This window comes from Streptococcus sp. CF8_Ac1-9 (assembly GCF_024295565.1).
GTDB classification, from domain to species: domain Bacteria; phylum Bacillota; class Bacilli; order Lactobacillales; family Streptococcaceae; genus Streptococcus; species Streptococcus parasanguinis_X.
In genome coordinates this window covers 115343-173013 of sequence record NZ_JANCOY010000003.1, presented here as the reverse complement: position 1 = coordinate 173013, position 57671 = coordinate 115343, and the positions used below count along the sequence as shown (strand labels likewise).

At 42.7% G+C, this 57671-nt stretch carries 52 protein-coding genes (2 of these 52 running past the window's edge); 4 read left to right on the top strand and 48 right to left on the bottom strand.

The genetic code is table 11. The features are described from left to right. Positions 1 to 262: the start of an MFS transporter gene (locus NML76_RS06720; RefSeq protein WP_251457201.1), read on the bottom strand. Its footprint begins 902 nt before the window's first position; only the first 262 of its 1164 coding nucleotides appear in the window; it begins with the start codon at positions 260 to 262; the stop codon falls past the left edge of the window. A gap of 144 nt (positions 263 to 406) precedes the next feature. Here NML76_RS06720 and NML76_RS06715 point away from each other — a divergent pair, with 144 nt between their 5' ends. Together NML76_RS06715 and def are read left to right on the top strand one after the other, a co-directional pair. Further along, positions 407 to 1099, top strand: a complete 693-nt coding sequence (locus NML76_RS06715) for a cyclic nucleotide-binding domain-containing protein (RefSeq protein WP_251457198.1) — start codon at positions 407 to 409, stop codon at positions 1097 to 1099. A gap of 54 nt (positions 1100 to 1153) precedes the next feature. Beyond that, complete coding sequence (def, locus tag NML76_RS06710; protein WP_003004253.1) at positions 1154 to 1768, top strand: peptide deformylase; 615 nt, start codon at positions 1154 to 1156, stop codon at positions 1766 to 1768. A 53-nt stretch (positions 1769 to 1821) separates the two neighbouring features. On the opposite strand, the gene NML76_RS06705 is transcribed toward def, so the two are convergent. From NML76_RS06705 to NML76_RS06615, 19 genes are all read right to left on the bottom strand, one after another. Continuing rightward, on the bottom strand, positions 1822 to 2826 hold the full coding sequence (locus tag NML76_RS06705) for a hypothetical protein (protein ID WP_251457192.1): 1005 nt from the start codon (positions 2824 to 2826) through the stop codon (positions 1822 to 1824). Positions 2827 to 2909: 83 nt separating this feature from the next. Further along, entirely contained in the window at positions 2910 to 3578 is a 669-nt protein-coding gene (locus tag NML76_RS06700) for a DUF443 family protein (RefSeq protein ID WP_251457190.1), read from the bottom strand. Positions 3579 to 3645: 67 nt separating this feature from the next. Continuing rightward, positions 3646 to 4314 carry a DUF443 family protein gene (locus NML76_RS06695; protein ID WP_254733055.1) on the bottom strand — a complete coding sequence of 223 codons (669 nt, stop codon included), beginning with the start codon at positions 4312 to 4314 and terminating at the stop codon, positions 3646 to 3648. A 206-nt stretch (positions 4315 to 4520) separates the two neighbouring features. After that, positions 4521 to 4751, bottom strand: coding sequence for a GlsB/YeaQ/YmgE family stress response membrane protein (locus NML76_RS06690; protein ID WP_003010011.1), 231 nt, complete (start codon positions 4749 to 4751; stop codon positions 4521 to 4523). A 9-nt stretch (positions 4752 to 4760) separates the two neighbouring features. Next, entirely contained in the window at positions 4761 to 6002 is a 1242-nt protein-coding gene (locus NML76_RS06685) for an aminopeptidase (RefSeq protein ID WP_201088189.1), read from the bottom strand. Positions 6003 to 6257: 255 nt separating this feature from the next. Then, positions 6258 to 9110, bottom strand: coding sequence for an AAA family ATPase (locus NML76_RS06680; protein WP_254733052.1), 2853 nt, complete (start codon positions 9108 to 9110; stop codon positions 6258 to 6260). 317 nt (positions 9111 to 9427) lie between these two features. Then, positions 9428 to 13822, bottom strand: coding sequence for a PolC-type DNA polymerase III (locus tag NML76_RS06675; protein ID WP_254733049.1), 4395 nt, complete (start codon positions 13820 to 13822; stop codon positions 9428 to 9430). Between the two features lie 195 nt (positions 13823 to 14017). Next, complete coding sequence (locus NML76_RS06670) at positions 14018 to 14557, bottom strand: DUF3592 domain-containing protein (RefSeq protein WP_254733047.1); 540 nt, start codon at positions 14555 to 14557, stop codon at positions 14018 to 14020. Positions 14558 to 14566: 9 nt separating this feature from the next. After that, positions 14567 to 15121 (bottom strand): hypothetical protein, encoded by a 555-nt coding sequence (locus NML76_RS06665; protein ID WP_118397329.1) that lies wholly within the window; start codon positions 15119 to 15121, stop codon positions 14567 to 14569. 266 nt (positions 15122 to 15387) lie between these two features. Further along, positions 15388 to 15783: a hypothetical protein gene (locus NML76_RS06660; protein WP_118397326.1), complete on the bottom strand. Its 396-nt coding sequence runs from the start codon at positions 15781 to 15783 to the stop codon at positions 15388 to 15390. Then, positions 15770 to 16732, bottom strand: coding sequence for a hypothetical protein (locus tag NML76_RS06655; RefSeq protein WP_118397323.1), 963 nt, complete (start codon positions 16730 to 16732; stop codon positions 15770 to 15772). The genes NML76_RS06660 and NML76_RS06655 overlap by 14 nt, the downstream gene beginning before the upstream one ends. Position 16733: 1 nt before the next feature. Continuing rightward, positions 16734 to 18911, bottom strand: coding sequence for a hypothetical protein (locus NML76_RS06650; protein WP_118397320.1), 2178 nt, complete (start codon positions 18909 to 18911; stop codon positions 16734 to 16736). 3 nt (positions 18912 to 18914) lie between these two features. Continuing rightward, positions 18915 to 19283 carry a hypothetical protein gene (locus NML76_RS06645; RefSeq protein ID WP_118397317.1) on the bottom strand — a complete coding sequence of 123 codons (369 nt, stop codon included), beginning with the start codon at positions 19281 to 19283 and terminating at the stop codon, positions 18915 to 18917. A gap of 14 nt (positions 19284 to 19297) precedes the next feature. After that, positions 19298 to 23698: a type VII secretion protein EssC gene (essC, locus tag NML76_RS06640; RefSeq protein ID WP_254733044.1), complete on the bottom strand. Its 4401-nt coding sequence runs from the start codon at positions 23696 to 23698 to the stop codon at positions 19298 to 19300. Between the two features lie 3 nt (positions 23699 to 23701). Beyond that, complete coding sequence (gene essB / locus NML76_RS06635) at positions 23702 to 24991, bottom strand: type VII secretion protein EssB (RefSeq protein WP_254733041.1); 1290 nt, start codon at positions 24989 to 24991, stop codon at positions 23702 to 23704. A gap of 1 nt (position 24992) precedes the next feature. Beyond that, complete coding sequence (locus NML76_RS06630; protein WP_195623492.1) at positions 24993 to 25235, bottom strand: EsaB/YukD family protein; 243 nt, start codon at positions 25233 to 25235, stop codon at positions 24993 to 24995. Beyond that, complete coding sequence (essA, locus tag NML76_RS06625; RefSeq protein ID WP_003009984.1) at positions 25236 to 25691, bottom strand: type VII secretion protein EssA; 456 nt, start codon at positions 25689 to 25691, stop codon at positions 25236 to 25238. After that, complete coding sequence (gene esaA / locus NML76_RS06620; RefSeq protein WP_254733175.1) at positions 25688 to 28711, bottom strand: type VII secretion protein EsaA; 3024 nt, start codon at positions 28709 to 28711, stop codon at positions 25688 to 25690. Before esaA ends, essA begins: the two co-directional genes overlap by 4 nt. 131 nt (positions 28712 to 28842) lie before the next feature. Next, positions 28843 to 29130 carry a WXG100 family type VII secretion target gene (locus tag NML76_RS06615; protein WP_003009979.1) on the bottom strand — a complete coding sequence of 96 codons (288 nt, stop codon included), beginning with the start codon at positions 29128 to 29130 and terminating at the stop codon, positions 28843 to 28845. A 476-nt stretch (positions 29131 to 29606) separates the two neighbouring features. Here NML76_RS06615 and NML76_RS06610 point away from each other — a divergent pair, with 476 nt between their 5' ends. After that, a complete protein-coding gene (locus NML76_RS06610) occupies positions 29607 to 30158 on the top strand; it encodes a hypothetical protein (RefSeq protein WP_118095931.1) in 552 nt (183 codons plus the stop codon). 54 nt (positions 30159 to 30212) lie between these two features. Here the strand turns inward: NML76_RS06610 and NML76_RS06605 are convergent, their stop codons facing one another. The 19 genes from NML76_RS06605 to NML76_RS06515 form a co-directional block, all read right to left on the bottom strand. Next, positions 30213 to 32063: a proline--tRNA ligase gene (locus NML76_RS06605; protein WP_254733038.1), complete on the bottom strand. Its 1851-nt coding sequence runs from the start codon at positions 32061 to 32063 to the stop codon at positions 30213 to 30215. A gap of 15 nt (positions 32064 to 32078) precedes the next feature. Next, a complete protein-coding gene (gene rseP, locus NML76_RS06600; protein WP_254728325.1) occupies positions 32079 to 33338 on the bottom strand; it encodes an RIP metalloprotease RseP in 1260 nt (419 codons plus the stop codon). Between the two features lie 36 nt (positions 33339 to 33374). After that, positions 33375 to 34178 carry a phosphatidate cytidylyltransferase gene (locus NML76_RS06595; RefSeq protein ID WP_023919527.1) on the bottom strand — a complete coding sequence of 268 codons (804 nt, stop codon included), beginning with the start codon at positions 34176 to 34178 and terminating at the stop codon, positions 33375 to 33377. Between the two features lie 9 nt (positions 34179 to 34187). Next, on the bottom strand, positions 34188 to 34937 hold the full coding sequence (locus NML76_RS06590; protein WP_118095933.1) for an isoprenyl transferase: 750 nt from the start codon (positions 34935 to 34937) through the stop codon (positions 34188 to 34190). A gap of 154 nt (positions 34938 to 35091) precedes the next feature. Further along, positions 35092 to 35418, bottom strand: a complete 327-nt coding sequence (gene yajC / locus NML76_RS06585; protein ID WP_003004444.1) for a preprotein translocase subunit YajC — start codon at positions 35416 to 35418, stop codon at positions 35092 to 35094. 156 nt (positions 35419 to 35574) lie between these two features. Continuing rightward, positions 35575 to 35820: a hypothetical protein gene (locus tag NML76_RS06580; protein ID WP_003009969.1), complete on the bottom strand. Its 246-nt coding sequence runs from the start codon at positions 35818 to 35820 to the stop codon at positions 35575 to 35577. A 225-nt stretch (positions 35821 to 36045) separates the two neighbouring features. Next, on the bottom strand, positions 36046 to 38175 hold the full coding sequence (locus NML76_RS06575; RefSeq protein ID WP_021154368.1) for an AAA family ATPase: 2130 nt from the start codon (positions 38173 to 38175) through the stop codon (positions 36046 to 36048). Between the two features lie 358 nt (positions 38176 to 38533). Then, complete coding sequence (locus tag NML76_RS06570; protein ID WP_254733036.1) at positions 38534 to 38833, bottom strand: hypothetical protein; 300 nt, start codon at positions 38831 to 38833, stop codon at positions 38534 to 38536. An 18-nt stretch (positions 38834 to 38851) separates the two neighbouring features. Further along, positions 38852 to 39232, bottom strand: coding sequence for a type III secretion protein (locus NML76_RS06565; RefSeq protein ID WP_118397299.1), 381 nt, complete (start codon positions 39230 to 39232; stop codon positions 38852 to 38854). Further along, on the bottom strand, positions 39211 to 40818 hold the full coding sequence (locus NML76_RS06560) for a hypothetical protein (protein WP_118397296.1): 1608 nt from the start codon (positions 40816 to 40818) through the stop codon (positions 39211 to 39213). The genes NML76_RS06565 and NML76_RS06560 overlap by 22 nt, the downstream gene beginning before the upstream one ends. After that, positions 40818 to 41201, bottom strand: a complete 384-nt coding sequence (locus NML76_RS06555; protein ID WP_118095936.1) for a DUF1310 family protein — start codon at positions 41199 to 41201, stop codon at positions 40818 to 40820. The genes NML76_RS06560 and NML76_RS06555 overlap by 1 nt, the downstream gene beginning before the upstream one ends. Before the next feature lie 186 nt (positions 41202 to 41387). Continuing rightward, on the bottom strand, positions 41388 to 41786 hold the full coding sequence (locus NML76_RS06550; RefSeq protein WP_049491020.1) for a DUF1310 family protein: 399 nt from the start codon (positions 41784 to 41786) through the stop codon (positions 41388 to 41390). Positions 41787 to 41893: 107 nt separating this feature from the next. After that, positions 41894 to 42658, bottom strand: a complete 765-nt coding sequence (locus NML76_RS06545) for an amino acid ABC transporter ATP-binding protein (protein WP_003004189.1) — start codon at positions 42656 to 42658, stop codon at positions 41894 to 41896. Positions 42659 to 42677: 19 nt separating this feature from the next. After that, positions 42678 to 43364, bottom strand: a complete 687-nt coding sequence (locus NML76_RS06540; protein ID WP_214259368.1) for an amino acid ABC transporter permease — start codon at positions 43362 to 43364, stop codon at positions 42678 to 42680. 3 nt (positions 43365 to 43367) lie between these two features. After that, a complete protein-coding gene (locus tag NML76_RS06535; protein ID WP_049491022.1) occupies positions 43368 to 44060 on the bottom strand; it encodes an amino acid ABC transporter permease in 693 nt (230 codons plus the stop codon). Positions 44061 to 44126: 66 nt separating this feature from the next. Continuing rightward, entirely contained in the window at positions 44127 to 45005 is an 879-nt protein-coding gene (locus tag NML76_RS06530) for a transporter substrate-binding domain-containing protein (RefSeq protein WP_118397293.1), read from the bottom strand. 27 nt (positions 45006 to 45032) lie between these two features. Further along, the gene (locus NML76_RS06525) at positions 45033 to 46034 is read right to left on the bottom strand and encodes a uroporphyrinogen decarboxylase family protein (protein WP_214259369.1); all 1002 of its coding nucleotides are present in this window, start codon (positions 46032 to 46034) and stop codon (positions 45033 to 45035) included. 98 nt (positions 46035 to 46132) lie between these two features. Then, entirely contained in the window at positions 46133 to 46333 is a 201-nt protein-coding gene (locus NML76_RS06520) for a hypothetical protein (RefSeq protein WP_214259370.1), read from the bottom strand. A gap of 17 nt (positions 46334 to 46350) precedes the next feature. After that, positions 46351 to 47421 (bottom strand): uroporphyrinogen decarboxylase family protein, encoded by a 1071-nt coding sequence (locus NML76_RS06515; protein WP_254733033.1) that lies wholly within the window; start codon positions 47419 to 47421, stop codon positions 46351 to 46353. A 366-nt stretch (positions 47422 to 47787) separates the two neighbouring features. Here NML76_RS06515 and NML76_RS06510 point away from each other — a divergent pair, with 366 nt between their 5' ends. Continuing rightward, positions 47788 to 48645, top strand: a complete 858-nt coding sequence (locus NML76_RS06510; protein ID WP_003004374.1) for a 5'-nucleotidase, lipoprotein e(P4) family — start codon at positions 47788 to 47790, stop codon at positions 48643 to 48645. A 57-nt stretch (positions 48646 to 48702) separates the two neighbouring features. Here the strand turns inward: NML76_RS06510 and glmS are convergent, their stop codons facing one another. From glmS to NML76_RS06465, 9 genes are all read right to left on the bottom strand, one after another. Continuing rightward, the gene (gene glmS / locus NML76_RS06505) at positions 48703 to 50511 is read right to left on the bottom strand and encodes a glutamine--fructose-6-phosphate transaminase (isomerizing) (RefSeq protein ID WP_070594764.1); all 1809 of its coding nucleotides are present in this window, start codon (positions 50509 to 50511) and stop codon (positions 48703 to 48705) included. Positions 50512 to 50743: 232 nt separating this feature from the next. Beyond that, entirely contained in the window at positions 50744 to 52129 is a 1386-nt protein-coding gene (locus NML76_RS06500; RefSeq protein WP_070594763.1) for a glycoside hydrolase family 1 protein, read from the bottom strand. Between the two features lie 134 nt (positions 52130 to 52263). Continuing rightward, positions 52264 to 52959 carry a gamma-glutamyl-gamma-aminobutyrate hydrolase family protein gene (locus NML76_RS06495; RefSeq protein ID WP_254733030.1) on the bottom strand — a complete coding sequence of 232 codons (696 nt, stop codon included), beginning with the start codon at positions 52957 to 52959 and terminating at the stop codon, positions 52264 to 52266. A 177-nt stretch (positions 52960 to 53136) separates the two neighbouring features. Then, a complete protein-coding gene (locus NML76_RS06490) occupies positions 53137 to 54657 on the bottom strand; it encodes an ABC transporter permease/substrate-binding protein (RefSeq protein WP_254733028.1) in 1521 nt (506 codons plus the stop codon). Next, the gene (locus tag NML76_RS06485) at positions 54650 to 55378 is read right to left on the bottom strand and encodes an ABC transporter ATP-binding protein (protein ID WP_254733025.1); all 729 of its coding nucleotides are present in this window, start codon (positions 55376 to 55378) and stop codon (positions 54650 to 54652) included. Before NML76_RS06485 ends, NML76_RS06490 begins: the two co-directional genes overlap by 8 nt. Beyond that, the gene (locus NML76_RS06480) at positions 55379 to 56227 is read right to left on the bottom strand and encodes an SDR family oxidoreductase (RefSeq protein WP_254733022.1); all 849 of its coding nucleotides are present in this window, start codon (positions 56225 to 56227) and stop codon (positions 55379 to 55381) included. 18 nt (positions 56228 to 56245) lie between these two features. Continuing rightward, complete coding sequence (locus NML76_RS06475; protein WP_134974664.1) at positions 56246 to 56695, bottom strand: MarR family winged helix-turn-helix transcriptional regulator; 450 nt, start codon at positions 56693 to 56695, stop codon at positions 56246 to 56248. 309 nt (positions 56696 to 57004) lie between these two features. Continuing rightward, a complete protein-coding gene (locus tag NML76_RS06470; protein WP_254733020.1) occupies positions 57005 to 57418 on the bottom strand; it encodes a YjdF family protein in 414 nt (137 codons plus the stop codon). Between the two features lie 141 nt (positions 57419 to 57559). Next, positions 57560 to 57671, bottom strand: the end of a protein-coding gene (locus NML76_RS06465) for an acyl-CoA thioesterase/BAAT N-terminal domain-containing protein (RefSeq protein WP_254733018.1). 1121 nt of this gene lie beyond the right edge of the window; 112 of the gene's 1233 nt are visible here — the last part of the coding sequence; its start codon lies beyond the right edge, outside the window; the stop codon is at positions 57560 to 57562.

The following is a 57671-nucleotide window of genomic DNA, read 5'->3' as shown; positions in this document are numbered from 1 at the left end:
CAAGGCCGCTAGTTGAAAAGAGCAAGAGCCCTGCGACAATCATCTGGCGCTCACTCATCCACCGCTCGATCAGGCTATTTAAAAAGAGCATGACCACAACCGCAAAGGCCGGCAGGGAAACCAAGAGTTCCACCTGGCCTGCTGAATATCCGAATTGGCTAAAATAGGCCTTCATAGCTGGCAAACCGGCTGTAATTGAAAAAGATGAGATCAGCATGAGCGACAAGCTCAAGAGACTGATTCTTTCCATTGTTTTTTTCATTTTTTTATTTCCTACACTTTACTGGTAACATTTGACTTTACTATTTTTTTAGAAAAGATTCAAACTAGTATTTTCAATAGAATCCTAGTATAATCAATTTAGAAAGAGAAAAATAGGACATTTGTCCTATTTTAGGAGATTGAGATGAAAAAAATTTCCCCATCTACGAAACTCATGGAGATCATCACTGATTACCAATTGGATCAGATCTTTCCAGGTGACTGTCTTAGTCAGCTGGACCTCGTTCTCTATCAGGCTGGAGAGTATATCTGCCGCCAGGGTTCTGACCAAGATGTCATTCCTTATTTTCTCAAAGGTCGGCTCAAGATCGTCCACAGTCTTGAAAATGGTAGCGACACCATCCTTGAAATCCAAGAAAAACCTGGACTGTTAGGAGAGATTGAGCTCCTGCTCGATCGGGTCTGTATCACATCGGTCATTACAGACCAAGACTCACTAGTCGTCCAGCTCTCTGCTCGGCATTTCAAGGACCGCCTCCTGCTGGATCCCACCTTTTTGCGCTCTACGGCCAAGACCTTGGCTGAGAAATTGCACCAGATCAACTATTTGGCTCCTGCTAACTTTCATTATTCGGTCAAGGAGCGCCTCGCTACACATTTTTTGGAACATGGTGATGAAAACGGGATCCTCAAGCCCAAGATGAATCAACTGGCCCTGCGTTTTGGGATCAGCTACCGCCACCTTAGCCGCGTGATCAAGCAGATGATTGACGAGGGGTTGATCCAAAGAGAAGGGCGGGTCTATACGATTTTAGACCAAAAAAGAATGGGCGACTTGTCCATCAAACACACGGAAACAACTGACAGAAAACTTTAATTTCACGTTCTTTTGTGTTATCATGGAAGGTAGAAAGAAAGTGAGAGTAAGACAATGAAAGCAATTGAAAAAGTTACAAGAGCATCCCATTTGATTGATATGGATGACATCATCCGCGAAGGAAATCCAACACTTCGAGCTGTTGCGGAAGATGTGACCTTCCCTTTGTCTGATCAGGAAATTATCCTGGGTGAAAAAATGATGCAATTCTTGCACCATTCTCAAGACCCTGTTATGGCTGAAAAACTTGGCCTCCGTGGAGGAGTGGGACTCGCTGCTCCTCAGCTGGACATCTCGAAACGCATTATCGCTGTTTTGGTGCCCAATCCAGAAGATGCCGATGGCAACCCACCAAAAGAAGCCTATAGCCTTCAAGAAGTCATGTACAATCCAAAGGTTGTTGCCCATTCTGTGCAAGATGCGGCACTTGGAGATGGGGAAGGCTGTCTCTCTGTAGACCGCAACGTCCCAGGCTATGTGGTTCGACATGCCCGCGTGACGGTTGAGTATTTCACAAAAGATGGGGAAAAGAAACGCATCAAACTCAAAGGCTACAACTCCATCGTCGTTCAACATGAAATCGACCACACCAACGGCATCATGTTCTATGACCGCATCAACCCAAACAACCCATTTGAAATCAAAGAAGGCCTTTTGATATTAGAATAGCGTAACCGACAAAAATACCTAACTGAGAAAACTCTCGGTTAGGTATTTTTTTGTTATTTTTTGCCTTGCTTTTTATTCGAAAACTTACGCATGATGGTACGCGCTATGCTAATGAAGAAGTCCAAGACGATTCCTAGGGTAATCATTCTGACAAACCACACTAATAAAATTGGTCGTCTTACCTTTGCATCAGCATATCCTAAATGATCAAGTGCTACAATTATCAATAGATAGCTCACTATTTCTAACGGAATACGAAGTTTAGCTTTTTTCAGACTGAAGCCTTTCAACCAATTCCATAGTAAATCCCACAACGTCGGATTATTCTCAGGTTCATCCTCCCAGTATTCCTTGCTTTTTGTTTTCAAATACAAAAGGTAGCCCACTTCTGTCAGCAACTGAGTAAAGGCGTAACTGAATAGTATGCTTACGGATACTCCTAGCACCACTCCATAATAGCCAGTAAGGGCCGCTCCTATCATGGAGCAGACGAAGATGATCGTTAGGGCATTGCTACTGTAACTACTTGATTTTGCGAAATAATTTCCCAAGGTTCTAGTTGGTGAAAAGCCAATCTTTAACTGCTTCTTAAGCCAAAAATAATGATAAATAAAGCCCAATAAGGTACAAATCACAAGAAAAGGAATGACGATGAAGCCATATTTTGGGAAACCTACCTCAAATTCTTTATTTGCCAGAGCAGAAACAATGATGAGCAAGCCCATGACTTGGAGCGATAAAAACATTCCTGCATAGGTGAATAAGAGTAGAGTCGTTGACAACACTTGTCTTCTATATATAAATGCCCCCATTAACGACAAGAAAAATGCAATGATATGGTAAAGACAATAGATGACAAGGATATCAAAAAACCAATGACTAAATGGTTTTATACCTTTCGATACATCATACGAATAAAAACAAAGGATTTCAAATGCGAACAGTAATACGCCTGTCCACGAATTGATCATCATAGCCGCTGAAGCGCGTGTATTGGCTAAACTTTTAAAGTAGACTTTGTTCGCCTGCTCAATATCGACTTTCTTTTCGTTTTTCATGACATGCTCCTTTCTAAAAAATTGTTTTAAGGTCCAAAAGCAGATGGACGCTGCTCTTACTTCTGAATTTCACTTGACTGGATCTACTTGACTTTAGCTTTGAAAGAGATAATTGGGGAATAAAAAATTAAATTCCCAGAGATAAAAAACAGAAATGATGAGATTAATAGACCAAAATGTATTATAAAATTGGGCTCAAAGTTTATTAAAATTGCATAACATACTGCAATGAACATGACTATAAGAAAAGTTACATATATTAAAAGTAATAGTATGTTTTTTATATATTCAGGAAAGCAATACACTTTTCGAGGTGTTTTATCTGCCACAATTTCCTGCATCCCTTCCCCTCTACCCATCCAAATCCGAAGTCCCACTACAAAAATTAAAATCAACATCATCAAGGATAGATTAAGCAAGTGAGAGGTAAAATTGAGGTATTTTTCTATTGGAAACGCCCTTGCCAATAGCATGGAGGTTACACCTAGACCAAGGGATGTCTTCCCAATTTTGTTATTCACTAAACTCTGACGCTTCTTGTCTCGTTCAAATACTTTTGGAGCTATGGTTTCTACTTCATCCTCGGTAAGTTGATAGGCTTTATGAGGGATAAAATAAACAAACCACGGAAGAAAATAGGTAATGATAATCGGCCGATCGACTTCCATCAAATACCACTCTCCATCAACTTTTAATAAATGGTAACGAAAGTTCATTTTGGGCAACCGTTCGATTTTTGCTGGTTTAAACATAGATTGATCTTTCTTGATAGTTATAATTTTCAGCAGAGAAACAAGTCCTTACTGAATATTATTTTTCCTATTTTTTTATTTTTACCTTATAATCCTCGCCTGGAGCATATAAGCCTAAAATAGCTGATGCTAAATACATAAATGAAGTAATAAATAGGACCATATGAACAATTAAATTTGGTTTAATTTTACTCAAAACTGAGTAAATCATTGCACTTGACAAAAACAAAGGAACTATCAACAATAAAAGATTTCTTAGTACTATCCTAAATTTTACGGGGCGACAATAGATTCTATTAGCTTTTTGAGAAGCTATCATTACCGTCTCTATTTTCCTAGTACTCAGCCAAATACGAAGTCCAATAACAATACATAGAACAAGGATCATTAGCACTAGATTAAGTAGATGGGAGCTAAAATATAAATAATCCTCTATTGGAAAAGCTCTGCCTAGTAAAACTGCTAAGGAACCAGCACCAAGAGCTGAAATCCCTGCTTTAGTCTGACTTGAAAGTATGTTCTTATCTCTTTCAAGCACTTTTGGAGCTATTGTTTGTACTTCATCCTCTGTCAGCTGATAGGCTTTATGAGGGACAAAATAGGTAAACCATGGGAGAAAATAACTTGTCATAATTGGCCGATCGACTTCCATTAAATACCACTCATTCTCTACTTTTAACAAACGATAGCGAAAATTCATTTTCGGCAAATACTCGAGTTTTACTGGTTTAAACATAGATTGATCTTACTTTCTATACTGTTTCATTCTTAGACGGAGAAACTAAACTAACTTTTCACCAGTCTACCACAGCCATAATTATCTTATTTAATCATAACAGAACATACCTTCCATCATACCTGATTTTACTTTGATGATCAAGTTTTGACTAAAAAAGAGGTTGGAAGATTTCCAACCACTCTATCTGTTTTAGCAAGTTAAACCTAGCTTCCTCTTTCCCAGAAGATGGCTAATAAAATCATGGCACCGAGAATCGATGGGATAATTGCTGTACCGTTTAGGCTTGGTCCCCAAGCACCAAAGAGTAATTGTCCTAAAAAGGCACCAATCCAGCCCAGGAACATTTTCCCAAAACATCCCATGCGTTCGCCACGATTGGTGATAGCTCCAGCTAGAAGTCCGATCAAAAGACCGACAAACATACTTCCAATCATAGTTTCTCCTTAAATTGCCCAATCTCCATTACGGAAGAGTGGTACGCGTGTTCCATCCTCACGGATACCGTCGATATCCATTTGGCTTGAGCCGATCATGAAGTCGACGTGGACGTCTGATCGGTTGAGGCCGGCTGCTTCGAGTTCTTCTTCTGTGAACTCTGCACCACCTTCTACACTAGTTGCATAGGCTGCTCCGATGGCCAAGTGGTTAGAGGCATTTTCATCAAAGAGGGTGTTAAAGAAGGTAATGCCTGATTGGGAAATTGGACTTGGATCTGGTACGAGGGCACATTCACCCAAGGCACGCGCTCCCTTGTTTTTGAAGACCAAATCTTTCATAACTTGATCGCCTTTTTCTGCTGTGATATCTACGATTTCTCCACTTTCAAAGGTCACTTTGATGCCTTCGATGATGTTTCCATTGTAGCTAAGCGGTTTTGTAGACGTTACATAGCCTTCTGCGCGACGGAAGTCAGGAGCTGTGAAGACCTCTTCTGTCGGCATGTTTGGCAAGAAGCTTTCACCTTGGGCATTGATGGCTCCGGCAGATTCCCAGACGTGGTTTTTCGGCAAGCCAAGAGTCAAATCTGTACCAGGCGCTGTGTAATGAAGGGCTGAGAATTGTTCCTTATTCAGTGTATCTGCCTTGCTCTTGAGAATAGCAGCATGCTCTTCCCAAGCCTTGACTGGATCTTCCTCATAGACTCGGCAAGTCTTGAAGATTTGATCCCACAGGAGATCCACTGCTTCTTCATCGCTCGCCGCATTTGGGAAGACCTTTTTCGCCCATTCTAAACCTGCTGCTGCAGCCACGGTCCAGCTGACCTTGTTAGATTGAGTAGCGATGCGCATTGGTTTCATGGCTATACCCAAGGCCTTGGCAGAGGCAGAAAGCTTCTCTGCATCAACACCATTTAAGGCACCTGGATCAGACGAGCGCACACCCAAACGACTAGCCTTGTGGTCTAAGAGGTAGTTCATTTCCGCGATCTTATAGTCTGGCACATTGTCCAAACGATCCATCGGTGCATGGAGGAATTTTTCCCGGGTAGTAAAATCATCTGCCCATTGGACAATCACTTCGTGCGCCCCCAATGCATAGGCTTCCTTCACAATCAAGTGGGCCAATTCTCTTTGTTCCACATCAATGTTCAAGACCAAGGTATGACCAGGTTGCACGTTGATACCGTTCGCCACCAACAATTTGGCATATTTTTCAAGGTTCTCTTTAAAATTTGGTAAAACCATTTTTTTCTCCTTCATAAGTGTATGATCTCCTCCTAGTATACCATAAGTTCATGCAAAAAGAGAGCGGGACAGAAATCGGTAATTCGTTAGAATTCGATTTCGTCGTCCCACCTCCGCACAGTTGAGTAGGGCTGTAAAAGCTGATGAAATCAGCGTAGTAGAGCCCACTCAACCACTGCGTCTTGCTCGACAATCCAAAAATAATTGAGAGGCTAGGACTTTTGTCCCAGCCTCCTTTTTCTTGTTCCTTCTAGCTTAAGGAAGAACATAGCCTTGATCATCCACGGTATGGGGTTGCTCTGAACTGCTATTCTCTCTCAAAGCTTCCAAATCTTGATCCAAAATGGAATTGTAGTCTGTACTACCTTCACGGGTTACCCGAGTTGATACTTGGCGCAAGAGTTTTTCATTGAGATTGCGGACCCAGCGACCATTACTATGGTCATTGGCACGCATATAATTCCCTTTCACAATCTCTCCATAAAGGGCTTCATTGACCTGGTAACCTTGCTTACGCAATCCCAACAAACCGATCTCCACGATCTCATCTGGGCTGTAGTCTTCAAAATCAAATGTAGTTGGGATCCGGCTTTGTAGACCTGAATTGACCTGCAAGAAGTCGTGCATCTCTTTCGTGTAACCAGCAAAGATAATAACGATATCGCGGCGGTGGTCCTCCATAAATTTGAGGACTTCGTCCAAGGCTTCTTTCCCAAAATCGTCATTTAAACCGGTATAGAGCGTATAGGCCTCATCGATAAAGAGGACTCCACCCAGTGCACTTTCTAGGACTTCGCGCGTCTTCAAGGCTGTTTGACCTTGGTAGCCTCCAACCAGATTGCTCCGGGATACTTCGATGAACTTCTTCTGCTTGATAACCCCCTTTTGGAAGAGGATATTACCCAAAATGCGGGCCACAGTCGTTTTCCCTGTACCGGGGTTTCCAAGAAAGAGAGAGTGCAAGGTCGTATCTTCAACGATGCCACCTTGTTCAGCCCGTTTTTGGTTGAACTCAGCCATGGCCACGAATTGTTCAACTTGCTCTTTCACCTTAGCAATTCCAACCAATCGGTTGAGGGCAGCCATCCCATCTTCTTCCTTGTCGGCTCCTGCTTGATACTTGCCTTGGTTAAGGACAGCATCGATGTCGCTATTGAGGATGGTCTCAATATCGTCAGAACCTTGGGCCACCACCCGATCTGCCATGGTCTTGGTCAATTGCTCATCCAGGTTACGGATCCAGCGACCATTGCTCTTATCTAGCGAGCCATCATAAGCCCGTTTAACATGCCGCGCATAGTAATCCCGGTCTTCGAGTTTGTAGTCACCTTTGCTCAGGATCATTTCACCTAGTTGGACAATCTCATCTCCTGTGAAATCTTCAAAGATGAAATTATTTGGTACCCGAGAACGAAGGCCTGGATTGGTCTTTAAGAACTCCTCCATTTCCTTGGTATAGCCGGCAAAGATAATCATGATGTCGTCACGATTGTCCTCCATAAATTTGAGAATGGTATTGATCGCCTCGATCCCAAAGTCCGCACCGCTGTCCTTTTTATCCAAGCTATAGGCTTCATCAATAAAGAGGATGCCTCCTCGCGCTTTTTCAAGCAGGGCTTGGGTCTGTTCAGCCGTTCCTCCAATATTCGAAGAGATCAGATCGGACTCCGTTGCTTCCACGAAACGGAATTCCTCCCCTGAGAGAACACCTGCATCAAAAAGCACTTGTCCCAATAGACGTGCCACAGTGGTTTTCCCTGTACCAGGATTTCCCATAAAAGCAGCGTGCAAGGTTTGCTTTTCAGGTGCCTTGCCACTGGCGATTCGTTTCTTGTTAAATTCCACCATGTTGATCATTTTCTTGATCTCATGTTTGACTTTTTCAAGACCAATCAGGCTATTGAGTTCTTGAAGAGCATCTTGTTTCTTCTCTGGACCAGAGTCTCTTGCGGTGGTTGGAGCCACCGTTGCATCCGTCGCTTGTCCCGTAGGAACGACTTGCGCATTGCCCTTGGCCACTTCTCTACCGACAAGATAATCACAGTCATCCTCAATTTCCTTGGTCAGATCACGCGCATCCCCTTGCTTATAGGTCATGGTGCCCACCTTCGCAAAGGCTCCACCTTGAAGCCGTATATTAGGATCCGCAATCTTATGACAAATCATATGCTCAGCCATCAGCACACCATCATCAAAAACGCCAAATGAAATGGTTTCGGCATTCTCATTCAAGAAGGTTGTTTCTCCAGTCAGGGAAGCAAAGGACTCTTCATAGACGCATAAAAATTCTGTAAATGTAGCCTGGTGAGCTCGGATCATACTATTGAATGAATTGAGGGAGGTGATACGATCCGAATCCGAATTGAATTGAACATTATTGTCAAGACAGACTCCAGTTCCAGTAGGCAACTCAATTTTACAGTTTTCAGACTCCCAGATGACATTCCTCAACCAAACTGGTGGAAAATCCTTTTCCAGATCCCCGCCTGTAATCGTTGAATTTTTTGCGATCACTTCTGAGTCCTTGGCATGGATCGTATTATTCCCAAATTTTTCAATATGGACATTTTCTAAGGTCAATTTAGATCCTTCTGACAGATCAATCTTAGAAAAAATCGTTGAATTGCGAATAGTCAATTCCGAAGCGGACATACCGATGGCACTTTGGTGTTTTTCCGGAACCTTCATCCCGACTCCTTCCAGTGTCAACTTCGAATGCGTATCCATATAGATAAAAAATTCACTATTTGTCGGAGTGGTTGCTTCAAAATAGACCTGTTTACAGGTGATATCTGAGCTATTCCATAAGAGCAAGGCAGTATAATTCCCACCAACTTTAAACCACAGATCTTCAAATGTCACCTGAGCTCCCTCTACAAATCGGAAGGAAGCCTCAATGATGTTGTTAAACATGCGCCCATTGCCATTTGGATTTGGAACCACATGCCCCACAAAATGAAGGTTCTTGTCGATCTCGATCACTTTATTTGTCGGCCATTGAAAGACATACCCATTTTCAAACTCGATGGTATCCCCATCCTGCGCTTTTTCAATCGCATCCATAAAGTTCCAACTATTGTTGTAAGGCCCTACTAAATATCTTGCCACGCGCATTTCCTCTGTTTCATCTTTTCTGTTTCCTTGTTATAAACACTTGTCACTAAAAATTGTAACACAATCTAGTGCCAAAGAAAACACTTATCAGATCTGAAAGGACTGAAAAACCTCTATTTTCAACAGGAAAATAGAGGCTATCAGTTAATCTTTCAAGGCTGAAAATAAGCCGGCTAGAGCAATCGCTCCTGAGATCATGGCGGTGGAAAGGAGCAGCACATTGTCTGCCACTTCTAGCTTGTAGACAAAGACTTTTTCAGCTGGTTTGTCTTCCGCAAAAATGTCAACCTTTATGTTCTATTCCTTTGTTTCTAGAACAAATCATCAAAGAGGCTCAACTGGTTATCCTCTGGCATATTGCCAAGAATGCCCATCTCATCCATCTTTTCAACTAGGGTAGACGAAACACCGCCGCGCTTCCGGAGCTCGGTCTTAGAGAGGAATTCTCCTTCTTCACGCGCCCGCACGATTTGCTTGGCAACGTTCTCTCCCAGACCATCCATAGCAACAAATGGCGGAATGAGGGTATCTCCATCGATCAAGAATTCTGTTGCCTGACTGCGATAGAGGTCTAGCTTGCCAAACTTGAAGCCCCGCTCCCACATTTCATTGACAATCTCAAGGGTGGTGTAGAGATCGATCTCTACATTAGAAGCTTCGTTGTTCTTGCGTTTTTCAGCGATTTCTTTCATCCGCGCTTTCACGGCCTCAAGGCCTGCACCCATGGTTTTGATGTCAAAAGCCTTGGCCCGAATCGAGAAGTAAGCACAGTAGTAATAAAGTGGATGATGTACCTTAAAGTAGGCTACACGAAGGGCCATCATAACATAGGCCGCCGCATGGGCTTTCGGGAACATGTACTTGATTTTTCCACAGGACTCGATGTACCATTCAGGGACATTGTTTTCCTTCATGGCTTGGATGTAGCCATTGCGCTCTTCTTCTGAGATCTTGAGCCACATCCCTTTCCTAACGCGCTCCATGATGGTAAAGGCCATCTTAGGCTTGAGACCCGCGTGCATGAGGTACACCATGATGTCGTCCCGACACCCGATAACGGTCGATAGATCGGCAATGCCCGCCTTGATCAAGTCTTGGGCATTTCCCAACCACACGTCGGTACCGTGAGAAAGACCAGAGAGCTGAAGTAACTCTGCGAAGGTCGTCGGATGAGTCTCTTCGACCATGCCCCGAACAAAGTTGGTCCCAAACTCTGGAATCCCCAACATCCCTGTCGGTGTTCCAATCTGCTCGGCTGTTACCCCTAGCACTTCTGTCCCAGAAAAGAGGGCCATGACCCCTGGATCATCCATAGGGATATCATTTGGATCAATACCTGACAAGTCCTGGAGCTTCCGAATCATGGTCGGATCATCATGTCCCAGGACATCGAGTTTGAGGACGTTTTCATCGATATCGTGGAAGTTAAAGTGAGTGGTCTGCCATTCAGCGGTCACATCATCTGCCGGATACTGGACCGGAGTAAAGTCATAGACATCCATATAGTTTGGAATAACAACGATTCCCCCCGGGTGCTGACCGGTCGTCCGTTTGACCCCAGCTGCACCAAGAGCTAAGCGTTCGACCTCGGCATCTCGGTAGTACTTGCCAAAATCCCGCTCATAGCCCTTGACAAAACCATAGGCGGTCTTAGCTGCGACCGTACCTACCGTTCCTGCCCGGAAGGCATATTCTTCCCCAAAGATATCCCGGACATCTAAGTGGGCACTCGGCTGGTCTTCCCCAGAGAAGTTCAAATCGATATCGGGTACCTTGTCCCCATCGAAACCAAGGAAGGTTTCAAAAGGAATATCTTGTCCATTTTTGCTGAGCTTATGGCCACAGTTTAGACAATCCTTGTCCGGCATATCAAAACCAGATCCATAAGAACCGTCGGTGATGAATTCACTGTACTGGCACTGGCTACAAACATAGTGAGGCGAAAGTGGATTGACCTCGGTGATCCCGATCATGGTCGCGACAAAGCTGGATCCGACGGATCCACGCGATCCAACCAGGTAGCCCCGCTCATTGGAACGGTGCACCAGCATCTGTGAAGCCAGATAAATCACGGCAAAGCCATTCCCCAAGATAGAGGTTAATTCCTTTTCAATCCGCAGATCGACAATATCAGGGAGCGGATTACCATAGATCTCAAAGGCCCGCTTATAGGTCAATTCCGCAACCGTTTCTTCGGCCTTGTCGATAAATGGCGTATAGAGGTCCCCCTTGACCACTTCGACCGGCTCAAAGGTCTCTGCGAGTGCATTGGTGTTTTCAATAACAATCTTGCGCGCCAAGTCTTCTCCCAAAAAGGCAAATTCGTCCAGCATTTCATTGGTAGTTCTGAAATGCGCTTTTGGCAGAGGCGCTGGCTGGGCATCTTCTCCGTGCCCAATGGTCCGGTTGATCATGGCCCCTTGACCGAGACTACGGACAATGATCTCCCGATAGATCTCATCTTCCGGCTCCAGATAGTGGACATTTCCTGTCGCAAGAACGGGCTTGCCGAGACGATCCCCCACTTCGATCAAGCTCTTGATAATGGTCTGGAGCTCGTCCATGTCCTTGACCTGCTCCTTGGCAATGAGGGGCGCATAGATAGCCGGTGGCATAACCTCGATAAAGTCGTAGTACTTAGCCACTTCGACTGCCGCATCCACACCTTGCGACATGACCGCATCAAAGACTTCCCCTTCTGAGCAGGCCGATCCGAGGATCAAGCCCTCGCGGTGGGCGTCCAGCACAGTCTTGGGAATCCGAGGGACTCCTTCGAAATACTTGGTCCCAGAAAGTGAGACCAGTTTAAACATGTTCTTAAGGCCGGTCTGATTCTTGACATAAAGAGTCGCATGCTTGACTCGAGCCTTCTTATAAGAATTTTCATCGATCAAATCGATATTCAGATCCTTGAGATTGGTCACCCCGTGCTTTTCAGCGACATCTTTGATGAAGATAAAGAGCAGGCGCCCCGTCGCTTCCGCATCGTAGTTGGCCATGTGGTGATGCTCCAAGCCTACCCCAAAGCGCTTGGTCAATGGCCCCAAACCATGCCGTTTAAAATCTGGATAGAGGTTGCGGGCGAATTCCAGGGTATCGATGACCGGTTGAGTGATCTTGGGAAGACCATGACGCTCATAGTTGGCATTCATGAAGCCCACGTCAAAGGTGGCATTGTGGGCAACGAGAACCGTTCCCTCACAGAAGGCCTGAAACTCCTTCAAGACCTGTACCAAGGGCTTAGCCCCCCGAACATGCTCGTTGGTGATCCCTGTCAATTGGGTCGTAAAGGCGGACAGAGGATGGCCCGGATCGATAAATTCGTCAAATTCCTCAATGACATTGCCCTTGTACATCTTAGAAGCAGCGACCTGAATCAAGTCATTGTAGATGGCTGACAGTCCCGTCGTTTCCACGTCAAAGACCACATAAGTCGCTTCATTGAGGTCCAGATCCACCTCGTTATAGGTAATGGGTACCTTGTCCTCTACGATATTGGCTTCCATCCCATAGATCAGCTGGATCCCAGCTTTCTTGGCTGCTTTAAAGCCATGTGGGAAGCTCTGCACATTGCCATGGTCGGTGATGGCCACCGCCTTATGGCCCCACTCAGCTGCCTTGGCGATCAGCTCTTCGACTTCCGGCAGGGCATCCATCGTCGACATATTGGTATGCGCGTGGAATTCCACCCGGCGCTCACCCTCTGGCATCAGGTCCTTGCGGGCATAATGGACGACTTCCTGGATGTCTTGGACATTCATGGTCAAGTCGCGCGTGAAATTGTTCATTTCGATATTTCCCCGCACCCGGAGCCAGCTGTTCTTCTTGATCATGTCAAACTTCTGGGCTTCTTCCTCATTTTTAACCCATTTCTGAAGGGAAAAACTCGAGGTATAGTCGGTCATCTTAAAGCTGATCAAAACCCGACCGGTCCGTGTCACCTTGTGCTCCACGTCAAAGACCACACCCTCAAAGACAATCCGGTTCTCTTCTGTCGTAATCTCGATCATCGGAGTGATCTCAGCCTTGTCTAGCTTAGGTTTAGTTGCCGCCTTCTTAGCCTTGAAATCGAAAGCTGGTTTTTCTTCAACCGCTGGTGGCGGAGCCATCTGGGCCAAGGATTCCATAGCCCGCAAGGTCTCTTCATTGGCCGCTTGGAAGATCTTTTCATTTTCCTCCTCAAAGCGCGCCACTTCTTGCTCTGTCAACTCCTCATCAGACTCCACTCGACAGGTGAAATGCGGAAAACCAAAGGCTTCCAACTGCTTGGCAAGGTTGGGCAAATGGTTCTTACGAAAATGCTCCGTATCGACCGAAGACGGCCCAGAGATGATCAATTCCTGCCCTTCTGCTCGCACCTGCAAGTCTTGGTAAAGTCCCTTAAAGCCTTGACTAGCGCAAGGCCCATCTTCAAAGACCTCCCGGTAGTAGGCCTGCAATAAATCTGCAGAAAAATCCTGATTGGCCACTTGGATGGTAAAGGTCGCCTGGTTTCCTGTCTTTGAAAATTCATCCTTCAAGCGCTGGCGCAATTCCTTAAACAAAGCAATCGGCAAAACTTCCGCAAAGGCAAAGCGGAACTCCCAAACCCGACTGACCTTGTGCACCACGACTTCTTGAATCTCCGCATGCAAAAAGGCACTGGAAGATCGCATTTCCAGCGGCATATCCAGCTGATCCATTAAAATTTCAAAGGTGTTGGACATTGTTTCTCCCTTGATATTGATTCTTTTGCTCGCTTTTGAGTGGCCCGCTTCTAAGCAAAAACAGACCAGTCAAAAACATTCGTAACCTTTATTTTATCACAATTTAAGGATTAATTCGAGAGAGAAGTGAAGACAAAAAAATCACCGATAGGACGGTGATTTCTTTTCGTCATTTATTCAGTTAGGGCTGATCTATCATTTATACTTCATCCCCATGATGATGGCCACAACTGCTAAAATAGGCAATAAAATTAACATCCAGATTCCAATCCACATTTGCCGTTTAAAAAGCCTGTCTAGTCCACCATAGCGTTCAACGTATGATTCTTTTGGACAGGCTGGATTATACCAGACCGTCATGCTCGATCCCAGTGGAAAAGCATCTTGAAACAGATTCCCTTTTGAGACTGTAGAATTGGTGTAGATGGTTATCCTTTGTGCCATCAAATCGATGTCGCTAGCCGCTTGATTCGTCTTCCAAGGAAGAGTCACTCGCACCACCCGATAATATTTCAGGCTATTTCGATAGGTCTGACCATCCACTCTATATTCTACAATTGGAGCCGCTACAATTTGTGCCCGCTTATAGCCAACTACCACTCCCTCAACGCTCTTTGACGAGAGGGTCTTAATCCTAACTTCTCTTCTATAAAAATATCCAAAAAAGAGTACTTCAAATAAAGGAAATCCAATAACAGCCGCAGCAATGACTAGAAGTATTCTGATATCGGGCATCCCCATCACCTACTTCATCATAATGTCTGTAATACTCAGACTCATCTTCGTTTCATCTGATATCTTCTCTACGATCGAGCTTTGTTCGCTCGTCAAAGGAAGCAATAAGAGAGTCGCTGATTGGGTCGGTAACTTAGGGTTGTTCGATAGACTATACTGGACCACTTGATCTTGATAAATCGAGTGGCCATCATAACTCCAGCTAATTTTAAAGGTCGCATCACGATCAATATTCGTTGTAGTTTTATTGACCAACATAAATACTGCATATTCTTGTTGCTCTACAGTATAGGTGTTCCCTGTATAATATACAGTGATATCCCCTTGATCGCCAACTTCCGGATGCTCCTTAACCAACTTCTTACCCAATTCAATCAAATCAGATGTTTTTCCTTCATATTGAGGTGCAACTACAAATTTCAAGCCCTTTTCCTCTTTAGCAGACGGGGAAGCCTTTGTAGTTTGCTCCGTTTTGCTTGCAGTTGCCTCCTTGGCCTCTTTTTTAGGCTGAGCACAGGCTGTTAAAACAAGTACACTCGCCAGCAATACCATCATCTTTTTCATGGATCATTTCCCTTCTTTTGTGATTGAGTTGGATTTAAAAAGACAAACATCAAATTGACGTTTGTCTTCGTTCTAAAAGAGAGAACCGTGGTTTTCCCTTGTACGTAATTTTTCGCTCTACACATTTTACTTACTATTCTTTAAAACAAAACGAGAAAAAAGTAAGTTTAAATCAAAAAAATAAATTTCTTTTTAAAAAATCAATCTCCTAAAAAAGACAAAAATTTTACCAATAATGTGATTATTTTAGTAATCCATAAGGTTGATTACGATGGAAAATCATTATATTGACCATTATAAACATCTACTAATTTTCTACGATTATATCTATCTGATAAATTTTTCCCCTCTGAAATATAGCTTTCTTGCTTCTCTTGCCACGTCTGCTTTGGTGGTACACTATAAAGCCCTCCATCAATTGAAGCTGCTAAACTAGCATCCGTTTTGGCAAAAGCATCGGCAACACTATTTAAATATGCATCCAAAGAATCTACAGTTTTGACCAGGTTACCCATCGATTTTTTTGTTAACTTAACGCATTCTTCAAAATTTCCTGTTACAGGAGCTTCAATTAACGATTTAACACCGTCTGACATTTCATCTGTGGATGAATTCATGCTCACTTTGATACTCTTAATTCTTTCTGGATTAATCCGCTTCATCCTTACTCCTTTCCGATTCTTGTTTTTGAATCCAAGCTTGGTATTCCTCATAGGTAGTGATAGGAATATCTGATACCTGACCCTTTTTATCTACACCATAAATAGTTAGCTTTTCTTCACCCTGAGGTGCCATCCAATAAAGGACCTTATTAAACCACTCCTCTGGTGTCACATATTGTTCTTGTGGTTCAAAAATCCAATCATCTTTTATTTTCTCTTCAATTTCTGGATAGTCCTTAAATAGATTGATATTTGTATTCAAATTTTTACCTTCTTTTTGAAAGTCACTAATAGTGGTAATATTATGATCTACAAAATATCCCTTCCCTTTAACATACTCTCCTAATGTTGTGTAATAAAAATTTGGTACGGTATCATATTTATCTGAGCGTTCTTTGAACTCCCCTTCAACTTTCCCAGTATTAATATTCAAGACGAAAGTTTTAAAAATACCTTTCTTATTTTTCACATCTATATTAATAGTGTTTTTAGGATTATTATGATAGGTAAAAATTGAAAAACGAATAGGATAGAAATCTGCTCGATATTCTTCAACTGCTTTGTTCAAATCCACTTGTATAACAGCTAAATTCTCTGTGCTGTAATCATATAGACGAAGTCTCCAATAATCTGACTTTGGCATACGTTTTTCATCAGTTACATCGATACCATCCTTTTTTGTCATCACTTTTCGTTCTGTCGTATAAGCAAATCGCCCACCACCAAAATTAAAATCAGAGTTATTATTTAACAGTACATATTTCCGTTGATTTCCAAAAAAGTAAACTGCATCTTCGACCTTTGAAAATTTTTCAATTGAGTATTCAGCACTTTCAGGTTTTTTATAATTTTTTTTAAAGGCTAATGTGCTTATCACAATTAACAGTAGCAGAAACAAACTAATGACTATAAATTTAAATATTCGTTTATTTTCTATTATTCTATTCATATCAACTTCCTCCTTGACCCACTCCAGTCACATAATCTAAATAAGACCAATTTCGATAGGAATCTCGTGTGAAATATGAACTTCCATTTTCGTAATTATTTCCACCATTAATAGAGCTTTCTGCATCCTTTAATCCACTGAACAACTTATTAAATGGGATTGTCTCTATTTGATAATCACGATCTCCTTCACCACTTAAAAGTTCCTTCAGTTCTGCATCATACGCCCCACTCGCCTTACTCTTATTAACTGCTTTACTAAAATTCTGTAACGCAATATACGGATCCTCCCCATTTTTCATAGCCGTCTCAGCTATATAAGTTCGTAAGCCATTTTTCTCTAAATCTCGTTGTTTCAAATAGGCCTCCACATCAAAGCTTGGGCTGACGTATCTACTGTTACTCTTTGCCCCCTCCTCTTTGAATGATGTCCCACCATATTGCCAAAACTCAGCCTCACTGTCGTTCTTCAAATTTTTGATCTCTTTATCATATTTTTCTTTTTTATCAAAATAATCGTAAATATTTTTAGAGATATTTAAAGCGCCCTCCGCTTTACTAGTGTATTTATCTACAGGCGTATCATTCCAAATTTTTGAGGAAGAAACTGTTTCTCCACTGTCTATGAGCTTTTTGATATCTTTGTCTTCACTCATACCTGTCTCAACAATTCCTATTAAAACTCCAGCAGGTGCATATAACTTAGCTAAATCTTTCATTGTATTAGCCACTGTTTTTGGAAAAAGCATTGTTTTTTCAAGAGTTAAATCTTTAATTTTATCTATATTCCCTTGAATATTCAAATCTGTTTTTTCATCTATAATATCTGCTTTAACCTTTTTAATACCAGGAAGTGTTTGAGTTACAGAGAATGAGAATCCTTTACCATCTTTTCCTTTTGTTAATTTAAAACTATCCTTGTGAAAGAAAGCCTTTTGTAAGGAGGGATAAATTTTAGTTTCATAGCCACCATTGATTTTAGGTTCTTGAAGAGTTTGTGGTTTACCTTCCCCCATTTCATTAATAGCGGTATACATAAAAAGGCTATTTAGTTTTTCATACCATTCCACCTTGTTATTTAAAGACAATAATGCCTTACGGACCTCTTTGCTATTCTTCTTTTTAAAATATTCATCATAAGCTTCTCGTGGAGAACCTTGCGGAGGAAATTTTGGCATTATATCGTCAGCTTGAACCTTGTAAGCTCCTCCTGTAGCTTCTGATGCTGCAGACAATCTTAATGAATAATCCTTTACACTTTCTTGGTCTCGTTGAGTCAGAACCTCCATAAAAATCGATAAATTTGGTACACTTCCATCTTCTTTTGGATGATTAACCTCATACATTAAACGCTCTACAATAATCTGTGACACTTCTAAACTAGAATCCTTCGTCTTCACATTTGCTAATTTCGTGAAAAACTCTTTTTTATCATCACCTTCACTTAAAATCACGGTCATAATTTCAGCATCTGCTTTAGTTTGAACCGCATCAAGGTAGTAAGCTTTATCAGATGTAAGAGTTTTGTTGACAATGGAAGCCAACACAACATCCGGTGCAACAGCAAGTTTTGCTTCTGCTTCTTCAATATCTTTGCTCATCCCCATTAAATCTGACATAACTTCAAATAATGTTGCATTAAAAGTATCATGCGACGTTTGAATCTGATTGTGAGTCTTTTGTCGTGAATCTTTAGAACTTGCCAAACCTCCTTCAGCTGCTTGTTTTGTTGCCTCTAAACTTTCATTCTCAATCCCCAGAGCAGAAGTTGCTCTATCAAACAATTCTTGTAGATGCTTAATAGTATCCTTTATTGCGTATAACTGACTATCTGAACCCTCATCTGTCAATTTTTTTACTAAATCTTGCATACCCGATCCACTGGTCCAAGCTTCTTTATCGAATCCTGCTCCGCTTACACTACTTTCAAAGTGAGAAACACTACTTGCAAAATTTTCCATATACTTCGGATATCTATGAAATACTAGATTCTGCAAAATATTTAAACGCTCAAAAAAAGCTACTAACGCTAAAGCCTCATCATTTCCATTTCCTGTTTTAGAATTGAATTGCCTCTCTGTTTCACTGGCAGCCGCCTCAACTTCTTTCGAAAATTGTTGGATTGATTTTGCATAACGTCCTATTGCAGGTAAATCATGAACTTTAATAACATCATTCATATTTTATTTCTCCTTTGTCGTCAACAGTTGATTAAGTAACAAATTCATTTTATTTTCTAATCCAAACTTTTGACTCTCTAACTCATGAATCTTATTAGACACCTTCTCAGAAACATTATCTATCTTTGTATCAAAATCTCGTTTAATGTTCTTTAATAAATCTTGTTCAAAACTTGTGTCTTTTGAATACTTCGCACCTGCTATATTATAATTACTTTTAATATTTTCATCGTTAATTAACACATAGTTGACGGTTGTTGGAAACGATTCTAAAGATCCTTTTATTTCAGTTAATTTAGCAATTTTTGCATTTAGTGTTGAGATAGCTTGACTTGTTTCATTCATAGATGCAATTATGGCTGCTTTCCCCATATTTCATCTCCCTTCTATTTCATTAATACTTTCACTTTTCTTACAAATCCATCTTCTACATAGTAGTTCACCTGGCTATCAAGTGGTTCTTCACGAACTGGTCGATTGATAACATTTAGGACACTTTGGTCTGTAATCCGCATGGCCACGATCGCTTGTTTATAGAGTTTGATAGATTTTGACACTTCGTCAATTTTTCGATTCAACTGACTACCACTCATGGCTACTGTAGCATAGCCTGCACGCGCCCCTTTTTCAAGGACATAGTTCAGACTAGATTGAAGATCCATACTTAGATCATTCATAAGTTCTAGCTGATTGTATAGCACAATCGTTGCTTCATGTTGCGATTTCTGCTGTTCCAATCTCAATTGGATATTTTCTTCCATTTTCTTGATTCCAGCTACATAGGCTTCCTTCGTAGAGAGAATCGTCACACCTTCCATCTCTGGTAATTCATTATAGGCTGGCGCCAACACAATCACCTTCTGCTTGCTACGAGCAATTTGTTTGACGAATTGAGTCATCTGCTCTTCTTTGTCTGTCAGATAGAGAAGGTTGCCTTTCTTGAGATCCCATGTCACAGGCTCAACTGTTTCCAGATCCAATCCGAGTGGGACTTTGCCTTCATCCAACAAGGCTGCTACATCCTCACGGCCATAGAAGGCTACTTCTGTCAACTCATCTGGCACCATTGGGATACCTGCTGGTGTTTGGCCTGTCCACATCTCTTTGAGGTTTTGGACTTGGTCGCGGAGGTTGTTGATGATTTGGATATCATTGTCTCCTGCGACTGGTAGGGCGAACTGGATGACATCGACTTCGTCACGCTTCATGAGCGCGCGTCCCTTGATGTCTTCCATCGTAGACGCTAGTGGGGTTGCTCCCACGATACCGCGGACTTCAGAGATATCATTCTGTGGCAAGGTCAGCTGGTGCTTGAAGTTTGAATAGAGCTGAGCCCGTAGGTTGTTCTGACGGCTAGCTGTGATGATCAAGTGCACACCAATGCTGAGACCTTCACGGGAGATCCGCATGAAGAGCTTGAAGAGGTCTGTCTCATAAGGCTCGTCCTTCATAGACTCATAGCTATCCATAAGGATGACCATGGTTGGCTCTTGCTTGCCGGTCACTTCACGGTAAAGGGCGATGGTGCCGACACCATGCTCAGAGAGGAGCTTCTTGCGGCGATCCAACTCGCGGTTGATGATCCGGATGAATTTCTGGATTTTCTCTGTCTGATCCAGCAAGAGGCTATCGGCCACATGTGGCAATTGAGTCAAGGGCGCTAAACCATTGGTTCCGAAATCCAGCAGGTACATGGTCAGATTTTCTGGGCTCTGCTTGCGAGCCAGATCCATAGCTGCTGTCTGGAGGAAAGTGGTCTTTCCTGTACCTGGACTTCCGTAAAGGAGGATATTCCCATCTTTTGACAGATCAATAGCAACAGCTTCTTGCTTTTGCGCTTGCGGGATATCGGCAACCCCGATCAGGACGCTTGGAGCTGTCCGTTTTTGCCAAGCCTCGATCGGCACGACCTTTTCCAACTCATCCAGCGTGATCCGCTCTTTGAGGGGAGGCAACCATGGTTGGGCCACAGCTGCGATGCCTTCTTGTTGGTGCAGGTGGTTGATTTCTTGCACGATGACATCAAGTTCTGTCGGCACTTCCTTGATTTCTTCTGCCATATCCAGACCAGAGAGGTCTTGGTTGAGGACTTCGTACTGGCCTAGTTCATTGATCAAGTAGATGGTATGGTCTTCGATCCCTAGCTGATCCTTCTCAGGCTGGTAGTCTGCTCCTGACCAAGCGGTTTGGAAGAGTTCATATACTTCGTTATTCCCGACTTGGAGGTAGGCACGACCGGTCTGGGTGATTTCAGCCGCATCTGCCGTCCGCAGCATCTCCATGGAGTCTCCACGGTCTGCCACCTTGAGGGCTAGCTTGAAGCGAGAGTTAGACCAGATTTGGTCATCCACGACTCCAGAAGGTTTTTGTGTCGCAAGGATCAAGTGCACCCCGAGGGAACGCCCGACACGCGCGATAGAGACCAACTCCTTGATAAAGTCTGGTTGGTTAACCTTGAGCTCAGCGAACTCATCACTGATCAAGAAGAGGTGAGGAAGCGGTTCTGTCGCTTCACCGAGTTTAAATTTCTTTTGGTATTGGTTGATATGGTTAACCTCATATTGGCCAAAGAGGCGCTCCCGACGATGGATCTCCGCATTGATAGAGGCCAAGGCCCGCATAGACTGGGCACCATCCAAGTTGGTGATAGTCCCAAGCAAGTGAGGCAGATCCTTGAAGAGGTTGGCCATTCCCCCACCCTTGTAGTCGATGAGGAGGAAAGCCACATCGTGTGGGTGGAAGTTGACGGCAAGGCTCAGGATATAAGACTGAATGGTCTCAGACTTACCAGAACCGGTCGTCCCTGCGATCAAACCGTGTGGTCCATGAGCTTTTTCATGGAGATTGAGGTAGACCAAATCGTCCTTCCCACGCAGACCGATCGGCACGGCCAAACTTTGGTAAGGGGCATGGCTCTCCCAACGACTCAAGACCTTGAGATCATTGAAAGTTTCCGCCTGGTACATTTCAAGGAAGGTCACCGAGTCTGGAATCGAGCTCTTGAGCTGTTGGATATGCTTCAGTGGGGCAAGGCTACGCGAGATGGCTTCCTTGTCATAGCCTTCAGGGAAGTGATCCAATTGGAAGTCAAGCTCACGAAGAACCCCTTCTTGCAAGAGCAATTGCCCTTGGTTACGGTCCTTGATGGAAATAACGGTTTGGATATTTTCAGAAAGAGATGAGAGCACGTCTGCCACGTAGATGATGGAGCATCCAAGCTCTGTCGGATCCTCACGGAAGAACTCCATGATGACATGGTCCAAAATCAAGGTTTCATCGGTGATGAGCACCACATAGTGAGGATGGAAGATCTTGGTATCATTGGCTTTTTCTTCCTCTTTTTGCGCCTTGCGGAGCTTGAGGATTTGGTTGAGACTGTTCAAGACCTGATCGCGTGTCCGCTGATTGTAGACAAAGCTACGGACATTCATGTCTTGCAGGGTCGCATGAGGCAACCAGCGCATCCAATCCCAGCTTTCTTTTTCCTCCTCTGGAATGATCGGAATAATGGTCAGATCATGGTAAGAGTGAAAGACAGCTAATTGAGCAACGAGGAGTTGCAACTGCTCTAGCACGATAGGACGAGGGCCGACATACCCTACAGGTCCCCGATTAAGGCTAGCTACAATAGGAAGATTGTCGATCTTTTGATGAGCTTGGAACAGAGCATAGCCTTCTTCTTCCAAGGCATCTTTCTTCCCACTGCGCTCTTCCTGACCATATTTGAGCTCATAGCTGGTTGGAACCTTGCCCAAGCCCAAACGATAGGCCAAAAAGTCAAAATGAAGCGGTGTTTTTTCGTAGATCCGCGAGTCATAGCGTTTGACCATCTTGGTCAAGTCTTCGATCGCTGGGAAATGGTAAAACATGCCTTCTCGTTGCTTCCGAGATAGCTGTTCCAAGTCCTTAGCCTTGTCCTTGAGATAGAGATGGTAGAGCTCCACGCGCTCTTTCTTATCTTCTTTGTATTTCTTACGATTCTTGAAGAATCCTTGGACCGAAAAGATCACACTAACCACAGACATGGATACCGTCGCAATGATATAGAGACCCCGCGGTTGGAAAATGGTGATCAAGAGGGTCACCCCAACCATGATGAGGGGGGGCATGATCAACTTCAAGAGTTCATCGGAAGGTTTTTGGGGCTCCGCACCCGGAGGATTGATCAAGATCTTGTCTTCTGAGCTCCGGTAGATGATCCGCGGAGACCGGTGGTACTCTGGATAGTCCTTGTAAAAGTCATAGCGCGAATGCAAGCGAGGCACCAGATAAGGACTCACTTCGACCGATCCTTCCACGCCAAACTCTTCTGGATAGAGCTTAAAGGTCACATCTCCAATAGCTAGCTCATCCCCAAAGGCCAGTGGAAAAGTCGCTTCACTGACGAGTTTGTGGTTATGGTAGAGTTTTCCGGATAAGAGCTGACAAGTCCAAGTCTGCTCTTTTTTCACAAGGAGAAAGCGCACGGGATAGTGCAAGCGCACATCCGCACCCTTTTCATCTGCCACGAGGATTTCTTCCTTATCAAGCAGTTCATAGGTATGAACTTCTCCTGCTGCCAAGTAGCAGACCACATCTCCAAGGATCTTGCTATTTTCAAGCACGCCCTTGTCTTCACCATACTGGTAGAAGATTTCCCCTTGACTCCATTGGAAATGAAGGGGATTTTCTTGCGAAGCCAGGGTCAACTGAGCTGTTTCTTGATTCGATACGGTCGCTGTTTTTCCCTCTTCTAGCGCTAGCTCATAGCGAAAACCTTTTTTATAGAGTATGATACGTTTTTTCATAGACTACTCCTTGTGTTCGCTAGACTCAGTCGAGCTTGCAGTTGTAGAAGACGAACTTTCTGTTGAGGAACCTTCTGTAGACGAAGCTGTTGTTGAGCTGCTAGTGGAAGATTTGGTTTCATCTGTCTCTGCTTCCAGGAGTTTAGAGCGGGCATCCCAGTATTTCTTGTATTCGCCTTCTAACTCAGAGAGTTTCTTCTCGCGCTGTTCACCAGAGAGTTTTTCGCTATCACGTGTTGCCTTGATTTCTTTACGAAGGGCATAGATGATCAAGTCTGAATCGTCGATCCGCTTAGCTGTATCCAGCGCTTGGGTAAAGTCATGGCGGCCGATATAGATCCAGTAGTGGAGATAGAGACTGTCTGACTTGAGCGTAACGTTATTGAGGATGACCTTCTTTTGGTCCTCTGAGAAATTCAAGCCTTGCAAGTAAGAAGTCGCCAACTCATATTTCTGCGTCATCGGAAGACTGCTTGGAGCCACTCCTTCCAACTCATCGATCACACCGGTGTAGTCCACCTTGAGAAAGGCTGTATCCGCTTGAAGCAACTTTTCTTTAAAGGGGGCTTGGAAAAAGACCAAATAGATCAAAGGCAAGAGTAAGAGGGCCACCACAGCTGAAAGCCACACTGTTGCCAACTTAAAGATTCGGTGTTGACGGCTTGAAACCAAGGTCAAGGTCTTTTCTTCCTCTCCCTTGCGTTCTTGATAGGCTTTCTCTAAGAGAGCTTTCATCTCTTCTAAGCTAGCGGCATCACGGATTTCTACCAAGAAATCAGGCAGATCTTCTAATTCAAGGGTGCCTTGATAGAGTTCCATGAAATCCCAGTCCCCAAAAAGAGTGACGGCATAACACTTAGCCTGGCGCAAGAATTCAACCTGATCCCACTTGCGTGGCACCATCATACCCGGAACCCCACGGTAAGCAATCTTGACTTGTGCATCCTTGGTCACAAACAAATTGATAGGATGCAACATAAAGGTCACCGGAAGCTCCAAGGCAGGCGCCAAATCTAAGACATTCATAGCCAAACGCAGACGGTCTGATACTGGTAATTCTTTGATTTCTTCAGCACTCAAGCCCAGAGCATCTGTCTGATAGGTCAGATGAATCTGGTCTTGATCGGCTGTCATGCTTTGCTCTAAAAACAAGGGATGATGGAGATCCAAAATCCATAAATTGCGTAAATCCTGGCTATCCACTTCTGAACGCTTGAGGTCCAGCCGCCAGCTCGTTTCTTCTTTCTCAAAACGGAAGACTTGTTCTTCCAGTGTAAATTGTTCTTCTTTCACCTTACCACTCCTCAATCTTGATCAGATCACCACTTGTGATCGGATACTCCTGTACCACCTTGCCTTCATCCAGCAAGATGCCTTTATTTACCACGCGCAACTGATACTTGCTTCTAGGCTCCATGGCAGACCCAAAGATCTGATCCAATTCCCGAATCAAGCGTCGCACCTCCATTCGCGTTGGAATCCGGAGGTCATGGCTTGCACCATTCAAACGGAAGGTGACATTGATATGTTGGTCCATTTAGGCCTCTTTTCTATAGATTCGATAGGAAATATAGCCAGCAATCCCAAAGAGAAGGGCACTCCAAGCCAGCATTTGCAAGGCTGGAATAAAATCCGATAAACTAGCCGAATTGTCCTCCACATTGGACTCAAATTTAGATAATTTTTGATTTTCAGGCTGGAACAAGTCCGCTTCAGGCCCTGTTTTTTTCTTTCCCTTTATAGCAGAAAACAACTGGCCGTCTGAATCGGTCAATTGTTTCTCTTGCTTGCGTTTTTCATCTGCTAATTTTTTCTGATCCTTCTCATTGAAAAGAGACTCAGTCGCATCCAATTGGCCCCCAAGTGTCTTTTCCTGCTCGGTCTCAAGACGTGAGTTGTTGACCTGCAGACGATTATCAATAAAATCATCTGCAGAAACAGCAACTACTGGAATGAGACTAAAGACAAAGAGAAGATACATCATTTTTTTCATAAGCTTGATTCAATTTCCTTTGTTTGAGTAAACTTCTTTGGAATGAAGATATTGGCAACCGCCAAAAGTCCGAAGAAGACCAACAATCCGAAGAAGACGCCGATACCGGCTGTTTGTCCATCAAAGTAACCCGCAAACTGTCCTTCTAAAATAGAAAGGAGATTGACATTTTTCACCAGTGCTGGAAGGCCTGACAAGGTCGCGGTCGTTCCGATCGCGCTTGATAGGTAAACATAGCTGATCAACATGAAGAAGGCCAGTCCCATTCCAATCACACGGAAGTGTTTCAAGAGGAGGTATTGCAGTTGTACTAAGACAAAGCTTGCTAGAACCGCTAAGAATACCCATGAAGGCACATATTCACGGCCAACAGAGAGTTGAATACTTGAAATCATTCCGATCACCAGTCCAAGGATGAGAGAAAGTCCCACAAGGACACCGACAGTCAAGAGATCTGACTCTTGCAAGCGATCCAATTTGAAACGATCCTTAACCTTGCGGATGATTGGCTGAGTCGCAAAGAGATAAGCTGTAAAGAGGCTCAAGACTTCCAACATAAAGATCCAGATAAATGGACGGTAGACGTTGATGGTCGCTTTCACAGAAGACGATTTCTCTGCAACTGGATTTGACAAGAAGTCGAGCAAGACTTCATTCGGCACTCCATTTTCATAGGCATTGTTGAAGACTTTACGGAAGGCTTCGACGAAGTTCCCGTTTTCGGACAATTCCTTATCGAACTCACCCATCAAGCTTTCCGCATTGCTAGACAATTTCTCTGTATTGCCTTGAGCTTTTTCCAATTCTTTGTTCAATTGGCTAAAGATTTCATTGGTAGAGTTAGCAGCTTCTACATTGCTACGAGATGAGCTCTTAACGCCTTCTGTCGAGCTCAACAATGATGTGTACTCAGAACCAAGAGCTGACAAATCTGCATCGGTCTTGGTTTGAGCCTGTGTCACTGTTTCTTGCGCTTTTGAGATCTCTTCTAGGCGTTTTTGAAGCTCTGCATATTGCGTCAATTGATCGTTGATATTTTGGGTTAGATCCTTGTTGGTGTTTTCGATCGCTTGAAGATTGGCCTGCAATTGTGGTCCCAAGTCTTGCAACTGTTGGAGTGTACCATCTAACTGGGCTTTCACACTCTTCGTTGCATCCCCAGATTCATCCGTTTCAATACTCTTACGGTAGTCCTTCATGTTACTTGAAACAGCAGCCTTCACGATGTCGACCAAAGCGTTTGTCAAATCCATATCTTCGATTGGATCATAGAGCGAATGACGATCTCCCTTTTCATCTTCTGGATAGTAGGCATCGATCAATGCTCCTGCGCGTTGATAATCCAAGGCGATTTCACTAGCTTTCGATGCATAGTTAGCGACAGCTGTTTTCAAGTCTTCTGCAGATACAGTCACACTGGTTGAAGAAACTCCATTCACAAGGACTTCAACATCAATCGCGCTTGGCATAGCTCCTCCATCTTCAACAAGGTGAATTTGAATTTGTTTGCCATCTTTCAGTTCGACTTCCTGCTCACCACTGCCTGCATAAGTCTGTCCATCATAGGTCCAGGTATCAACCTTAACTCCTGCAGGTACTTGAATGCTAACTTTTTGTTTTCCAGATTTAGCATTGAGAACATTCGCAACTGCCGTTAATTTAGCATCCACTTCAGCAGCCAATCGTTTCAAGTCATCTGCGTTCCCTTTTGCTTGCCCCTTCGTTCCAGCAAAAGCACTATCAAAATCAATCGCTGCCTTGAGATTTCCATACTTATTCAGTTCAAGACTAGCTGGATCTAAAGACGGAAGTTTTTCAATCGCTTGACGAATGTCATCATCCGCTTTATTACGTGCTTCACTTAATGTCTTGATACTAGTCTTTCCAAGCAAGGTACTAAGAGTGACTTTTTCTCCTTCATTTAGACCATAGTAGTCAAGGATCTTCGCTTTTACAGAAGACTCGATGTTCTTTTCGTGCTCATCTAATTTGTCGCGTTCTGCCTTGATCCCTTTTTCGAGGTCTGCCACACGATCATTCACATCTTTTGTCAAGCCTGCATAAGTCTTGGTACCTGAAGCATCTCCTTCTGTTTCAGTTGGTTGACTCAATTGTTTGGTAATTGCTTCTTGGTTTTGTTGTAGATTCTTATACAACTCTTGGGTCTTTTCACTGACAACAGACTGGTTCATAGACATCAGCTGGTTCATGAACTCTTCATGGCTGATCTTGTCCTCAGAGCGTTGTTTGATCAATGTGTCGAAGTTTTGACCGTACTGATCCTGAGATTGGGTCAATTGATCAAAAGCCTGTGTATAAGACTCAAGGACTGTCTTCAAAGCATTGTTCGACTCGACAGAAGACGTAGACAAGCTATAGAGACTTGGAAAGATATTCTTCGAATCTAAAGCTGAATCTAGCAAGTTGCTTCGGTATGAACCAATGTTGGTAGATTGAATTTTGTTACTTGTTTCCACGTTCTTCTGAGCTGTATAAAGGTTGCTCAAAATGCTGACCATATACATATCAACCAACTGGCTATTCAAGTCTGAAACGATATCTTTAGCGACTTTATTGGCCTCGTTTTCAACCTGAGAATTTCCAGCCGCATTGACCTTATACGTCACCGTGGTCTTCTCTGCATTAACCGCATTCACTTCCAAGACCTTCTCTGAGAAGTCACTTGGAATGACAATCATCAACTGGTACTTGCCATCTGCAAGCCCTGACTCAGCGGCTCCACGAGGGAGTACAGACCAGTTTTGCGAATTATCCCGTTCGATATTCTTTACATAGCTAGCCCCAAGGTTGTATTCTTTATCATTCAGTTTGACCGCTTTGTCTTCATTGACAACTGCAATATTAAGCTTGGTGTTTTCTGTCGTTTGTACGGTCTTGGCTTCGTTTTGCTTTTGGTCCTTTTGAACCGTCGTATAAAGACCCACTACAGATCCCATCAAAAGGAGCACAACTGCACTCTGACCGATGTATTTTAACCATTTTTTCTTTTTCACTTCTATACCTTTTCCTTTTTCTAATTCATAGATACAAAATAGGGGTTAGGAATTAAGAATCTAACCCCTATTTTCTATATATCAAAAGACAAAAGGGTGATCTACCTACAAGAAGTAAGATCACCTCCAAGACTATCTTAGTGGATTTGTGCAGCGATATCTTGGTCAGTTTGTTCAACGATATCAGCAACTTTGATCAATTGAGCGTTGATGTCTTCCAACAATTGAGCGAATTGTTTGATTTTTGGAGACAATTCGTTGAATTGTGCTTCAAAGCTATCAAATGCAGATCCATCCCAGTTTGCGTCGATGACTTGTTGTTCATGAGTCAAAGTGTTAAGGATTTGATCGATTTCTTGAGAACCTTGTGAATAGCGTTGTGCTGATTGACGTAGTTCTTCCGGAGTTAATTTAATTTGAGCCATATGTTTCTCCTTTTGGGCTGATACCCTAATATTTTTTTCATAAACAATACATTTAGTACGAATTAGTAAAAATCCAAAAAACTGTATATTTACCTTTTCACTCCCTATTTGTATTATTTACTTAAAGATATCTTAATGAAATATTGCGAGAAAGTCAAGTTTTGAGCCCCAACTGATAAAATATTGTAACTTTGTTACATTTTTGAAATAATTTGTTATACAAACGTAACATATATCTGAAATTCCTTGCCCCAGTAGTCTCCAACTAGTATTATTTCTGATAAGAAAAGAAGACACTCTGTCCTGTTATATTAACTCGACACATAGATAAAAAATGTTGATTTTAGGTGATTTTAGATACAATCTTTGATGATTTTTGTATATTTTTTCATTTTTAAAACTTTTATGGTATAATGAAACCTGTTCAAAACTTGTTTCATACAAGATCGAACACCATTAACCTATAAGGAGTATATATGAAAAAATTTCTACTTGTCTCTGTCTGTCTACTAGCTCTTACCGCTTGTAGCCAAGGCCAACAAGGCAAAGGGACTACTAACGCTTCTTCCAAGCAAGAGGCCACTCAAACCAAAAAGGAGCAAGTCCAAAACAAGACCTTTGTTAGTGACCTCGGCGATCACCACCAAAACAAAATTCAAATCGGCTACAAAAAAGATGAAATTGTCTCTTTTACTTTTCTTAGTTTTGAACCCATTTCCTCAGATTTGCAAGACATGGATCTTTCCGAGTTAAAGGAAATCTACCAAGAAGAATTAGAACATAGCGATATCTATAAAAGCTTAAATGGCAAGCCTGGTCTTAGCTTCCGCATTCAAATTTCGAAAGATAAACAATCCTATGCCAAGGTCTTACAAGCTGACTTCTCAAAAATCAAGAAAGATGAGTTTGCTTCCATCTACGGGGATCAAGGGGAGGAAGAAACAGCTGAGTTCAAGAAATACCTCAATGGCAAACCTCAAGATCTCTTTACCTATTTCAAAGATCAAGGCCTCAAAGAAGAAAAATAAATAGAGCTTCCTGAGTTTCATCACCACACTGGTGAGAGCTCAGAAAGCTTTTTCTTATTTGTTCAAGATTGAAAGGGTTTCAAGGAGATTGTCCGCATGAACTTCGATGGTATCTCCTGTTGCTTTGATTTTCACTTCTACGATACCTTCTGCTGCTTTTTTACCAACTGTTACACGGATTGGAAGCCCAATCAAATCACTATCACTGAATTTGACACCAGCGCGTTCATTTCGGTCATCCACCAAGACTTCGTAGCCTTTATTCACCAAGGCTTCTTCGATCCGATCGGTCAAAGCAAGGCTCGCTTCATCCTTGACATTGACTGGAATCAAATGCACATCAAATGGCGCCAATTCTTTAGGGAAGTTAATTCCCCAAGCGTAACGGTATTCCCCTTTTGGAGTCTTATTGACAAAGAGGCGAGCATGTTGCTCCATAACGGCTGAAAGAAGACGGCTGACACCGATTCCGTAGCAGCCCATGATGATTGGAACTGCACGACCGTTTTCGTCTAAGACATCTGCTCCCATGCTAGCGGAGTAGCGTGTACCGAGTTTGAAAATGTGACCGATTTCGATCCCACGTGCAAAGTTCAAGATCCCTTTCCCATCTGGTGAGATTTCGCCTTCACGAACTTCACGGATATCGACGTATTCTGCAGTAAAGTCACGTCCTGGGTTGACACCAGTCAAGTGGTAGCCTGTTTCATTGGCACCGACTACTGCATTGCGGCTGTCTTGGACCTTGCGGTCTGCGATAATCTTAACATTTTCAGGAAGATCTACTGGACCGAGAGAGCCAAAATCAGCTCCTAATAATTCTTTCACTTCCACTTCGGTTGCAGGTTCAAAGAAGTCTGCGCCGAGGTGGTTTTTCAACTTCACTTCATTGAGCTGATCATTACCTACGAGAAGGGCTACAACAGGCTCACCATCTGCGATGTAAACCAAAGTCTTGATAGTAGCTTCTTCTGGAACATTCAAGAATGCAGCTACTTCATCAATCGATTTGACACCTGGTGTTTCCACGCGTTTCACTTCTTCTTCTGCTACGACACGGTTACTTGGCTTGTATTCGTTAGTAGCCATTTCCAAGTTCGCAGCATAGGTTGATTCACTTGAATAGGCAATGGTATCTTCACCAGAGACCATCCATTTGAGCAATTCTGCTTTGATTTCTTCTTGGACTTCTGCTGGGATCTCATCAAATGATGCGACAGACTTGTCTAAAACAACCCAACGGTCCAAGTCTGTACGAGCAGGTGTAACAGCCATAAACTCTTGGCTATCTTTTCCGCCCATGGCACCACCATCACCGATGATGGCTTTGTAGTCGATGCCACTGCGTGTGAAGATCCGCTCATAAGCTGCCTTGTATTCATCATAAGTGACATCCAAGCTATCGTAGTTAGCATGGAAGCTATAGCCGTCTTTCATGATGAACTCACGGGTCCGAAGAAGACCGTTCCGTGGACGTTTTTCATCGCGGTATTTTGGTTGAATTTGGTAGAGATTCAACGGCAATTGTTTGTAAGATTTTACTGAGTCGCGCACAATAGCGGTAAAGGTTTCTTCGTGAGTTGGACCTAAGATAAAGTCAGAGCCTTCACGGTTTTTCAACTTATAGAGGTCTTCCCCGTAAGTTTCGTAACGACCAGATTCACGCCAGAGATCCGCACTCAAAAGGGCTGGAGCAAGCATTTCTACTGCTCCAATTTTTTCGAATTCTTGGCGCATGATGCCTTTTGCTTTTTCAATCACTCGATTTGCTAGTGGCAGATAAGAATAGACACCAGCTGATACTTGGCGAACATAACCTGCACGCAACATCAAAGCATGGCTAATGACTTGGGCATCGCTTGGCATTTCGCGAAGCGTTGGAATCAACATTTTACTTTGTTTCATGGACAATATCCTTTTCTATTTCAAAAATAATTTCATAATATCATTCCAGGTGACAGCAATCATCAAAATAACCATTACAGCTACACCTGCAAGCGTCATATAGGTTTCTACTTCTTGTTTCAGTGGCTTTCTCCGGACAACCTCGATCAAATTGATCAAGATTTTCCCTCCATCCAAAGCCGGAATCGGGATTAGATTGAAGATCCCAATATTAATAGAGAGCATGGCCATAAGAGACAAGACTGCTGGAATCCCTAATTGAGCAGCTTGTGAGCTGGCATTGTAGATGGCAACCGGACCACCCAGTTTATTGAGACTAAAGTGGAAAATGATATCTTTCAAAGCTCCCAAAATCCGTGTCGCTGTATTCCAGGTATCTGTAAAACCAGACAAGAGTTTATCTACAAATCCTGTCTTGAGGCCATTTGTCACACCCAAATAGTAACGATTCCCTGACTTGGTTGGCTTCACTTTGACTTCTTTTTCTTGGCCGTCTGTTTTGACTTTCAGGGTCAATTCAGGAGCCGTCTTGCTGTCCTTGGTTGCTTTTTCGACAGCATCTGTCAGCTCATCCCAGTTGCTAACGGTATCGTTGTTGACTTGAAGGATCTGAACATTGCTTTTGACACCGACCTTAGCCAGCGCCCCATCGGGTGCCACCTGAACATTGTTGCTGTAGTAGTCAATCGCACCACCGCGCATAAAGGCTAAAAGTGAGTAGACGACAATACTGAGGATAAAGTTGTTCATAGGACCCGCAAAGTTGGTGATCAACCGTCCCCAAATGCTGGCATTCTGATACTGAACATCTCTCGGTGCAATCCGCACCTCTGTCCCATCTTCCTCAACGATGGTCGCATCATGATCGACATCATAAGTCTTGGTCTCATCGAGAACCAAGCCAGTAATTTCTAGTTTTTCTTCAAAGTCAAACTGGGTAACATTCATGGGAAGGGCTGTCTGATCCAGATTCTTTCCCGAAAGATTGATCCGGACGACCTTGCCAGCCTCATTTAGCGTCAAGCTGACAGGCGTTCCGGTTTTAATCTCAGTTGTATCTTCACCCCAGCCAGCCATCCGAACATAGCCACCTAAAGGTAGAATGCGAATCGTATAGGCTGTTCCATCTTGACCAATATGGGCAAAGATCTTTGGACCCATCCCGATCGAGAATTCTCGCACCAGGATGCCCGATTTTTTTGCAAAATAGAAATGACCAAACTCGTGAACGAGAACGATCACTCCAAAAATAACAATAAAGGCAATAAACTGCATCGTTCTATACGTGGTTTCCTTTCTATCTCTTCTGTCTTAGAACAAGCCCAAGAAATGCATCAAGGGAAAGACAAAAATCAAACTATCAAAGCGGTCTAGAACACCACCATGTCCTGGAATAAATTTCCCAGAATCTTTCACACCGAAGTGGCGTTTAATCGCACTCTCTACCAGATCTCCAAACTGACCTGCGATACTAAAGAGGATGGTAAAGAAGATCATAGCAAGAAAACCATGTCCACCCGCCACAGAACGATCCACGATCATATAGATCACAGTTACCGCAACTGCAGACAAGATTCCCCCAAGACTGCCTTCAATCGTTTTATTAGGAGAAACCGCAGGCATGAGCTTGCGTTTCCCAAACCGACTTCCTACTAGATAAGCACCTGAATCTGTAGCCCAAACAATAAAGAGGGCTAAAAGAACCTTATCAATACCAGCAATTCGCGCATCTACTAAGGAATGGAAACCAAGTCCAACATAAAAGCTAGACGCAATGGGATAGACCACATCTTCATAATTGTAATTCTGAGCAAGAACAGTTGTTCCCATGAGAATCAAGACAACCAAACCATAAGCAATCATATTGCCATCTGCTGGAAGGTAAGGGAGGTAGTCCTCGATCGGCAACGTCAGGACGAAGGCCGCTAACATGGCCAGCGCTCCTTCAAAGGTCGCTGTCTCAAGCCCCTTCATCTTGAGCAATTCATGAACCCCTAGCATGGCGATCAAGCCAATCACAATCTGGAAGAACACCCCTCCAACCATTACTGTTGGAATGAAAAAGAGCAGGGCAATTCCTCCAAAAATCACACGTTTTTGTAAATCTTTCGTCATCATCTTCTCCTAAACACCACCAAATCTCCGATGGCGATGGCTATATTCTACTATGGCACTTCGTAGTGCTTCCTCTCCAAAATCTGGCCACATCACATCTGTGAAATACAACTCACTGTAAGCAGCCTGCCAAGGAAGGAAATTACTCAAACGGATCTCTCCGCTGGTACGAATAATCAAATCCGGATCCCTTAGGACACGTGGCAAACTCTCGGTATAGAGAGAATCAGCGATCATCTCTTCTGTGATATCTTCTGGGCTAAACTTCGCATCCAAGACTTCTTGGGCGATCTGCTTCACGGCCTGGGTGATCTCAGCACGTCCACCATAATTGAGCGCGAAATTCAGGATCAAGCCTGTATTGAGATGGGTCATCGCTTCTGCTCTTTCCAAAGCCTCCAGCGTTTCTTTTGGTAATTTCTTGGTATCACCGATCATTTGAATCTTGACATTATTGCGATGCAATTCGGGGACGAAACGACCATAAAACTCAACCGGCAAGTGCATGATGAACTTGACTTCATCTTCAGGGCGTGTCCAGTTTTCGGTCGAAAAGGCATAGACAGTCAGGACCTGAACCCCCATATTTTTTGCTGCAATCGTCACTTCTTGGAGAGCTTCCATCCCTGCCTTATGACCGAAGACGCGCGGTTGCATCCGCTTTTTCGCCCATCGACCATTGCCATCCATAATGATCCCAATGTGTTTCGGGACTTCTAAAGGTATCTCGATTTTTTCTTTTTTCTTAAAACGAAACATGTTTTTCTACCTATTTCAATATTTATCGCTTCATTATACCATAAATCCCCATAAAATAGGGACTCTGGCCTCTTTTTTGAACCAGCAGGACTTTCCTTCATCACGTCGTCCTATTTGCCCACCAAAAAAGAGGCCTTTGCCTCTTCTTTGATGATTATTCTTCGATGGCTGAATCGGCATCTGAGCTAGCGCCTTCTGTAGCAGTAGCTGAGATTCCTTCTGATACAGGAAGAACTGTTTTGATCGCTCCCAATTCAAAGGTCAGGTAGACACCATCAACATCCAAGACAACGGTCTTGCGATCTGTATCGACTTCATCGATGGTTCCGTACAAGCCACCAATCGTGATGACTTCATTTCCTTTTTGAAGTTTATTCAAACTTTCCATCCGTTTTTGATACTGTTTCTTTTGGCTACGGCTCATGAAGTACATCAAACCGACCATAAGAACGAGCATAATTAGCAAACTTCCGCCTTGCATATGTTTCTCCTTTAATTTTCATATATGCTATACTATATCAAATTTCGCCCGTCTTTTCAAGTTTTCCCATCCTCTTCAAGTAAAATCAGACTCCAGTCTCAGAGAAGAGGCAAGTTTTGATGAAAAAGAAAAAAACCACGAAAAGTGGGCTACTGACTAGTCAATCGTAATGCCATACTTTTCATGATTCTCATCATACCAATCAATCAAGGCCAATGCCGTTTGATAGGTAATATTTTTGATTTTACTCGTTCCCTTCGTCAAAGTCGCCAAGCTCATTTTGCTGATGTTTGTTTCAGTTGCGACACGATAGCTCGTCAAGCGACCGTCAACCATCAGTTGAACAACGGCTTCCACTTTTCTGTATTCGGGAGTTGAGTAGATATCAATTGTATTGCTCATCTTACTTCCATTCCTCAAATTTTATTCTTGTATAGATTATATACTTATTTTCTTTATTTATTAATAATTTTGCTCAAATTGGATTAATTTCACTAATTATTGATGTTTTTTTAGCTCAAATAGGAGGATTTTGGCCTTATACGGCGAATAATTTCCCCCAGGTGGGAAGAAAAAATAAAGACTGCTATATGATAGCAGTCTCTATTTTTCACAAACTAATTCGCCTTAATCTGCTTGTTTATCAGCGTTTTCTTCCTTCTTTGTGTCTTTTTCTCTAATCACAAGGACACCATCTTCCATGTCTGCTTCGAGATGTTTGGCATCCAAGTTATCCAAGTGGAAGTCTGTGACTTTGTCACGGATTTGTTGTTCAACTACCCGACGGAGTGGACGAACACCCATGACTTCATCATAACCTTCTTCAGTCATATATTCTTTGGCTGCATCGCTCACTGCCAAGTCGATTTCTTTCTTAGAAAGGGTCTTATTGACATCTACCAACATCAAATCAACAATCTTAGAAAGATCTTCCTTGCTCAAGTGTGAGAATTCAATGACAGCGTTGAAACGGTTCAAGAATTCTGGACGGAAGTAAGGTTTCAAACGATCCATGAGTTCTGGTTTATCCGCATCTTCTGTCAAGTTAGCTTCGTAACCAAATCCAGCGTTTGAAGTGGCGATAATCACAGTGTTCTTGAAGTTGACCGTGTTTCCTTGACCATCTGTCAAACGACCATCATCCAAAACTTGAAGGAGAAGGGTGATGACTTGAGGATCCGCCTTTTCAATTTCGTCAAGAAGGACGATAGAGTAAGGGTTACGGCGAACACGTTCTGTCAAGGTATTGCTGTTATCATCGTAACCAACATAACCAGCTGTTGTACCAATCAATTTAGAAACGGCTGTGCGGTCGCTGTATTCTGACATATCCAAACGGATGATAGCATCTTTGGTTCCGAACATATCAAGAGCCAATTGTTTAGCCAACTCAGTTTTACCAACACCAGTAGGACCTACAAAGAGGAAGCTACCGATTGGACGGTTCCCTTCGTCAAATCCTGCACGGTTCCGACGGATAGCACGTGCCACTGCTTCAACGGCTTTATCTTGACCGATAACCTTAGTTTGCAAACGGTGACCCATATCTTTCAAACGTTCAATATCAGTTGCACCCATTTGAGACACTGGAATACCCGTCATCCGTTCTACTGATTCAGCCACATCGTTGATTGTTGCTGTTACTTTATGGTCTTCCGTATGGTTTTCAATTTTCTTTTCAAGTTCTTCGATTCGAACTTTTGCTTTCAAAGCTGCTTCGTAATCTTCTTTAGCCGCAGCTTCTTCTTGTTTGGTTTTTTCTTCTTCAATTTCATGTTCCACAGCATGGACATCTGTTACTGGATGTTGGGCTGCCAAGTGAGCAGCTGTCACATCGACCAAGTCAATGGCCTTATCAGGCAAGCTACGTTGTGGAATGTATTGGATCGAATAATCAACCGCTGCTTTCAAAACTTCATCTGGCAAGATGACATTGTGGTGTTTTTCATAAAGATCACGGATCCCTTGGAGGATCTTGAAAGTATCTTCAGCTGATGGAGCATTGACTTTCACTTCGTTGAAACGACGAGCAAGAGCCGCATTCTTCAAGATAGTGTTACGGTATTCATCTTGAGTCGTTGCCCCAATGACTGTCAATTCCCCACGTGAAAGAGCAGGTTTGATGATATCCGCAAGACCTTTAGATCCTTGACCATCACCTGTGCTACCTGCACCAAGAATTTGATGGATTTCATCAAAGAAGAGAATGACATTTCCCATAGCCTTGACTTCTTGGATCAGATTTTGAATATTTTCTTCAAAGCTACCACGGTATTGCGTACCAGCTTCTAGACCAGAAATATCAATCGAGATGATTTCTTTATTCTTGATAGCAGCTGGAACATCCCCGTTCACAATAGCTTGTGCCAAACCTTCTACAACTGCTGTTTTACCAACACCGGCATCACCTACAAGGACAGGGTTGTTCTTGGTACGACGAGACAAGATTTCAGCAGTTTCTTGAATTTCTTTATTACGTCCGATGACCGGATCCAATTTTCCTTCACGAGCTTCTTCGGTCAAGTTGCGACCAAGTTTTGCAAGGATCCCATCTTGTTTCATTCCTTTACCTTGATGGTGTTGCACTTGCTCGCTTCCTTCATTTGGAAGTTGACCAGTTTGGCGGTAAATAGCGAATTCTTCAGGTGTCACTTCACGACCGTTGATCATGTAGCGACGGCTTTCAGAACGAAAACCACCCATGTTTCCCATTAGTTGATTGAAAAGATCATCCATATTGTTAAAGTTGTTATTCATATTGTATACCTCTAATTTACATAATTTTAATTCATTCTTGAAAATTAGCAGACCAATTGGCTGCTGTTTGATTGTTTACATAATTTTAATTCATTTATTTAATAATAGCCCTACAGGCTAACAGTTTCTATTTTTCCTTTTATCAATTAGTTGTCTTAATTCTGGAAATAGCATATCACCATCTCCTTTCCACTATTGATATTGTAAACCAGTAGGTTTTCCCAACCTCTTTTTGTTTACATAAATTATTATAACGCAAACGAATTTCTTTGTCAACGCTTTTTTACATAATTTTTAAAAATTTTTTAAAAAAATCTGGATGTCACTCCAGATTCCACATTTAAATAGAAGTCCTTGGCTAGATAGATTTAAATTTCCCAGCTTTTTCTTGAATAGCCGTCTGTACGTTTTTAGCAAATTGACCCACCATGGACTGATCCAGTTGTTTTCCAACTACCTGGACGTCTTCTTCGGCTACTGTTGTAATCGCAGTCAATTCCTCATTGTAACGTTTCGCAACTCCTGCCTTGCAGGCCAATAAAACGGGCGCATAGACAACCCGTATTAATTCTTTTTCAAGTTTCTTGCGACTTTCGATGATCCTCATCTTATCTTTCATATCTAAATCAAAAAAATCTTTAACTGGACTATCACCCATACTTCCTCCTCTTCTATACTATGAAACTTTATCTTGTGCAAACTCCTCTTCCAGTTGGCGTCTATCTTTCCGGTAGGATTGCCATAAATTCTCTTCCTCGATTTCGATCTGTTTTAAGGCTACTTGTGCAGCTTCTCTAGCTTCGAGATCATACTCTTCGATACAGCGATGGAGGGACTCCCATCCACAACTGACATCAACTTCCTGCTCTTGTAAGAAGGAAGCTGCCATCGCAAACTCTTCTTCCAGCATCTGGGTGAAGAGCTGCTGTTTTCTTTCCACTAAGCAACGCTTTTCATCTAACTCCAAGCGCGCTTTTTGGAACTCTCTTTCCAAGTGATCTAGTTTCTTTTCCTTTTTTGAAAGAGTAGATGAAATTAATAAGCTAGTTGTTCCCACTGGTTCATTTCTCCTGCTATTTCTTGATCTTTTGTTTTTAAGAGTTCAATTCCTGCATTCACTTGCTCGTTTAAAGCATGGAATTCATTCGATAAGGACTGATATGCAGCCAAACGATTGTCAAACTTTTCTCTTACTTCAGTGACAATTGTTTGCTTTGTTGCACCAGCCTGTGCATAGGCCTCTTCTACTTCCGCAAGATTGAGAATGAAGCCTTTCGGAACGGTATGTAATACTTTCTCCAAAGCTTCTAAATCTGTATCCAGTTGTGCCTTAGATTTCTGAGCTTGCTCCAGCCCTTCATCCACTACTCGAATCAGCTCATCAGAAGCCAAGCGCGCCTGCAAAGCATCCAGATAGATCCGTTCACTTGAACTCAGTCCACCACCTGTTTTTTGTAATTTATCCTTTAGGCGATAGTAAACCTTCATCCTCTCTTCAATGATTTCCTTGCGAGTGATGGCTTCCGTTCCCTTTTCAAGAACCAAATTCCCATCCTTATCATAGATATAACCATGCATCATATGCTGTCGGCCTATATCTTTCAGATTCTTCGTTTTGAGGTGCTTAACAATCCCACTGGATTCCTTGCTTCCAGAATCCTGATAACCCAAGCTAACCAAATCTTTATGGTCAATGTGATTGTAGATTTTGTACTTCAGCGAATCTATACGCGCTTTTTGCTCGGGTGTTAAGATGGAATAGGCATTAGGACCATTGTATAGATGGACAGTCCCAATATGAGAAGCTTCCTCTTCCGTCAAACAGGCAAGCGCATACTGAATATTCATAGACCCCAGAGAGTGACCGTATAGATCGATCTTGGCATTGGGGTATTTTCGGATCACCTCTTTCAAATGAGCTGCAGCATCTTTAAATTGCGGAGGCGGGAAAGTACCTCTATCTTTGTTGTACTCTTTTAAAATGGTAGCCCCAATAAATACTGGAAACTTTGCTTGACTATCAATTAGAATATCCGTTCCCATACCATATAGATTTGCTTTCGCCTCACGATAAGCATTTGTTATTGGATTACTTCTAATACTCTTGACAAAGCTTTTTACATTATTTCCAACATTTTTATCGAGTAAACTAAACGGATAACTAATAAGTTCCGAAATATTATAATCGGCAGTTTCATCCCTTTTTTTCAAATTCTCCTTAATCTTATCTCTGGTGAATCTTTTCGCATAATCTGTCGCATAATTCGCCGCTCCATTGGGACCAAGAATGTTAGAAGCAGCAGGCAAATCTGTCTTTACCCAATCCGTAAATGTATCATGGAGTAATTTTTGTGTACTTGTTTCAGTTTCAGATCCCTTCATCAAGACTGTCACGTCATGGATTTGGGCACGCGCATCGTCTGAAGCAGTATAGGGGACTGCTTTTTGTTTTTCGCCTTGACCATTGTTAGTAAGAACGAAAACCTGCTCCTCATTATCATTTACATTATCATATATGTGAGCGACATTGCCAATGTATTCTCCAGTTTTCAACCGTACATCTTGATTATAGCTTTCTATCTCATACTCTTTATACGCAATTTCTTTCTTTATTTCATCTGAAAATGATTTATCAAAAGCCATTATTTACCTCTTAATTCATCTGATAATTCTCCTGAGATGACATAACCATTTTGTTCAAATTTGCCATCTGATTCCTCTGTTAAAGTTGTTGTGATTGTTAGGTTATTATCATCATTGATTATAACTTTTATTATTAATCCTCCCATTGGATTATACTTCAATGAATTTTCATTTATCTTGTAACTTTTTATAACTCCTTTATCTGTAAATGCGTTTGGATCTTCTTGCCTTAATAAATTTTCAATCACATCTTTTGCTTTCTTACTCTCTGCGATTTGAATCATTTCTTGTTTCTTGGCAGATTGTCCATTAAAAAAGCTACATCCTCCTAAGCTCAGGCTAAATACTACCATTATCAACACAATTAATTTACTTTTTTTCATTTCTTCCCATTTCTTTCTCTAGTTTTCTTAAAATTTATTATACAAAATTCCATCAACGTCTGAAATGTTACTTTTGTTAAAAAATGTTGCTAAATCGTTACAAGCACTAGCTATTGATGTAACATACCAACTTTGATTCAGAAATGTTTCTATTTTCCTATATTAGGGGTATTTACCTGAATGAGTTTATTTCCCAGTCTTTTCTGCTTTACTTAACAGATCACTTAATTTTGCTGAAATACCATAACTACCTGCTTCGAACTGTCCTGAATCTTCCATTTGAACAGTCGTATCGATCGTTAACTTTTTATCGCCATTGATAACGAGAGATACATTCATGCCTCCCATTGGATTGTATTCCAATTCACCTTTTATCAGGGTATAGGAGTGAATGACTCCTTCTGAAGAGAAAGCTTTAGGATCGATACTGATTAACAAGTGTTTTATCGCTCGCTCCATTTTCGTGCTTTCTGCAATCTGAATCATTTCCCTTCTCTCAGCAGCTTTATCCGTAAAAAGACTGCAACCTCCTAGAAACAAAGTCAGTAAGAATAGTAGTACAAATCGTTGTTTTTTATCAGTCATATTTCCCTCTCACTTATATTATTCGTAATGATTTTTAAAAAATGACCCAATTCTTAAAAATTTTTTCCAGAACCTAAAAAACACACCCTTACTGGGTGTGTCTCCTGTTAAATCATATATTCGACGCTATAAGTGGCATCGGATAAAATCCGTGAAAGGAATTGTTTGGTTCGTTCTTCTTTTGGACTGTTGAAGAATTCATGTGGTTCGTTTTCTTCGATGATGTGTCCGCCATCCATAAAGATGACATGATTAGCCACATCACGCGCAAAGCCCATTTCATGCGTCACCACAACCATGGTCACTCCTTCTTGGGCCAACTGCTTCATGACATCTAAGACGTCACCGACCAACTCTGGGTCTAACGCCGAAGTCGGCTCGTCTAGCAAGATCACGTCTGGTTTCACTGCGATGGCACGCGCAATCCCGATCCGTTGCTGCTGGCCACCTGACAATTGAGAAGGATAGTAATCCTTGTAAGCGAGGAGACCAACTTTTTCAAGGGCTGATTCTGCCCGTTGGATAGCTTCTTCTTTTGGAATCTTCCGAGCCACAACCAGACCTTCTAAGATATTTTCAAGCGCTGTTTTGTTGGCAAAGAGATTGTAATGCTGGAAGACAAAGGCTGTCTTTTGGCGGATTTCTAAAATTTCCTTTTTGCTGAGTTTTGAGAGATCATACTCTTTTCCACCCAAAGTCAAACGGCCTGTGTCTGCCTTTTCCAAATGGTTAAGGCAGCGAAGGAAGGTTGTTTTTCCTGATCCAGATGGACCTAAAATAACGACGACATCCCCTTGGTTGACCTTGAGATTAACATCTACCAGGACCTGGTGGTCCTTAAATTTTTTCGATACGTGTTCTACTTCTAACATCTTCTTATTTCTCCTTCTTCTATGCGAGTGTCAGGCGTTTTTCTAAGCGATTGAATCCCCACTGAATCACCCCACAAATGACAATATAAAGAATAAAAATCACTAGATAGGATTCAAAATATTGATAGCCATAAGAGGCTTCGACCTTGGCAATGGCGGTGATATCCTTGATCGTCATGACAAAGACAAGGGAAGTTCCTTTGACCAAGTTGATAACCAGGTTACACAAATTAGGCAGGGCTGAACGCAAGGCTTGTGGAAAAACAATGCGGATATAGGCTTGGCGATTAGTCAAACCAATGGCTTGCGCTGCTTCTAGCTGGCCTTTATCCACCGTCAGAATAGCTGACCGGAGAATTTCAGCCAGACTCCCTGTTGTCATCAAGCTAAAAATGATAAAGGCATAGTAAATGGGATTGATCTCAAAGACATTAAAGTGACTGCCTATGCTCTTAAAAAAGCTATTTAAGAGGCTGGGAAAGAGACTATAAAAGAAGAGAATCAAGAGAATCGGAGGCGTCGCGCGGATAAAGGCTAAGTAAACCACTGAGAAACTGCGAACACCTTTGACCTTATAAATCTGACCGAGTGCCAAAAAGAGGGCTGGAAGAAAACTCAAGAGAATCGATACGACCATGATCAGAAGGGTCACTGGAACACCACCCAAGGTGGCTAGAAATGCTTTACTAATAAAATTGAAATCCATAAGCTACCTTTCTGTTACACTGAGTCGTTTCTCAAGGAGTTGAGCGGAGAAGGAGATCACAAGGGCAATTCCCCAGTAGATCACTGCTACAGCTGTATACGTTTCGAGGGAATAATTCCCAAGATTGCGGCTGATCAAGTTGTTGCCTGCTCCCATGATATCGATAAAGCCAATGGTATAAGCCAAAGCGGCATCGCGCATAAGGTTCAAGATGGCAGTCGTCATATTTGGAAGAGCTACGCGAAAGGCTTGGGGAAGGACAATCCGCCAAATGGTTTGAGCTGGCGTCAAGCCGATACTCAAGCCTGCTTCCATCTGTCCTTTTGGAATGGCCAAATAGGCTGCCTTGAAGACCTCAGAGATCATAGCGGCAAAGAGAAGAAACATGGCAACAAGGACAAAGACAAACTTGGACCAGTGGTCAATGTCAATGCCCAACCACCAGTTCAAAAATTGGGGAAGTCCATAAAAGACCAAAAAGAGCAAGACAATCGGAGGGGTACAACGCAAAGTAAAGACATAACCTTTTGCAAGACCTGCTCCTACCTTATCTTCTGATACTTGTGCCCAGGTCAAAACCAAGCCAAATGCAGAACCGAAAACCGTCGTTAAAACCATCAAAGCTAGGGTCGCTGGTAGAGCTTGGACCAAGGTTGGAAGAAATGACCAAACCTTGGAAATGTCGTATGAGACCATGTTTCTTTTCCTTTCTGTATCCGTATAGAAATAAGGAAGCTGGGGCTATGCGCACCCAGTTCCATCTTATTTCTCTTTATCTACATAACTGAAGACATCTTCACCGAAATATTTTTTCGACAATTTAGCAAGTGTCCCATCTTTTTCCAATTCTTTGATAGCCTTGCTGTAGGCTTCCGCAAATTTTTCGTTTTTCTTATCCTTATGGATCAATGGGTAAGTTGGAATTCCTTTGTAGGCAAACCAGCTAAGTTTGTCCGCATATTGGTGGTAAGAACCATCTTTATCTGTGACAGCTTTTTCAAAGGAAAGTTTGATGTCAAAGAAGGCATCGTAACGTCCTTCAAGAACCCAAGCATAAGCATCTGCGACTTTGAAAGATTCCGCAGCTGTTAATTCGATTTGTTGGTCCTTATGCTTTTCATTGTATTCTTTAATAACATTCCACTGCGCATTTTGTGGTGAAATTGGAACCAATTTTCCTTTTTCTTTAGCGAAGTCATCGATGTTCTTGTATTTATCCGCATCTTCTTTCCGTACGGTAAATCCGATGATACTTGCCCCAATTGGTTCTTTTGGAATGATGAATTTCTTGGCACGTTCTTCGGTATACCAAGCTCCTTTGGTTCCGATATCGTATTTACCAGATTCTAGACCGATCAAGAGATCGTCATCACTGGTTCCAGTGTACTCAAACTTGTAGTCTGGTAGTTTTTCGTCAATGGCTTTGAGAACGGCTACTTCATAGCCATCTGATTCTCCTTTTTCATCAACGAAATCATATGGTACATAGTTTTGAGTGTGGGCTACTTTCAAGGTTGTTACCTTGTTCGATCCTGTTGAATCTTTGCTGTCGTTTGCATGGTTCAAGCTCCGTCCAAGAATGGTTGCACCTGCAATGGCAAGAACTGCCACTCCACCGATAATCCATGTTTTTTTACTCATACTCTGTTCTCCCTCTTTCTATTTTCCTTATTCTGCTGCAGCTTCACGAACCCATTCGATTCGTTCTTCATCAATGTCACTTGGAATGGTACAATCGGCACCGATGACCAAGCCTGTCGTTCCGGTTTCTGCGATGATGCGTTTGGTTTCTGCTTGGATCGCAGCCTTATCTCCTGTGTAAAGAAGACCATTTTTGCCATTTTCAAAACCACCAAGAACCGTGCGTCCACCGAAGATTTCGCGTCCTTCTGCTAGGCTGATTCCTTCTGGTCCGACTGCCCAGTTAATGACTTGGGCTGGGTAGTCTGTGAAGAGGTGGATATCATTGCGAGCTCCTTCGTAGCCACAAATATGAAGGATATTTACGCCACCGGCTTCATTGGCTGTTTCTAAGACATGGAGTTCACTCGGTGCAATAATGTTTTTATAAACTTCTTGTGTAACCCGCGCATCTTGGATACTTTGAACACTGAGGTAGATCCCGTCTGCTCTTGCTTCTTTAATGATTCGTTGGCTCAAACTTGCAATATCTTGGCCAATTGTATCCAATACTTTTTTAAGAGTTGCTGCATCTTGATCGATGAAGTTTGCGATCAAGTCATCTCCTCCTGAAACTTCTCCGACCAACCATTTGAAGTAGGTCACCGGAGCAAAGATATTGTAGATAGCCACAATGTCTTCTTCAAAACCAGCACGGATTTTTTTAACGAGCTCTACTTGCTCTGTGATCCATGGATGATCTGCTCCGAGTGGTTCAATCCCTGCTAAGTCAGAGATATTTTCAAGGCCTTTGTGAATGGCTGGATTTGGATAAGCAAAGTAACCATCGCTCATGAGTTTGACAAAGTCTGGTTTGACCTTGTGAAGGAAGTTTTTATGGCCATTCAGGTTTTTTTCAATAATTTCCGGATTAGAAAATCCTTTCAACCATTCTTCTTCTGTTGTAAAATGATGCCAAAATCCAACTGGCACACGGTCAACTGCTTCTCCTTTAAAAGCTTTTAACACTAATTCTCTTTTTGATGACATGTTCTTACCTCGTTCTATCTTTTCTTGTTTGTTATCTTATCACTTCAATGATACCTTGACTAATATATATTTTTTATCAAGCTCTTCATCTTTTTTTATCACTGATCTTCGAGAAGAAGAATTCCTGCTAGATCAGATGGGCGAAGGAGGGAGAGACTATGGACTGGAATTTTCTCCAGTCTTGCCATATCTGGATCTTTTTTTGCTTTCCCCTGACTACTTGCTAGAGCAGCTTTACTAAGCCCTAGAAGCAAAAACAAAACGGTTACCAGGATACACCATACATTGATCTTTTTCATCTCCCTCTCCTTTCTTCTTACAATACAGCTGCTTGACGTACCCAATCTAAGCGTTCCAATTGGAAATCATCTGGCACGGTACAGTCTGCTCCAAGGATCAAACCACGACTTCCGGCTTCTGCCACCAAGCGACGAGTTTCTTGCTCAATAGCTGCTCGTTCCCCTTGATAGAGCAAACCTTTCTTGCCATTGACAAAGCCACCCAAGACGGCACGATCGCCGAAAAGTTTACGACCTGCGGCTAGGCTAAGGCCTTCATGATGGGTCGCCCAGTTAATGACTTGAGCTGGATAATCCTTGAAGAGTTCCACTTCATTGCTGGCCCCTTCAAAACCACAGATATGAAGGATATTGATGCCTCCCGCTTCATTGGCAGCTTCTAGGACTGCGATGTTACTAGGCTCAATGATCTTACGGTATTCCTCCTCTGTCACACGCTCATCTTGGACTTGCTGGGTTGAAAAGTAAATCCCTTCAACACCTGCTTCTTGGATCAAGCGGCGACTTAAAGTAGCGATATCTCCTGCAATCACGTCAAGGACATGAGCTAAAGTTTCTGGATCTTCCTTAATAAAGTCTGCAATCTCTTGGTCTCCACGGGATTGATCCGTACGGAACCAGCGTTTCAAATAAGAAATGGGCGAGAAGATATTGTAGAAAGAAGCAATCTCTTCATGGAAATGGGAACGAATCTCCTTGACCACTTCAATTTGTTTTTCAATCCAAGGATGATGCTCTCCAATCGGTTGAATATCCTTCAATTCTTGGATTGATTGGATCTCTCTCGAATAAAGTGCACTCGGATAGCGGAAGAAGCCATCGCTCATGATCTTGACAAAATCAGGTGAAATTTCTTCTACATAGTGTTGGTGGCCCTTAATACTTTTTGCTACTACAGCCGGATTGTCTAGACCCAATTCTTTTTCTTCTTGGGTCACATAATGGAGCCAAAATCCTACAGGGATTCGTTCTACTGTTTCGCCTCGAATGGCACGAAGAACCAATTCTTTTTTACTCATACTGTGCATCCTCCTCAATATTTCTCCAATAGAAAGGCTAACTGCTTTCCTTCTGGAATTTGTAACCATGATATCACCTCGAAAAGTAGCTGACTAATATATTTTCCCTATCAAGGCCTTAAAATTTCTTTATTAGGAAAGGTATCAAAAAAACGCAAGTCCTTGAAAATAAGGACTTGCGGGTATCTTTCTTTATTCTTTCATTTTAGAAGAAAAGGGCTGCTTTGATGTTTTCTTGATCCGGTTATAGCAAAAAACTATACCCCTTCTTTTAAAGGAAAAAATGGCGTATGTTAAAGCAAAGAAACCTTTCATAACAGCATTTTTCCTCTTTTGTTCTTTTCACCGATTCCTAGACACCTTCTCCTCTTTCTTGTCAGGCAAGATTGAAAGGAGTATAATTTTTATAGAATAATTTTAAGGAGTGTACGGTTTATGAAAACAACAAAAACCACCTTTACCATCGTTTCTGCTCTTGCTTCTGTCATTTTACTGACGAGTTGTGGAAGCAATACCACTAAAACGCAAGAGACAAAAGCAAGTAGCACTAAAAATCAGGTGACGATGACCTATGACCAGCAGCGCTCACAAGAAAATACCATGTCTGTTCTCTGGTACCAAAAGGCAGCTGAAACTAAGGCTTTGTATTTACAAGGCTACAATGTCGCTACTGACCGTTTGAAAGAGATCCTCCAAACTCCTTCTGATAAGCCTTATTCCATCGTCTTGGATTTGGACGAAACTGTTTTAGATAACAGCCCTTACCAAGTTCAAAACGTCAAAGACGGTACGGCCTTCAATCCTAAAGATTGGGATGTTTGGGTGAAAAAAGCAGCCGCAAAAGCGGTGCCAGGTGCTAAAGATTTCCTTCAATATGCGGATCAAAACGGGGTTCAAATCTACTACATTTCTGACCGTACAACCTCTCAAGTAGATGATACCATTAAGAACCTTGAAAAAGAAGGCATTCCTGTTCAAGGACGCGACCACCTCATGTTCTTAGAAGATGGCGTCAAATCAAAAGAAGGCCGTCGCCAAGCTGTACAAGAAAAGACCAATCTTGTCTTGCTATTCGGGGACAACCTGGTTGACTTTGCAGATTTTTCTAAGACCTCTGAAGCTGATCGCGATAAGAAATTGGACGAATTGCAAAAAGAATTTGGTGAAAAATTCATCATCTTCCCAAATCCAATGTACGGATCATGGGAATCTGCTGTTTACCAAGGTAAAAAACTAGATGCCAAGGGACAAACAGAGGAACGTCTTAAAGCCTTGCAAGGTTTTGATAAATAAAGCAAACATCCTCGCTAGGAAAAACCTAACGAGGATGTTTTTTCTATATTAACAAATTTATTCAACTGTTACAGACTTAGCAAGGTTCCGTGGTTTGTCGATATCGAGTCCACGATGAAGGGTTGCAAAGTAGGCAATCAATTGGGTCGGCACCACCATTGAGATTGGAGAGAGGTAAGGGTGAACCGCTGTCAAGACCAAATCATCTGTCTCTTTAGCGACATTTTCCTCTGCAATGGTTAAAACATGAGCCCCACGTGCTGCCACTTCTTGGATGTTTCCACGTGTGTGGCTGGCTAGGACTGGATCAGACAAGAGAGCGATGACCGGTGTACCCTCTTCGATCAGAGCGATGGTACCGTGTTTCAACTCACCCGCAGCGAAGCCTTCACATTGGATGTAAGAAATTTCTTTTAATTTCAGACTGGCTTCCATGGCAACATAGTAATCTTGGCCACGTCCGATATAGAAAGCATTGCGGGTTGTCTCCAACAAGCCACGAACTTTTTCGTCGATCACTTCTTTTTCTGAAAGGGTTGATTCGATCGATTGGGCAACGATAGACAATTCGTGCACCAAATCAAAGGCTTTGGCCTTCTCATTGCCATTGGCTTCCCCAACAGCTTTAGCAAGAAAGGCAAGGGCTGCGATTTGAGCCGTATAAGCCTTAGTAGAAGCTACCGCAATTTCAGGACCCGCATGGAGCAACATGGTCATGTCTGCTTCACGTGAAAGAGTTGAACCTGGAACATTGGTCACTGTCAAGCTTGGAATGCCCATTTCATTGGCCTTGACCAATACTTGGCGGCTATCAGCTGTTTCACCAGATTGGCTGATGAAGATGAAGAGTGGTTTCTTGCTGAGAAGTGGCATACCGTAGCCCCATTCAGAGGAAATACCGAGTTCTACTGGAGTATCTGTCAACTCTTCCAACATCTTCTTAGACGCAAATCCAGCATGGTAAGAGGTACCAGCCGCAAGGATATAGATGCGATCTGCTTCTTGAACAGCCTTGATAATAGCTGGGTCTACCACTACTTGACCAGATTCATCTGTATAGGCTTGGATCAACTTACGCATGACAGTTGGTTGCTCATCGATTTCTTTAAGCATGTAGTATGGGTAAGTCCCTTTTCCAATATCAGAAAGGTCAAGTTCAGCCGTGTAGCTATCCCGTTCTTTGACGTTTCCATCATAGTCTTGCACTTCAACACTATCAGCCTTGACAATGACCAACTCTTGGTCATGGATTTCCATGTATTGGTTGGTTTCACGAATCATGGCCATAGCATCAGAGCAAACCATATTGTAGCCATCGCCAAGACCGATCAAGAGTGGTGATTTATTTTTTGCCACATAGATGGTACTTGGATCTTCCGCATCCATCAAAGCAAAAGCATAGGCCCCACGGATGATGTGGAGGGCTTTTTTGAAGGCTTCAAGCGTAGACAACCCATCTTCCTCAGCGAATTTTCCGATCAAGTGGGCTGCGATTTCTGTATCTGTTTGCCCCTTGAAATGGTGACCTGCTAGGTATTCTTCCTTGATTTCAAGATAGTTTTCAATGACCCCATTGTGGACCAACACAAAGCGACCTGTTTCAGAACGGTGTGGGTGAGCATTATCCTCAGTTGGTTTTCCATGAGTGGCCCAGCGGGTATGTCCGATCCCAGCTGTCCCTTCGACACCTTCTGCCTTAGATGACAATTCTGCAATGCGGCCAACTGCCTTTACCAATTGGCTCTTGCCTTCACTAGCCAGAAAAACACCCGCAGAGTCATAGCCTCGGTATTCGAGTTTTTCAAGTCCTTGAATCAAAATATCAGTAGCATTTGTATTTCCTACAACACCAACGATTCCGCACATAGTTTTTACGATATAGCCTTGCTATACTTTCCCCTTTACTTAGTCAAATGACCTATGGTCGATTTCTCAGTTACTTTAAAATTGGTCTAGTCTAATTTGACCAAAAAGCAACCAGCGGAGTCAGTATACAATGCTTCTTCCAGTTTGTCAACTAGGAAATTCAAGAAAATTGGTCTAGTTAAGGGAGGGTTAAGAAAAACCTATCAACATCTTGGTTGATAGGTTGCTTTTTCTACTCTTCAAATCCATTCCGCTGACTCAACTTACGGAACCAATGACCAGATTTTTTGAGGGTTCGTTTTTGACTTTCGAGATCCAACTCAACTAAGCCATAGCGGTTCTTGTAGCCATTGAGCCATGACCAACAGTCAATAAAGGTCCAGATCAAATAACCTTTACAGTTAGCACCATCTTGAATAGCCCGGTGGAGCTCACGAAGATGGTCTTTGACAAAGTCAATCCGGTAGTCGTCTTGGATCACGCCATCCTTGCGGAATTTTTCCTCTCCTTCAACCCCCATCCCATTTTCGGTCAGGATCCACTCGATATTGCCATAGTTTTCCTTGATATTTTGGGCAATGTCATACAAGCCTTGCTCATAGATTTCCCAACCACGGTGGGGATTGATCTTGCGGCCTGGCATAACATAAGGTTCATAAAATTGTTCAAAGAGTAGGGGAGATGCTGGATTTGGAGCATAACGAGGAGCCGCCACACGGAGTGGTTGGTAATAGTTAACCCCTAGGTAATCCACCGTATTTTCCTCGATCAAGCGCAATTCAAAAGGATCATAATCCGGCAAGAGATCACGCTCCCGTAGGATCTCCACTAATTCTTCAGGATAATGACCAAGAACAGATGGATCTAAGAAGGATTTGGCTTGAAAGAGCTCGGCAATGCGCGCAGCTTTCACATCTTCTGGATGCTGGCTCCGAGGATAGGCCGGTGTTAGATTGAGCACAATCCCGATACGATAGTTAGGATCCACCTCGTGACAGGCCTTGACTGCTAGAGAGCTTGCCAACTGGGTGTGGTAGGCTACTTTAACTGCTGCTGCTGCGTCTACCTTATGAGGAAAATGGGCATCATAAAAATAACCAAACTCCACAGGCACAATGGGTTCATTAAAGGTGATCCACTGATCGACCAGATCCCCATAGGTCTTAAAACAAAAACGCGCATATTCCTGATAAGCATAGGCAGTTTCTTTATTTTCCCAACCATCCCCTTGCTCTTGAAGAGCCATCGGTAAATCAAAATGATAGAGGTTAACCAAGAGATGAATCCCTTTTTCTTTGATCTTTTCAAAGACACGACGGTAGAAATCAACGCCTGCTTGGTTGATCTCCCCTCGTCCTTCTGGGAAAATACGGGACCACTGGATAGAGGTCCGAAAGGCAGTATGGCCGGTTTCTAACAAGAGATCCAAATCTTCTTCCCAGTGTTCATAAAAAGTCGATGTTTTCTTTGGTCCTTGCCCTTGATAAAAGCGGTTGGGCTCGATCCTATACCAGTAATCCCAGAGATTGTCTCCCTTTCCATCCTGAGATAGACGTCCTTCCGTTTGAGGGCCCGAGGTCGAACTCCCCCATAAAAAATCCTTTGGAAATTGATACATGTCCTAATCCTCCTCATTCTACTAGCTCTATTGTAGCGCATCCTCCCCCAAAACCTAGGCACAATTTACAGTCTTTCTTACGCAGATTAAAGAAAAAGCCCCTTAGGAAAAATTCCTAAGGAAGCTGGTCCTCATTATAATTCATTCACGACATAATCAAAGAGCTTGCGATCTGCTGGACTCTTGTCAAAACGCAGTTCCGGATGCCACTGAACGCCGAGGAAACGGCTCTCATCTGTGGATTGAACGGCTTCTATGATGTCATCTTTAGGATCCCGCGCGATCACTTCTAAGCCATCTGCCAAGTCTTTAATACTTTGATGATGGAAAGAATTGATGCGACTGGTCTTACCATAGATCTCTTGCAGGACCGTCTGATCCTTGGTCACCAACTCTTGGCTAGTGTACTGACCTGGATTGTCCTGCCAATGGTGTTCAATATCTTGATGCAGAGTTCCCCCTAGAGCGACATTATAGAGCTGGGTTCCACGGCAGACGGTAAAGATCGCTTTTTTAGTCGCACGCGCTTCTTCAATCAAGGCCAACTCAAAGAGATCGCGTTTCAAGAGGTAGTCATCACTGTCGATGGTGATTTCTTCTCCGTAAAACTTGGGCAAGACATTTTGTCCACCGGTGATGATGAGCTTATCAATCATTGATATGTAGTCTTTGGCCAAGGCCGCATCTCCAATTGGCAAGATCAAAGGAATCCCTCCTGCCTCTTTGACCGCTTCGACAAAACCAGTCGCCGCATAACTCATGTTCGCGTCTGGATCATCTGGGAAGGGTCTTTCATTTCCTGTAATTCCAATCACTGGTTGTTTTTTCATACTTTTTCCATATACTTTCATTCATTTTCAAAGCTTATTGTAACATAATTTTAAGCCAGACTCAATGGAGTTTTTTTGAAGAGAAGGTCTTTCCCTCTACCCCAAAAGCTTGCTGAAAGGATATAAAATTGCTTTCTATTAAAAAATTCTCAAGTGCAAAGACTTGAGAATTGTTTGTTAATTTTTGATAAATCCTTCTTTTACCAAAAAGTCACGCGCTACTTTAGCAGCAGGCTTGCCTTCTACTCCGACTTGGTAGTTCATCTGGCTCATTTGGCTCTCAGTGATTTTACCAGCTAGCTTATTAAGCACACCTTCCAATTCGGGATGTTTCTTAAGAAGAGCTTCTTTCATAAGGGGCGCCCCTTGATAAGGTGGGAAGAGTTGTTTGTCATCTTCAAGGACCACCAGGTCATAGCGAGCAAGTTCAGCATCTGTTGAGTAGGCATCCGTTATTTGAATATCCCCAGACTGGATCGCCTGGTAGCGAAGGGCTGGCTCCATGGTGGAGACTTGTAAGTTGAGACCATAGATCTTCTGCAAGCCTTTGTTTCCGTCCTCTCGGTCGTTAAACTCAAGCGTAAAGCCCGCCCTGAGTTGTCCTTCCACCTTTTTCAAATCTGAAATAGTCTTGAGTCCATACTCTTGGGCAATCTTCTTAGGCACTGCAACAGCATAGGTATTTTGATAAGCCATAGGTTTGAGCAAGGCTAGGTCGTCTTGTCGCTTGATCCCATCTCGAGCAGCTTTGTAGACTGCTTCTGGATCATGACTGACTTGTGGTGCCGGCTTGAGGAGACTTTCGGTCACCGTACCTGTAAACTCTGGATAGATAGCGATATCCCCTTTTTTTAGAGCTTCATAGAGGAAGGTGGTCTTGCCAAAATTCGGTTTGACAGTCACTGTCATATCCGTATTTTTCTCGATCAAGATCTTATACATATTGGCGAGAATTTCAGGTTCTGGTCCTAACTTCCCAGCAATGACCAGGTTTTCTTTCTTCGGTTTTGGAAGAAGACTTGGTGTATAAGAAGCTCCTAATCCAATAACCATCACAGCAAAGGCTGCAAAGATGGTCCGCAATTTGGCCTTTTCCATCCATTTGAGAAGAAGGTTAAATGCGATGGCCAAGAAGGCAGAAGATAGGGCACCGATCAAAATCAGACTGGCATTATTGCGGTCAATCCCTAGGAGGATAAAGGAACCTAGTCCCCCTGCTCCAATCAAGGCTGCTAGAGTAGCTGTCCCGATAATCATCACGGCTGCTGTCCGAATCCCAGACATGATAACAGGCATGGCCAAGGGGATTTCAAACTTCTTGAGTCGCTCCCACTTAGTCATCCCAAAGGCGATCCCAGCTTCTTCGAGGCTTGGATCAATCCCTTGCAAACCGGTGATAGTATTTTGAAGGATCGGGAAAATGGCATAGATGACAAGTGCTGTCAAGGCCGGAAGCGTCCCGATTCCCATAATAGGAATGAAGAGGCCCAAAAGAGCCATGGAAGGAATGGTCTGGAAGATCCCAGCTAGCTGTAAAACCCAGTTGCTTGTTCTTTTGTGGATACTCAAATAAATAGCTAGAGGAACAGCCAGAAAAATCGCAAGGAGCAAGGTCAGTAATGACAGTTGCAAATGTTGCCCCAGTGCAGCGAGCCAGTCCCCAAAGCGTTCTTGAAAGGTTGCAAGTAGTTTAGACATGGTGAGCACCTCCAAATAGATCTGCGACAAAGTCGTTGGCTGGCTGGGCAAGAATGGTCTCAGAATCCGCTACCTGTACAATCTCTCCTTCTTGCAGTACTGCGATCCGGTCGCCTAATTTCAAAGCCTCGTCTGTGTCATGGGTCACAAAAATAGTGGTCATACCGAATTCTTTGTGCAATTCTTTGGTAAGAGTCTGCAACTGCTTGCGAGAGATGGCATCCAAGGCTGAAAAAGGCTCGTCCATCAATAGAATCTTTGGTTCCCCAATGATGGCCCGTACAATGCCAATCCGCTGTTGCTCCCCACCAGATAATTCACTAGGCATGCGATTTGCATACTCTGCCGCAGGAAGCCCCACCTTATCCAAGAGTTCTTCTGTCTTAGAAGCAATTTGCTCCTTGCTCCAGCCCTTCATCTCAGGAATGAGAGCAATATTTTCCGCAACGGTCAAGTTAGGAAATAGGGCAATAGCTTGAAGAACATAGCCGGTACTGAGACGTAACTCCCGTTCGTCATAGTCTTTGATGCGTTTCCCATCCATATAGATATTGCCATCTGTCGGCTCCAAGAGACGGTTCACCATCTTGATCATGGTGGTTTTTCCAGATCCTGAAGGTCCCACAAGCATCATGAATTCTCCATTTTCAATGCGGAGATTGACATCTTTCAAAATGTCCTTTTCCGTGTAGCGCAAGGCTACATGTTTGTATTCAATCATTTAATCTTCCTCAAGCAACTGTCTTTCTTTCAAAACATCTATTAAACTCATAGCTGGACGTCCTAATACCATTTCGACATCTGTTGAAACCCCAGCTTGTTCCCCAGCTTTAATCGCTGTATAGGTGCTGACCCAGGCATCGTACTCCCAAGTTTGTGCTGGCCATTTTTTCCGTGACTCATAGGCTTCTTCTACTGATTCATCCACATACGTGATGGTTTTACCGCTCTCTTTTGAGAGGAGCGCTACGATTTCTTCCATGGAAAGATCCTCTGGTCCTGTTAGATTCAAGGTTTGATTTTCCCATTCCTTAGGGTTTAAGAGAATCTCTGCTGCAACCCTAGAAGTGTCCTTACGGGCAACAGCTGGCACACGGCCCCTGCCAGCCGGACCACGAATTTCTCCATTTTCAAGAGCAATATCAATAAAGAAGTCCAAGTAAAAATTATCTCTCAAAAATGTATAGGTGAATCCTAACTTCTTGATATAGGCTTCCGTCTGGGCATGATCTCGAGACAAGGTAAAGGTTGCTTTTTCATCTGCTCCGTAAAAGGAGGTATAGACGATATGCTGCACCCCCGCAAGCTTTGCGGCATCTAAAAAACTCGTGTGTTCCTCAACACGCTCTGGATTTTCCCGAGCAGAGACCATCAATAAGACATCGATACCCTTTAAGGCCTCAACTACCTCTGGAGTATTGGCATACACCATCTTACGAATTTCCGCTGACGCGTAGACTGTTGCCCGCTCTGGACTTCTTGCTAGATGGATAGAAGCAATTCCTTTTTTATCGACAAGATCAGCCACATAGGAACCTAATTTCCCTGTTACACCTGTAATTCCAATCATAACTGTTGCCTCCTTTCCCTAGATGTCATTTTCTTTAGCTTTTAGATTTGTGATAATCCGCTCTTGATAGGCTTCAAATTCTCGGATTTCTTGATCAGAAAATCCTTGGTAGAAAATTTCACCCAGTTCTTTGCTAACACGGTCGCCAATTTCTTTTTGCGCCCAACCGAGGTCTGTCAAAGAGATATATTTTTTCCTTTTATCCTGCGTACAAGGTTGAATCGTAACCAAGCCTTGTTCTTCCAATTTCTTAACCATACTGGTCAATGTATTATTAGCTAGCCCCGTCGCAAGAGCGATATCTGTCGCAGTAGCGCACCCCAACTCTTGCTTCCACAAAATCGTTAAAATTTTCCCTTGTTCACTTCTGTATTGAGCATCTGGTTCCTTGCTCAAGAGTTTTTGAAAAAGTCGCCCGTTCAATAAGCGTATCTGTAAAGCTTGGTAGCCCCCTTGCATCTTGTCCATTTTGTCTCCTTTTTATTTCTATATCGAAATATCAAAGTCATTGTACCACTGCCTGTTACATCTGTCAACTATTTCGATATAGAAATAACATTTTTTTCTAAGATGGTCTTCAAAGAATTCTTGAAGACCTCAAAATTACCAGACTTTTTCTCTTTTTTCACCATTTTTCTTGGAAGAAGAGCAACATTTAAACTCCTTTAGAACAACCACTGAGTTTTACATCTGTTCGCTGTAATGCAGAATGAAATTTGTTAAAAAGCCTCGGTAGGGTTCTTCCTACCGAAGCTTTTTTGATGAAAGAGATAAGGGTTAATGTCCTTTATGCTTGTCTCTTCGTTTTTGCTGTTTGCGTTCGAATTTCTCTTGTTTGAGCAATTGCTTTTGGACACTAGATTGATGTTTTGAAATCTTTTTCCTTTCCTCATACTGCAACTGCAATAGTTCTTTCGACTTGGAAGAAATTTTCTTCTTTACTTGTTTCTTCACAGCTCGCTGTAATCGTTTAGGATTCTTGATTTTTACATGTTGCTTAACTGTAGCTTCTGGACTAAAAGATAAATGAGTAAACTGAGTCTGTAACATCTCTAGAATTTCATCATCTTTTGGCCCCTGACCAAATGTCACACGACAAACTTGATAAGTTTCTCGATACACTTGTTCGAACAAACCATGCCAAAATCCATCTTCAAAATAAACTGTCAATCCAATTGAAATTGTTTCCACGACAGCACCTCCTTAAATCTATCCCTAAGAATGGACAACCAAGGAGGAAGGTTACTGATAGGCTTGCCTACGTCTGGACTACCAACCAGAACTGTGTTTTTATCTTAGTTGGGACTATTATAGCATATTTATAATCTTATGTTATTGCTTCTTCAAATGCCTATCAAAAAAATGAATCGTAGCCAACCAAGAATCCTTACTCTCTTTCATCAATAAACGCCAATCTTTTCGATAGCGATGATTGGGTTGATAA

What these genes read in the sequence shown, in the direction of transcription:
- NML76_RS06500 (WP_070594763.1), bottom strand. Translation starts at nt 52,129, where the DNA reads ATGTATCAATTTCCAAAGGATTTTTTATGGGGGAGTTCGACCTCGGGC.
- NML76_RS06695 (WP_254733055.1), bottom strand. Translation starts at nt 4,314, where the DNA reads ATGTTTAAACCAGTAAAACTCGAGTATTTGCCGAAAATGAATTTTCGC.
- NML76_RS06665 (WP_118397329.1), bottom strand. Translation starts at nt 15,121, where the DNA reads ATGAAAAAGATGATGGTATTGCTGGCGAGTGTACTTGTTTTAACAGCC.
- essC (WP_254733044.1), bottom strand. Translation starts at nt 23,698, where the DNA reads ATGAAAAAACGTATCATACTCTATAAAAAAGGTTTTCGCTATGAGCTA.
- NML76_RS06535 (WP_049491022.1), bottom strand. Translation starts at nt 44,060, where the DNA reads ATGGTCTCATACGACATTTCCAAGGTTTGGTCATTTCTTCCAACCTTG.
- NML76_RS06650 (WP_118397320.1), bottom strand. Translation starts at nt 18,911, where the DNA reads ATGAATGATGTTATTAAAGTTCATGATTTACCTGCAATAGGACGTTAT.
- rseP (WP_254728325.1), bottom strand. Translation starts at nt 33,338, where the DNA reads ATGCAGTTTATTGCCTTTATTGTTATTTTTGGAGTGATCGTTCTCGTT.
- NML76_RS06645 (WP_118397317.1), bottom strand. Translation starts at nt 19,283, where the DNA reads ATGGGGAAAGCAGCCATAATTGCATCTATGAATGAAACAAGTCAAGCT.
- NML76_RS06480 (WP_254733022.1), bottom strand. Translation starts at nt 56,227, where the DNA reads ATGATTGGAATTACAGGTGTAACAGGGAAATTAGGTTCCTATGTGGCT.
- NML76_RS06580 (WP_003009969.1), bottom strand. Translation starts at nt 35,820, where the DNA reads ATGAGCAATACAATTGATATCTACTCAACTCCCGAATACAGAAAAGTG.
- NML76_RS06510 (WP_003004374.1), top strand. Translation starts at nt 47,788, where the DNA reads ATGAAAACAACAAAAACCACCTTTACCATCGTTTCTGCTCTTGCTTCT.
- NML76_RS06550 (WP_049491020.1), bottom strand. Translation starts at nt 41,786, where the DNA reads ATGACTGATAAAAAACAACGATTTGTACTACTATTCTTACTGACTTTG.
- NML76_RS06570 (WP_254733036.1), bottom strand. Translation starts at nt 38,833, where the DNA reads ATGGGTGATAGTCCAGTTAAAGATTTTTTTGATTTAGATATGAAAGAT.
- NML76_RS06525 (WP_214259369.1), bottom strand. Translation starts at nt 46,034, where the DNA reads ATGTCATCAAAAAGAGAATTAGTGTTAAAAGCTTTTAAAGGAGAAGCA.
- NML76_RS06615 (WP_003009979.1), bottom strand. Translation starts at nt 29,130, where the DNA reads ATGGCTCAAATTAAATTAACTCCGGAAGAACTACGTCAATCAGCACAA.
- glmS (WP_070594764.1), bottom strand. Translation starts at nt 50,511, where the DNA reads ATGTGCGGAATCGTTGGTGTTGTAGGAAATACAAATGCTACTGATATT.
- yajC (WP_003004444.1), bottom strand. Translation starts at nt 35,418, where the DNA reads ATGCAAGGCGGAAGTTTGCTAATTATGCTCGTTCTTATGGTCGGTTTG.
- def (WP_003004253.1), top strand. Translation starts at nt 1,154, where the DNA reads ATGAAAGCAATTGAAAAAGTTACAAGAGCATCCCATTTGATTGATATG.
- NML76_RS06560 (WP_118397296.1), bottom strand. Translation starts at nt 40,818, where the DNA reads ATGGCTTTTGATAAATCATTTTCAGATGAAATAAAGAAAGAAATTGCG.
- NML76_RS06545 (WP_003004189.1), bottom strand. Translation starts at nt 42,658, where the DNA reads ATGTTAGAAGTAGAACACGTATCGAAAAAATTTAAGGACCACCAGGTC.
- NML76_RS06705 (WP_251457192.1), bottom strand. Translation starts at nt 2,826, where the DNA reads ATGAAAAACGAAAAGAAAGTCGATATTGAGCAGGCGAACAAAGTCTAC.
- NML76_RS06610 (WP_118095931.1), top strand. Translation starts at nt 29,607, where the DNA reads ATGAAAAAATTTCTACTTGTCTCTGTCTGTCTACTAGCTCTTACCGCT.
- NML76_RS06655 (WP_118397323.1), bottom strand. Translation starts at nt 16,732, where the DNA reads ATGAATAGAATAATAGAAAATAAACGAATATTTAAATTTATAGTCATT.
- NML76_RS06675 (WP_254733049.1), bottom strand. Translation starts at nt 13,822, where the DNA reads ATGTCCAACACCTTTGAAATTTTAATGGATCAGCTGGATATGCCGCTG.
- NML76_RS06485 (WP_254733025.1), bottom strand. Translation starts at nt 55,378, where the DNA reads ATGATTGAATACAAACATGTAGCCTTGCGCTACACGGAAAAGGACATT.
- NML76_RS06540 (WP_214259368.1), bottom strand. Translation starts at nt 43,364, where the DNA reads ATGGATTTCAATTTTATTAGTAAAGCATTTCTAGCCACCTTGGGTGGT.
- NML76_RS06595 (WP_023919527.1), bottom strand. Translation starts at nt 34,178, where the DNA reads ATGACGAAAGATTTACAAAAACGTGTGATTTTTGGAGGAATTGCCCTG.
- NML76_RS06520 (WP_214259370.1), bottom strand. Translation starts at nt 46,333, where the DNA reads ATGAAAAAGATCAATGTATGGTGTATCCTGGTAACCGTTTTGTTTTTG.
- NML76_RS06670 (WP_254733047.1), bottom strand. Translation starts at nt 14,557, where the DNA reads ATGCCCGATATCAGAATACTTCTAGTCATTGCTGCGGCTGTTATTGGA.
- NML76_RS06685 (WP_201088189.1), bottom strand. Translation starts at nt 6,002, where the DNA reads ATGGTTTTACCAAATTTTAAAGAGAACCTTGAAAAATATGCCAAATTG.
- NML76_RS06495 (WP_254733030.1), bottom strand. Translation starts at nt 52,959, where the DNA reads ATGAAAAAACAACCAGTGATTGGAATTACAGGAAATGAAAGACCCTTC.
- NML76_RS06590 (WP_118095933.1), bottom strand. Translation starts at nt 34,937, where the DNA reads ATGTTTCGTTTTAAGAAAAAAGAAAAAATCGAGATACCTTTAGAAGTC.
- NML76_RS06490 (WP_254733028.1), bottom strand. Translation starts at nt 54,657, where the DNA reads ATGTCTAAACTACTTGCAACCTTTCAAGAACGCTTTGGGGACTGGCTC.
- NML76_RS06630 (WP_195623492.1), bottom strand. Translation starts at nt 25,235, where the DNA reads ATGGACCAACATATCAATGTCACCTTCCGTTTGAATGGTGCAAGCCAT.
- NML76_RS06555 (WP_118095936.1), bottom strand. Translation starts at nt 41,201, where the DNA reads ATGAAAAAAAGTAAATTAATTGTGTTGATAATGGTAGTATTTAGCCTG.
- NML76_RS06700 (WP_251457190.1), bottom strand. Translation starts at nt 3,578, where the DNA reads ATGTTTAAACCAGCAAAAATCGAACGGTTGCCCAAAATGAACTTTCGT.
- NML76_RS06475 (WP_134974664.1), bottom strand. Translation starts at nt 56,695, where the DNA reads ATGGACAAGATGCAAGGGGGCTACCAAGCTTTACAGATACGCTTATTG.
- NML76_RS06660 (WP_118397326.1), bottom strand. Translation starts at nt 15,783, where the DNA reads ATGAAGCGGATTAATCCAGAAAGAATTAAGAGTATCAAAGTGAGCATG.
- essA (WP_003009984.1), bottom strand. Translation starts at nt 25,691, where the DNA reads ATGAAAAAAATGATGTATCTTCTCTTTGTCTTTAGTCTCATTCCAGTA.
- NML76_RS06715 (WP_251457198.1), top strand. Translation starts at nt 407, where the DNA reads ATGAAAAAAATTTCCCCATCTACGAAACTCATGGAGATCATCACTGAT.
- NML76_RS06575 (WP_021154368.1), bottom strand. Translation starts at nt 38,175, where the DNA reads ATGAATAACAACTTTAACAATATGGATGATCTTTTCAATCAACTAATG.
- NML76_RS06690 (WP_003010011.1), bottom strand. Translation starts at nt 4,751, where the DNA reads ATGATTGGAAGTATGTTTGTCGGTCTTTTGATCGGACTTCTAGCTGGA.
- NML76_RS06530 (WP_118397293.1), bottom strand. Translation starts at nt 45,005, where the DNA reads ATGAGTAAAAAAACATGGATTATCGGTGGAGTGGCAGTTCTTGCCATT.
- NML76_RS06515 (WP_254733033.1), bottom strand. Translation starts at nt 47,421, where the DNA reads ATGGTTACAAATTCCAGAAGGAAAGCAGTTAGCCTTTCTATTGGAGAA.
- NML76_RS06605 (WP_254733038.1), bottom strand. Translation starts at nt 32,063, where the DNA reads ATGAAACAAAGTAAAATGTTGATTCCAACGCTTCGCGAAATGCCAAGC.